General features: G+C 58.2%; 56 protein-coding genes and 1 other RNA gene (2 of these 57 cut by a window edge). 34 read left to right on the forward strand and 23 right to left on the reverse strand.

Annotated features, from left to right (window positions below; all coding sequences use genetic code 11):
• Positions 1–56: RNase P RNA component class A (gene rnpB, locus ACR0J0_RS07005), an RNA gene on the forward strand (it extends 336 nt beyond the left edge of the window).
• Between the two features lie 9 nt (positions 57–65).
• On the opposite strand, the gene ACR0J0_RS07010 is transcribed toward rnpB, so the two are convergent.
• The 3 genes from ACR0J0_RS07010 to ACR0J0_RS07020 form a co-directional block, all read right to left on the reverse strand.
• Entirely contained in the window at positions 66–398 is a 333-nt protein-coding gene (locus ACR0J0_RS07010; RefSeq protein ID WP_480662413.1) for a GYD domain-containing protein, read from the reverse strand.
• A gap of 69 nt (positions 399–467) precedes the next feature.
• Entirely contained in the window at positions 468–1,310 is an 843-nt protein-coding gene (locus ACR0J0_RS07015; protein ID WP_480662415.1) for a DUF2182 domain-containing protein, read from the reverse strand.
• A 13-nt stretch (positions 1,311–1,323) separates the two neighbouring features.
• Positions 1,324–1,986 (reverse strand): DUF1326 domain-containing protein, encoded by a 663-nt coding sequence (locus ACR0J0_RS07020; RefSeq protein WP_480662417.1) that lies wholly within the window; start codon positions 1,984–1,986, stop codon positions 1,324–1,326.
• 326 nt (positions 1,987–2,312) lie between these two features.
• Here ACR0J0_RS07020 and ACR0J0_RS07025 point away from each other — a divergent pair, with 326 nt between their 5' ends.
• The gene (locus ACR0J0_RS07025; protein ID WP_480662419.1) at positions 2,313–3,011 is read left to right on the forward strand and encodes a DUF533 domain-containing protein; all 699 of its coding nucleotides are present in this window, start codon (positions 2,313–2,315) and stop codon (positions 3,009–3,011) included.
• Between the two features lie 132 nt (positions 3,012–3,143).
• Positions 3,144–3,311: a 50S ribosomal protein L33 gene (gene rpmG / locus ACR0J0_RS07030; RefSeq protein ID WP_007799108.1), complete on the forward strand. Its 168-nt coding sequence runs from the start codon at positions 3,144–3,146 to the stop codon at positions 3,309–3,311.
• Positions 3,312–3,334: 23 nt separating this feature from the next.
• Here the strand turns inward: rpmG and ACR0J0_RS07035 are convergent, their stop codons facing one another.
• A complete protein-coding gene (locus ACR0J0_RS07035) occupies positions 3,335–3,532 on the reverse strand; it encodes a hypothetical protein (RefSeq protein WP_480662420.1) in 198 nt (65 codons plus the stop codon).
• On the opposite strand from ACR0J0_RS07035, the gene ACR0J0_RS07040 reads away from it, so the two are divergent.
• On the forward strand, positions 3,531–4,037 hold the full coding sequence (locus tag ACR0J0_RS07040) for a hypothetical protein (RefSeq protein ID WP_480662422.1): 507 nt from the start codon (positions 3,531–3,533) through the stop codon (positions 4,035–4,037). The genes ACR0J0_RS07035 and ACR0J0_RS07040 overlap by 2 nt on opposite strands.
• A 130-nt stretch (positions 4,038–4,167) precedes the next feature.
• On the opposite strand, the gene ACR0J0_RS07045 is transcribed toward ACR0J0_RS07040, so the two are convergent.
• Both ACR0J0_RS07045 and ACR0J0_RS07050 read right to left on the reverse strand, forming a co-directional pair.
• Positions 4,168–4,944 carry a Bax inhibitor-1/YccA family protein gene (locus ACR0J0_RS07045; protein WP_170422898.1) on the reverse strand — a complete coding sequence of 259 codons (777 nt, stop codon included), beginning with the start codon at positions 4,942–4,944 and terminating at the stop codon, positions 4,168–4,170.
• 181 nt (positions 4,945–5,125) lie between these two features.
• Complete coding sequence (locus tag ACR0J0_RS07050) at positions 5,126–5,335, reverse strand: DUF1127 domain-containing protein (protein ID WP_480662424.1); 210 nt, start codon at positions 5,333–5,335, stop codon at positions 5,126–5,128.
• A 127-nt stretch (positions 5,336–5,462) separates the two neighbouring features.
• On the opposite strand from ACR0J0_RS07050, the gene ACR0J0_RS07055 reads away from it, so the two are divergent.
• On the forward strand, positions 5,463–6,344 hold the full coding sequence (locus tag ACR0J0_RS07055; protein ID WP_480662426.1) for a LysR family transcriptional regulator: 882 nt from the start codon (positions 5,463–5,465) through the stop codon (positions 6,342–6,344).
• Between the two features lie 7 nt (positions 6,345–6,351).
• On the opposite strand, the gene ACR0J0_RS07060 is transcribed toward ACR0J0_RS07055, so the two are convergent.
• On the reverse strand, positions 6,352–7,308 hold the full coding sequence (locus ACR0J0_RS07060; protein WP_480662428.1) for an NADPH:quinone oxidoreductase family protein: 957 nt from the start codon (positions 7,306–7,308) through the stop codon (positions 6,352–6,354).
• 323 nt (positions 7,309–7,631) lie between these two features.
• Between ACR0J0_RS07060 and ACR0J0_RS07065 the strand changes: the two genes are divergently transcribed.
• From ACR0J0_RS07065 to ACR0J0_RS07075, 3 genes are all read left to right on the forward strand, one after another.
• Positions 7,632–8,003, forward strand: a complete 372-nt coding sequence (locus ACR0J0_RS07065) for a helix-turn-helix domain-containing protein (RefSeq protein WP_239337245.1) — start codon at positions 7,632–7,634, stop codon at positions 8,001–8,003.
• A 44-nt stretch (positions 8,004–8,047) separates the two neighbouring features.
• The gene (hisN, locus tag ACR0J0_RS07070) at positions 8,048–8,839 is read left to right on the forward strand and encodes a histidinol-phosphatase (RefSeq protein WP_480662430.1); all 792 of its coding nucleotides are present in this window, start codon (positions 8,048–8,050) and stop codon (positions 8,837–8,839) included.
• Between the two features lie 114 nt (positions 8,840–8,953).
• Positions 8,954–10,288 (forward strand): 8-oxoguanine deaminase, encoded by a 1,335-nt coding sequence (locus ACR0J0_RS07075; protein ID WP_480662432.1) that lies wholly within the window; start codon positions 8,954–8,956, stop codon positions 10,286–10,288.
• Here the strand turns inward: ACR0J0_RS07075 and guaD are convergent.
• Positions 10,285–11,574 (reverse strand): guanine deaminase, encoded by a 1,290-nt coding sequence (guaD, locus tag ACR0J0_RS07080; protein ID WP_480662878.1) that lies wholly within the window; start codon positions 11,572–11,574, stop codon positions 10,285–10,287. The genes ACR0J0_RS07075 and guaD overlap by 4 nt on opposite strands.
• Before the next feature lie 138 nt (positions 11,575–11,712).
• Here guaD and mgtE point away from each other — a divergent pair, with 138 nt between their 5' ends.
• Positions 11,713–13,107: a magnesium transporter gene (gene mgtE / locus ACR0J0_RS07085; RefSeq protein WP_480662434.1), complete on the forward strand. Its 1,395-nt coding sequence runs from the start codon at positions 11,713–11,715 to the stop codon at positions 13,105–13,107.
• Positions 13,104–13,667: a 5-formyltetrahydrofolate cyclo-ligase gene (locus ACR0J0_RS07090; protein ID WP_480662436.1), complete on the forward strand. Its 564-nt coding sequence runs from the start codon at positions 13,104–13,106 to the stop codon at positions 13,665–13,667. Before mgtE ends, ACR0J0_RS07090 begins: the two co-directional genes overlap by 4 nt.
• Here ACR0J0_RS07090 and ACR0J0_RS07095 read toward each other — a convergent pair.
• The gene (locus ACR0J0_RS07095) at positions 13,664–13,900 is read right to left on the reverse strand and encodes a putative hemolysin (protein WP_480662438.1); all 237 of its coding nucleotides are present in this window, start codon (positions 13,898–13,900) and stop codon (positions 13,664–13,666) included. The two genes, ACR0J0_RS07090 and ACR0J0_RS07095, sit on opposite strands and share 4 nt — an antisense overlap.
• 88 nt (positions 13,901–13,988) lie before the next feature.
• On the opposite strand from ACR0J0_RS07095, the gene ACR0J0_RS07100 reads away from it, so the two are divergent.
• The 3 genes from ACR0J0_RS07100 (at position 13,989) to ACR0J0_RS07110 (ending at position 17,509) form a co-directional block, all read left to right on the forward strand.
• On the forward strand, positions 13,989–14,804 hold the full coding sequence (locus ACR0J0_RS07100; RefSeq protein ID WP_480662440.1) for a TIGR00282 family metallophosphoesterase: 816 nt from the start codon (positions 13,989–13,991) through the stop codon (positions 14,802–14,804).
• A 90-nt stretch (positions 14,805–14,894) separates the two neighbouring features.
• A complete protein-coding gene (locus ACR0J0_RS07105; protein ID WP_480662442.1) occupies positions 14,895–16,673 on the forward strand; it encodes an SLC13 family permease in 1,779 nt (592 codons plus the stop codon).
• Between the two features lie 98 nt (positions 16,674–16,771).
• The gene (locus ACR0J0_RS07110; RefSeq protein WP_480662444.1) at positions 16,772–17,509 is read left to right on the forward strand and encodes a YbaY family lipoprotein; all 738 of its coding nucleotides are present in this window, start codon (positions 16,772–16,774) and stop codon (positions 17,507–17,509) included.
• Between the two features lie 17 nt (positions 17,510–17,526).
• Here the strand turns inward: ACR0J0_RS07110 and ACR0J0_RS07115 are convergent, their stop codons facing one another.
• The 4 genes from ACR0J0_RS07115 to ACR0J0_RS07130 form a co-directional block, all read right to left on the reverse strand.
• Positions 17,527–19,188 carry an FAD-binding dehydrogenase gene (locus ACR0J0_RS07115; protein WP_480662446.1) on the reverse strand — a complete coding sequence of 554 codons (1,662 nt, stop codon included), beginning with the start codon at positions 19,186–19,188 and terminating at the stop codon, positions 17,527–17,529.
• A gap of 11 nt (positions 19,189–19,199) precedes the next feature.
• Positions 19,200–20,057, reverse strand: coding sequence for a bile acid:sodium symporter family protein (locus ACR0J0_RS07120; protein ID WP_480662448.1), 858 nt, complete (start codon positions 20,055–20,057; stop codon positions 19,200–19,202).
• 72 nt (positions 20,058–20,129) lie between these two features.
• Positions 20,130–20,864, reverse strand: coding sequence for a glutamine amidotransferase (locus ACR0J0_RS07125; RefSeq protein ID WP_480662450.1), 735 nt, complete (start codon positions 20,862–20,864; stop codon positions 20,130–20,132).
• A 17-nt stretch (positions 20,865–20,881) separates the two neighbouring features.
• A complete protein-coding gene (locus ACR0J0_RS07130; protein ID WP_480662452.1) occupies positions 20,882–22,654 on the reverse strand; it encodes an SLC13 family permease in 1,773 nt (590 codons plus the stop codon).
• A gap of 110 nt (positions 22,655–22,764) precedes the next feature.
• On the opposite strand from ACR0J0_RS07130, the gene ACR0J0_RS07135 reads away from it, so the two are divergent.
• On the forward strand, positions 22,765–23,505 hold the full coding sequence (locus tag ACR0J0_RS07135; protein ID WP_480662454.1) for a YebC/PmpR family DNA-binding transcriptional regulator: 741 nt from the start codon (positions 22,765–22,767) through the stop codon (positions 23,503–23,505).
• 170 nt (positions 23,506–23,675) lie between these two features.
• Positions 23,676–24,950: a permease gene (locus tag ACR0J0_RS07140; protein ID WP_480662455.1), complete on the forward strand. Its 1,275-nt coding sequence runs from the start codon at positions 23,676–23,678 to the stop codon at positions 24,948–24,950.
• A gap of 8 nt (positions 24,951–24,958) precedes the next feature.
• On the opposite strand, the gene ACR0J0_RS07145 is transcribed toward ACR0J0_RS07140, so the two are convergent.
• On the reverse strand, positions 24,959–25,849 hold the full coding sequence (locus tag ACR0J0_RS07145) for a LysR family transcriptional regulator ArgP (protein ID WP_480662457.1): 891 nt from the start codon (positions 25,847–25,849) through the stop codon (positions 24,959–24,961).
• An 86-nt stretch (positions 25,850–25,935) separates the two neighbouring features.
• Between ACR0J0_RS07145 and ACR0J0_RS07150 the strand changes: the two genes are divergently transcribed.
• The 6 genes from ACR0J0_RS07150 to ACR0J0_RS07175 all read left to right on the forward strand — a co-directional run bounded on the left by ACR0J0_RS07150 (position 25,936) and on the right by ACR0J0_RS07175 (position 31,713).
• Positions 25,936–26,535 carry a LysE/ArgO family amino acid transporter gene (locus ACR0J0_RS07150; protein WP_480662459.1) on the forward strand — a complete coding sequence of 200 codons (600 nt, stop codon included), beginning with the start codon at positions 25,936–25,938 and terminating at the stop codon, positions 26,533–26,535.
• A gap of 40 nt (positions 26,536–26,575) precedes the next feature.
• Positions 26,576–27,484: a DMT family transporter gene (locus ACR0J0_RS07155; protein ID WP_480662461.1), complete on the forward strand. Its 909-nt coding sequence runs from the start codon at positions 26,576–26,578 to the stop codon at positions 27,482–27,484.
• An 88-nt stretch (positions 27,485–27,572) separates the two neighbouring features.
• Positions 27,573–28,145 (forward strand): choline-binding transcriptional repressor BetI, encoded by a 573-nt coding sequence (betI, locus tag ACR0J0_RS07160; RefSeq protein WP_480662463.1) that lies wholly within the window; start codon positions 27,573–27,575, stop codon positions 28,143–28,145.
• On the forward strand, positions 28,142–29,650 hold the full coding sequence (gene betC / locus ACR0J0_RS07165) for a choline-sulfatase (RefSeq protein ID WP_480662465.1): 1,509 nt from the start codon (positions 28,142–28,144) through the stop codon (positions 29,648–29,650). Before betI ends, betC begins: the two co-directional genes overlap by 4 nt.
• 73 nt (positions 29,651–29,723) lie before the next feature.
• Positions 29,724–31,382: a choline dehydrogenase gene (gene betA, locus ACR0J0_RS07170; protein WP_480662467.1), complete on the forward strand. Its 1,659-nt coding sequence runs from the start codon at positions 29,724–29,726 to the stop codon at positions 31,380–31,382.
• 91 nt (positions 31,383–31,473) lie between these two features.
• Complete coding sequence (locus tag ACR0J0_RS07175; RefSeq protein ID WP_239337210.1) at positions 31,474–31,713, forward strand: HP1242/YdcH family protein; 240 nt, start codon at positions 31,474–31,476, stop codon at positions 31,711–31,713.
• Positions 31,714–31,785: 72 nt separating this feature from the next.
• Here ACR0J0_RS07175 and ACR0J0_RS07180 read toward each other — a convergent pair whose 3' ends face one another.
• Both ACR0J0_RS07180 and ACR0J0_RS07185 read right to left on the reverse strand, forming a co-directional pair.
• Positions 31,786–33,186, reverse strand: a complete 1,401-nt coding sequence (locus ACR0J0_RS07180) for a helix-turn-helix domain-containing protein (protein WP_480662469.1) — start codon at positions 33,184–33,186, stop codon at positions 31,786–31,788.
• Positions 33,187–33,251: 65 nt separating this feature from the next.
• Positions 33,252–34,457, reverse strand: a complete 1,206-nt coding sequence (locus tag ACR0J0_RS07185) for a multidrug effflux MFS transporter (RefSeq protein WP_480662471.1) — start codon at positions 34,455–34,457, stop codon at positions 33,252–33,254.
• A gap of 183 nt (positions 34,458–34,640) precedes the next feature.
• Here ACR0J0_RS07185 and ACR0J0_RS07190 point away from each other — a divergent pair, with 183 nt between their 5' ends.
• From ACR0J0_RS07190 to ACR0J0_RS07200, 3 genes are all read left to right on the forward strand, one after another.
• Positions 34,641–36,173 (forward strand): acyl-CoA carboxylase subunit beta, encoded by a 1,533-nt coding sequence (locus tag ACR0J0_RS07190; protein WP_480662473.1) that lies wholly within the window; start codon positions 34,641–34,643, stop codon positions 36,171–36,173.
• Positions 36,174–36,272: 99 nt separating this feature from the next.
• A complete protein-coding gene (locus tag ACR0J0_RS07195; protein WP_480662475.1) occupies positions 36,273–36,758 on the forward strand; it encodes a DUF6497 family protein in 486 nt (161 codons plus the stop codon).
• A gap of 136 nt (positions 36,759–36,894) precedes the next feature.
• On the forward strand, positions 36,895–37,248 hold the full coding sequence (locus ACR0J0_RS07200) for a hypothetical protein (protein WP_480662476.1): 354 nt from the start codon (positions 36,895–36,897) through the stop codon (positions 37,246–37,248).
• A gap of 86 nt (positions 37,249–37,334) precedes the next feature.
• Here ACR0J0_RS07200 and ACR0J0_RS07205 read toward each other — a convergent pair whose 3' ends face one another.
• Positions 37,335–38,486 carry a DcaP family trimeric outer membrane transporter gene (locus ACR0J0_RS07205; RefSeq protein ID WP_480662478.1) on the reverse strand — a complete coding sequence of 384 codons (1,152 nt, stop codon included), beginning with the start codon at positions 38,484–38,486 and terminating at the stop codon, positions 37,335–37,337.
• 650 nt (positions 38,487–39,136) lie between these two features.
• Here ACR0J0_RS07205 and ACR0J0_RS07210 point away from each other — a divergent pair.
• Together ACR0J0_RS07210 and ACR0J0_RS07215 are read left to right on the forward strand one after the other, a co-directional pair.
• The gene (locus tag ACR0J0_RS07210) at positions 39,137–39,340 is read left to right on the forward strand and encodes a hypothetical protein (RefSeq protein WP_480662480.1); all 204 of its coding nucleotides are present in this window, start codon (positions 39,137–39,139) and stop codon (positions 39,338–39,340) included.
• Positions 39,341–39,457: 117 nt separating this feature from the next.
• Positions 39,458–41,503 (forward strand): ATP-binding protein, encoded by a 2,046-nt coding sequence (locus ACR0J0_RS07215; RefSeq protein ID WP_480662481.1) that lies wholly within the window; start codon positions 39,458–39,460, stop codon positions 41,501–41,503.
• A 76-nt stretch (positions 41,504–41,579) separates the two neighbouring features.
• On the opposite strand, the gene ACR0J0_RS07220 is transcribed toward ACR0J0_RS07215, so the two are convergent.
• Positions 41,580–42,026: a DUF4174 domain-containing protein gene (locus ACR0J0_RS07220; RefSeq protein ID WP_480662483.1), complete on the reverse strand. Its 447-nt coding sequence runs from the start codon at positions 42,024–42,026 to the stop codon at positions 41,580–41,582.
• Positions 42,027–42,194: 168 nt separating this feature from the next.
• On the opposite strand from ACR0J0_RS07220, the gene scpA reads away from it, so the two are divergent.
• The 6 genes from scpA to ACR0J0_RS07250 all read left to right on the forward strand — a co-directional run bounded on the left by scpA (position 42,195) and on the right by ACR0J0_RS07250 (position 47,653).
• Positions 42,195–44,321 (forward strand): methylmalonyl-CoA mutase, encoded by a 2,127-nt coding sequence (gene scpA, locus ACR0J0_RS07225; protein ID WP_480662485.1) that lies wholly within the window; start codon positions 42,195–42,197, stop codon positions 44,319–44,321.
• A gap of 107 nt (positions 44,322–44,428) precedes the next feature.
• Complete coding sequence (locus ACR0J0_RS07230; protein ID WP_480662487.1) at positions 44,429–45,031, forward strand: VOC family protein; 603 nt, start codon at positions 44,429–44,431, stop codon at positions 45,029–45,031.
• Positions 45,028–45,552: an N-acetyltransferase family protein gene (locus tag ACR0J0_RS07235; protein ID WP_480662489.1), complete on the forward strand. Its 525-nt coding sequence runs from the start codon at positions 45,028–45,030 to the stop codon at positions 45,550–45,552. Before ACR0J0_RS07230 ends, ACR0J0_RS07235 begins: the two co-directional genes overlap by 4 nt.
• 9 nt (positions 45,553–45,561) lie before the next feature.
• Positions 45,562–46,242 (forward strand): molecular chaperone DjiA, encoded by a 681-nt coding sequence (locus ACR0J0_RS07240; protein WP_239337188.1) that lies wholly within the window; start codon positions 45,562–45,564, stop codon positions 46,240–46,242.
• A 3-nt stretch (positions 46,243–46,245) separates the two neighbouring features.
• On the forward strand, positions 46,246–47,241 hold the full coding sequence (locus ACR0J0_RS07245; RefSeq protein ID WP_480662491.1) for an endonuclease/exonuclease/phosphatase family protein: 996 nt from the start codon (positions 46,246–46,248) through the stop codon (positions 47,239–47,241).
• Positions 47,242–47,278: 37 nt separating this feature from the next.
• Entirely contained in the window at positions 47,279–47,653 is a 375-nt protein-coding gene (locus ACR0J0_RS07250) for a hypothetical protein (protein WP_480662493.1), read from the forward strand.
• A gap of 3 nt (positions 47,654–47,656) precedes the next feature.
• On the opposite strand, the gene ACR0J0_RS07255 is transcribed toward ACR0J0_RS07250, so the two are convergent.
• The 5 genes from ACR0J0_RS07255 to ACR0J0_RS07275 all read right to left on the reverse strand — a co-directional run bounded on the left by ACR0J0_RS07255 (position 47,657) and on the right by ACR0J0_RS07275 (position 53,441).
• Positions 47,657–49,201 (reverse strand): Ppx/GppA family phosphatase, encoded by a 1,545-nt coding sequence (locus ACR0J0_RS07255; RefSeq protein ID WP_480662880.1) that lies wholly within the window; start codon positions 49,199–49,201, stop codon positions 47,657–47,659.
• A gap of 61 nt (positions 49,202–49,262) precedes the next feature.
• Positions 49,263–49,940 carry an HdaA/DnaA family protein gene (locus ACR0J0_RS07260; protein WP_480662494.1) on the reverse strand — a complete coding sequence of 226 codons (678 nt, stop codon included), beginning with the start codon at positions 49,938–49,940 and terminating at the stop codon, positions 49,263–49,265.
• Complete coding sequence (locus ACR0J0_RS07265) at positions 49,940–51,013, reverse strand: AI-2E family transporter (protein WP_480662496.1); 1,074 nt, start codon at positions 51,011–51,013, stop codon at positions 49,940–49,942. The genes ACR0J0_RS07260 and ACR0J0_RS07265 overlap by 1 nt, the downstream gene beginning before the upstream one ends.
• A gap of 89 nt (positions 51,014–51,102) precedes the next feature.
• The gene (locus tag ACR0J0_RS07270) at positions 51,103–52,077 is read right to left on the reverse strand and encodes an isopenicillin N synthase family dioxygenase (RefSeq protein ID WP_480662498.1); all 975 of its coding nucleotides are present in this window, start codon (positions 52,075–52,077) and stop codon (positions 51,103–51,105) included.
• Complete coding sequence (locus tag ACR0J0_RS07275; RefSeq protein WP_480662499.1) at positions 52,077–53,441, reverse strand: FAD-dependent oxidoreductase; 1,365 nt, start codon at positions 53,439–53,441, stop codon at positions 52,077–52,079. Before ACR0J0_RS07275 ends, ACR0J0_RS07270 begins: the two co-directional genes overlap by 1 nt.
• Before the next feature lie 167 nt (positions 53,442–53,608).
• Here ACR0J0_RS07275 and proS point away from each other — a divergent pair, with 167 nt between their 5' ends.
• Both proS and ACR0J0_RS07285 read left to right on the forward strand, forming a co-directional pair.
• Complete coding sequence (proS, locus tag ACR0J0_RS07280) at positions 53,609–54,949, forward strand: proline--tRNA ligase (protein ID WP_480662500.1); 1,341 nt, start codon at positions 53,609–53,611, stop codon at positions 54,947–54,949.
• A protein-coding gene (locus tag ACR0J0_RS07285) for a glycosyltransferase (RefSeq protein WP_480662502.1) crosses the window boundary here: on the forward strand, positions 54,933–55,770 show its 5' portion. Its footprint extends 56 nt past the window's final position; 838 of the gene's 894 nt are visible here — the first part of the coding sequence; the start codon lies at positions 54,933–54,935; its stop codon lies off the right edge, out of view. The genes proS and ACR0J0_RS07285 overlap by 17 nt, the downstream gene beginning before the upstream one ends.

A 55,770-nucleotide genomic window follows, 5' to 3' on the forward strand; every position in this document is an offset into this window, starting at 1 on the left:
GGTCATCGAAGGGGGCAACCCCGGAACAAGATCCGGCTTACAGGCCCTCCGCGCGTATCTCTCGATCAGTTGCCCGGCGGCGTGTAGGCACCAGTCAGTTTCGCGGCTTTTTTGGTGACGGCGACAAAATCTTTCGCCGTCCAGGCACGCACCGTTTCAATCTTTGAAACAGCGCCGGACGCGGCAACGGCCATGCCAATTGCAACTGCATCAGTCCCATCCGGGGCCTCGCTTATGACCACAACGTCATTGTCCCCGGTGGTCATGTAAAACGCCAGCAGCTTGCCGCCGACCTTTTTCAACAGCTGCTTTACAGGTGCCGTGCGATCTGCGGGTTTCTTCAACATTCCTTTGATGCCTTCCTGCGAATAGGACGCGTATGTGATGAAAACAGGCATTATCTTTCCTCCTTGGATCAATGCTTTTGGAACGATGAAATTGGCCGGCTCCACGACCTGTAATTTTGCTCAGAACCCAGTCAGAACTGCGTCCAGAGCGAACCACAAACCCGCTGCGATCAGCACTATTCCCGTCAGTGCGGGCAGCCAGCGCGCACCGGGCAGTAGCTTTTCCAGCGCCACGTACACGGCAATACCGGCGATCCAGTACAGGTTCATGATCCCGCCCACGAACAGCAGCGCCATCAATGCCCAGCAGCAGCCCAGGCAGTACAACCCGTGATGGGCTCCGGTCCGGAACGCGCCATAGGCTCCGGGCCGGTGGTGATCTGCGATGAACCGGGCAGGGCTCTGGCAGTGCTTCAGGCACGCGGCTTTGAGGTCAGACAACTGATAGGCCCCGGCGGCAATCAGCACGCACCCGGCAAAGGCCTTGGACCGGATTGTCATCATTGGACCATCTGAAAGCCCGACGTTTTCCAACCCCCACTGCAAGCCGGTTGCAACAAGGCTGAAAAATGCCCAAGCGATCAGATAACCCGCTAAGAAACAAAAGCTGAAGCGCGCTGCCATTGCACGCTCGCGCCCGACCTTCTTTATCGCCGAGTACAGTAGAACCGTCGGGGCAGCGCTGGGCGTCATCATCGCGATCATCATGACCCACCACATGAGAAAGATCAGGATCGCGTATTGCAGATCCCAAACGGGTGGACCGCCCATTAGCATGGGCTCTCCGATCGGACCTGCCATCCTGGTCATCTCGGCCGCTGTCATTTTCATGCCGATCCCGGCGATGGTGTACCATGCCGAGGCCAGAACGATCAGGAACACGCCGCCAAGTACAATGGCCCGGTCATGTCGCATCAGCCGCTCGACCGTCCCTGTGCGGGGCGGAGTGGGGTACGATGTCATGATGTGCCTCGGATCAGGCGCCCAGGACACCATGGCCCGAGATGTTCAGATGGGCCAGATGCGCATGGGTCGCGTCGAAGGTCAGGCTGATTTCACCGCCATGTGTTTTGGCTGAGCCAGAGGCGGCCTCGGCATGACGGTACTCGAACCCGTTCGGCAGTTGAATCGAAGCCCTGTGCGCCGCGCCGGACACGATATGCGGAATCGGGCTGACCTCGACGTCGAATATCCCCATTACCTTGGCAAAACCCGTGCGCTCGTCGCGATCCCAGTTCAGCTCAATCGGAACGTAAAGCGTTTCGTGTTTGGTCGGCGCCATTGCGCTGTAGACGTACCACATCGTTGCCATCTCATCGGTATCTTCGCCCGTCATGATGGCCTGAAGTGCCGCGCGCTGATCTGCGCTGGCGCTTTCGTCGATGATCAGTTGCATCTGGCCTTTGCCCTCATGGATCGGACCCGGCCAGTAGTATACTCCCGCAGCTCGCACTCCGGCCAGATCGGTGTCTCCGTAGTGGCCGCTTTCGATGTCGAACACGACGACGGCTTCGCAATTGCCGTGTGTTGGAAGTACGCTGAACTGGCACGGGCAACCAAAGTTGCAATTGCAATTGGCCAGCTCTTCGCCCTTGATGGTCCACTCTGTCATGATGCCCCCCAAAACAATATCAACCATGCAAACTCTGCTTTCGCAGTCGCTTGCCTGTTCATGGTGCCTCGATGACCGAGCCCGAAATTGGCTTCTTGGGATTTTTTGTAGGGCGGAAACTATCACAAATTCGAATTTCATACAAATTAGGTTCAGGCATGTGCGGGAATACGCCTGTTGTAAGATCATTGAAGCATGCTGACGCCGCGACCTGCCAAAATCGCCTAATTTAGATTAGCGCGCGAGGCGGGCTTTCGCGTGATCTGATTGGCCGCCCGTCGCGGCAGCGAATGATTACGTCACAGAAATCTGTTAAATTGCGGAAACGCATTTTGAAAACCGGGAGGATTATTATGAGTTTCATGAAAGCATTGGCCTCGGTCGCAGTTGGATTTGCCGCCGCAAAAGGCATTGAGAAATACAAACAAATGGGCGGAATGGCCGGGCTGCAGGACATGATGGAAGGCGCCGGAGGCGGCTTTGGCATGGATCAGCTTGGCAAGATGGCGGAACAGTTCGGCATGCCAGGCGGCGCAGCAGGACTGCAGGAAATGATCGGAAAACTCGGCATGGCGAACCCGGCCGGAGCCGCTGGTCTTGGTGGATTGCTGAATGCCATGCAGGGCGCGGCAAAGACCGGCAGCCAGCAAACCGTGGATATGATGGAAACAGTGTTCAAGGGCACTCCGGGTGGTGCCGTGATGGAGGAGCAGGCCAAGCTGATGCTGCGCGCAATGATCCAGGCGGCCAAGGCGGACGGAGAGCTGGATGAACATGAAAAGGAAACCATTCTCGGCGAGTTGGGCGACGATATCAGCGATGAGGAACGCGCGTTTGTTCAGGACCAACTGAATGCCCCGATCGATGTGATCGGGCTGGCTGCCGATTCCGGTGCGCCGCTGAAAACGCAAGTTTACGCGACATCATTGGCAGCGATTCGTCTGGATAACCAGCGGGAGGCATCTTACCTGAGGCAACTGGCTACTGCGTTGGGTCTATCGGACGCCGAACGCGACCAGATACACGCGTATATGGGCGCGCCAACCCTGTAGGCCCAAGTCTGTTCCCATAACAGTCACCCATGTGCCCGATAGCCCTTGACACGGGGCGTGCAAGGCGTAAAAGCGCACGCTCATAGGAATTCAACCGAAAGGCCCCTGCCTTTCCGGACGCAGGAGATAACCATGGCGAAGCCGACGACAATCAAGATCCGTCTGAACTCGACCGCGGGCACGGGCCACTTCTACGTGACCAAAAAGAACGCTCGCACAATGACCGAGAAAATGACCGTTCGTAAATACGACCCGGTCGTTCGTAAGCATGTCGAGTACAAGGAAGGCAAGATTAAGTAATCTGCCGTCCATCACGGACAAGTTCAAAAGGGTTCCGCAACAGCGGAACCCTTTTTTTGTTTCACTTGAGGCCGCTGCCAGGTGGCGCCCTGGTTGTTCCCGAAAACTTGGCCGTTGCAGTGGCGCATCAGCGCCTTTGCTATTCGTCCGGGCGGCGGGTTGCTTTTTAGAGCACCTTGACCATACGCTTCAGCAAACCGTCCCAAAATGTTGGTCGCCATGAAAAAAATCTTGTTATCCACAATAACCGTGCTCGCCCTTGCGGCCTGTGAGGACCCCTATAACCGCTCTGGTGTGGGGTTTACCGGCATTGATGGTGAGCCGCGAACTGTCTCGGACGTTCCGGGCGCGGTCGCGTTTGTGCCACAGACTACAAACATCCCGGCAGAGCTTGCCGTTCTGCCCGCTGTAAATGTGGCCACAGAAGAAACCGAGCCGCAGAAAGTTGCGCGGGTCGCGATCGACAATGGCGGGCAGACCGACACCAATGCCGTCGTCCTGAGCGGCTCGGATGTAAACCTGTACCTCAGCACCGTCAAAGTGAATGGTACTTTGTTCGGCGTGCTTCGGACGGCAAACAATAGCACTCGCGTGGACAACAATATCGGCGCGGCCTTCGGCCAAAACGCCGAGCAGTTCACCGGGTGTTTGCCAGCTGGTGAAGTGTTTCGCAAAGGGACGTCGTCGCGCAGCTCGGGGTTTTCCGTGGCTTTGAACTGTAGCTGATCAAGCCAACGGATACCGTATCCAAAAGCCTTCACCACGCTGGTGAAGGCTTTTTCATTTCCTGTGATGCGAGCCAACAAAAAAGGCGGGCCGATGTGACCCGCCTTCTGTTTCGAACAAAGATTTGCCGTTATTCCCGGTTGCCGAACAGCTGCAGCAGGAACATGAACATGTTGATGAAGTCCAGATACAGGCTCAGTGCGCCCATGATCGCGGCTTTACCCAGCCATTCCTGATCGCCCGAATGGGCCATTTGCAGGTAGGTGGTTTTGATGTTCTGCGTGTCATACGCGGTCAGACCAGCAAAGATCAGCACGCCGATGACCGAGATGGCAAAGGCGACAGCCGAAGAAGCCAGAAAGATGTTCACAATCGAGGCTACGATCAGGCCGATCACGCCCATGATCAGGAACGTGCCCATTGCGGACAAGTCTTTCTTTGTCGTGTAGCCGTACAGCGACAAGCCTGCAAAGGCGATTGCTGTAATCAGGAACACCTGAATGATCGACTGCCCGGTGAAGACCAGGAAGATCCAGCTGATCGAAACGCCCATAACCGCGGCGAACAGGTAGAACACAGTCTGTGCGCCAGCTGCGGACAGGCGGTTAATCCCGGCGCTGAAGCCAAAAACAAAGGCCAGCGGCGCGAACATGATCACCCACTTCAGGGGCGAAGCAAACAGGGTGTACCCGAACGAAGTCAGATATTTGCTTTCGCTGATTTGCGCGGCTGCCGCCGACGGATCGGTTGTGGTCGCCAGACCGGAAATCGCCCAGGCCGCAGCAAACGTGATCAGCATGCCTACGGACATCGTTCCGTAGACTTTGTTCATGTGGGCGCGCAGGCCCTCGTCAATCTGGGCAGCGCGCGCGCCGGTCGCCGTCCGGATCGTGTCAAATTGTGCCATTAAGGGTCTCCCTTCGCATAGTTCTTGTCGTGGCCCCGATACAGGCCCCGTTCCCCGCAAATATCGGCAAGTGCGGGCTGCGTTTCAAGGGTTTAACGCCGGAAACTGGCTAAAACACGCAACAAAAATGGCAGCCCGGTGATCCGGACTGCCTTTCATCGTAAAAAGATGCAAGCAGGCGTTACTTTTGCCAGAATTCCGGCGCGTCCCAGACAAAACGCGCGGCCTCGGCTTCGGCCTGTTCACGGGTGATCCCGATGTCTTCCAGGGCGCGATCATCCAGCCTTGCAAGCGTGTGGCGCTGACGCTGAAGGGCCAGCACGCCCCAAAGCGAGGACAACGAAAAGCGACGCTGGGGCTTGCAGTGTTGTTTGAGTGCAATTTGGGTCATATCTATTGTCCTTTCATAGAATTTCGATGGTTTGCTTTAGTTCCATCAACTTCCTTGATTTATATGGCGCAGTATGTCACATTTTGAAAATGAATATTTATGAAGTGATACATAAGGATCTGTGAACATGCGAAATCTGGATATCACCACGCTCCGTTCATTCGTTGCCGTTGCGGATCAAGGCGGTGTGACGCGGGCCGCTGGGTTTCTGCATCTGACGCAGTCCGCCGTTTCAATGCAGCTGAAGCGACTGGAGGAGCTTCTGGGTTTGGAGCTGTTGGACCGCACTGGCCGCACAATTGCCCTGACAGCTTCTGGTGAACAACTGCTGGCCTACGCCCGGCGCATGATCGCCTTGAATGATGAAGTGATTTCCAAGCTCACGGACCAGGCTTACGAAGGTGAGGTCGTTCTGGGTGTTCCTCATGACATTGTCTACCCGGCTATTCCCCGGGTTCTGCAACGGTTCAACGCGGAATTCCCGCGGGTCCGTGTGCAATTGGTGTCGTCCTATTCGCTACAGCTGAAAGAGATGTTCAATCGCGGCGAGTGCGATCTGATTTTAACGACTGAGGCTTCGACGGGGGACGGTTCTGAAACCGTGGCCGAGTTGCCGTTGCGCTGGATTGGTGCTCCGGGTGGGACGGCGTGGCGCAAGCGTCCGATCCCTCTGGCTGTTGGTCGGCGGTGTGTGTTTCGGCCTCAGATGATTTCGGCCTTGGACGCGGCAGGCATCCCGTGGGAGCTGTCGGTCGAAACGGAGAACGACCGCACCATTGAGGCTACCGTCAGCGCTGACCTGGCAATTCACGCCATGTTGGACGGGACCGAAGCGGCACATCTTGAACAGATCGACGCAGCAGGGGCGTTACCCGATCTGCCAGCGCACATGATCAACCTGTATGGCGGCGAGGCCGGACGCGGTGCTGTTGTCGAGGCACTGGCCGCCTTGGTTCGTCAGAATTTCCGAATGCTGGGCAGCGCGCCGTTGAAGGCTGTTGTGGGGTAAGAGCCTGTCAGGGCATCACCACGACTTTGCCAGTAGCAACCCGGTCGCGCAGCAGGTGCATGCCCTTTTCAACTTCGTCCAATGGAAGCACATGGCTGATATGCGGCTTGATCCGACCTTCGGCGAGCCAGCCAAACAGAGTGTCAAAACTGTCGTGAACGATCTGGGGCCGAAACTTCAGGTAGCCGCCGATGTAGAACCCAATCACCGTCAGGTTTTTCACCAGCAGATGATTCGCCGGGATTTGCGGAACGTCCCCGCCTGCAAATCCAATTGGCAGCAGCCGCCCTTCCGGGTTGGTTGCCCGGAACGCAGCTTTGAACACATCCCCGCCGATTGCGTCATAGACGACATCCGCGCCGCCCAGTTCCTTAACGCGCGCGCGCAAGTCTTCGGACGCGTCAATCAAATGATCCGCACCTGCCGCGCGGGCGACATCCAGTTTGTCCTGGCCCCTTGCATGGGCGATCACGGTAGCGCCCATCAGCTTGCCGATCTCGACAGCTGTCAACCCGACGCCGCCTGCAGCCCCAGTTACCAACAGGGTTTCGCCCGGTTGGAGGCGGGCTCGATGGTCCAGTGCGATGTGACTGGTGCCATAGGCAATCTGGATCGCCGCTGCGTCTTCAAAGCCGATCCCATCGGGCAGGGGGATCGCTCGGTCCGCATCAAAGACGCCATACTCGGCCAGGCCACCCTGACCGGAATATACAGCCACGCGATCTCCGAGGCTGAGGTGTGCGACGCCGGGGCCCAGCTTGTCGACAACACCGGCGATTTCCAATCCAAGCGTGAACGGAGCGGTCGGTGTGTCTTGATAGGTCCCTTTCTGCATCAGCAAGTCGGCAAAGTTCAGTCCGCACGCCTTGATCGCGACGCGGACCTGCCCTGAGCCGGGCTCGGGCAGGGCGACTTCACTCAGTCGGGCTGCAGCGCCTTCGGTTGGAATGGAGTATGCCAGCATGATCGCGCTCCGTGCTTATTTCGGGGCATAGATTAGTTTCAACTGCGGATTGTCAATCAATTCCCGGCGGGGTTGGTTGTATGGTGCGCTATAGGTTGTTGGTGCACACCAAAACGTTGGGTCGAAATCGCACAACCATAAATCTTTGTCGCCGGAAACCGATTCAACCTTCTTGAAAAAATACCCAAATGAGGCAATATTGCGCTATGGTGCTGTTTTGGGGGCATGATCCAAATTAGGGAGTGGTTAAGCGCGACTCGCTAGTGTTGCGATGACAAAGATCACGCGCCCTTGGTAGTTGTGTGTAGTAGAGGAGAATACCAATGACCCATCACGTCGATGTCCATGTGGGCAAGCGCGTCCGACATCGCCGCTGGCTGATTGGCATGACCCAGCAACAGTTGGCTCAGCAAGTTGGTATTAAGTTTCAACAAATTCAAAAGTATGAAACGGGTGCCAACCGGATCAGCGCGTCTCGCCTGTGGGATATTGCTGAGGCATTGGACGTCCCCGTCAGCTTTTTCTTCGAAGGTCTGGAAGAGGCCGAAAAAGAAAGCACTGGCAAAAAATCGGTTCCTGCCGATCTGATGGGGGACAAGGAAGCTCTGGACCTTGTGCGGTCCTATTATGCGATTCCCGAAAACCAGCGCCGCCGCCTGTTCGAACTGGCTCGGGTTCTCAGCGACGTAGCTTAAATTCGCGGGTTGACTCTGCAATGCGCGCGCCGCACGGGTAACGCATGCAAGAGACACCGTTAAGCGATCTGGAAGTAGCCGAAGAAATGGCCGACGCGGCACGCGTGGCCATTCTTCCGTTTTTCCGACAAACCAATCTTCAGACCTCGAATAAACTGGATGACGGGTTCGACCCTGTCACCATCGCCGACCGCGACGCCGAAAAGGCAATGCGCGAGGTTCTGGCGCGCCATCGGCCCAACGACGGCATTTTTGGCGAAGAGTTCGGCCGTGACAAAGGCACCAGCGGCCGCACCTGGGTGCTTGATCCCATTGACGGCACCCGAGGGTTCATCAGCGGAACACCCACCTGGGGTGTGCTAATTGCCCTTAGTACTTCTGACGGCCCGATCATGGGTGTGATCGATCAGCCCTATATCGGCGAGCGGTTTGTAGGCTCGGCGGATATCGCGCAAGTCACCGGGCCGACGGGAAAGGCGGCTTTGCAAACACGCTCAACGTCTGCTTTGGATCAGTCAATCGTCTTCACCACCTTCCCTGAGGTCGGTACACCCGAAGAACGTTCGGGGTTTGAGGCCGTGGCCCGTCAAGCAAAACTGACCCGTTATGGAATGGATTGCTATGCCTATGCGCTGGTTGCGGCGGGGCAGGTTGACCTGGTCATCGAATCCGGCCTGAACGCCTATGATATCCAAGCCCCAATCGCCGTTATCGAGGCGGCAGGTGGCGTCGTGACAGACTGGCAGGGCGGTCCGGCCCACAATGGCGGACGTGCTCTGGCCGCCGCAAACCCGGACCTGCACGCAGCCGCTTTGGAAATCCTGCGCAACTACTGATATTGGTTGCCGCATATAGATCGGTCGGGTAAGTTTTGCCCGGCTGGTTCTTGTGCCCGTTTTCCGCCAGCCGTTGCACTCCATGCATGAAACGGGCTGATGCAGGAGGGCGAAATGACCGAAATCCTTATCAAAAACGCGGATACCATTCTGACGATGGATGACGCGCGGCAGGAGCTGTCGGGCGCTGATATTCTGATCCGAGGCGGGCAGATCAAACGGATAGGTCACAATCTGAAGGCGACCGGAGAAGTCCACGACGCCTCGGGTTGCGTTGTGACGCCGGGGCTGGTGAACACGCACCACCATCTGTACCAGTCGCTGACGCGGGCGGTTCCAGGCGGACAGGATGCGCTGCTGTTCGGATGGTTGCAGACGTTGTACCCGATCTGGTCGCGCTTTGGCCCGGAAGAGATGTTCGTGTCGGCTCAGATCGGTCTGGCTGAACTGGCGCTTTCCGGCTGCACGCTCAGTTCCGACCACCTGTACCTGTACCCGAACGGCGCGCGTCTGGATGACACGATTGCCGCCGCGGCCGAGATTGGCATGCGGTTCCACCCGACGCGCGGTGCGATGAGCATCGGTGAAAGCGATGGAGGTTTGCCGCCAGATGCGCTGGTCGAGGTCGAAGATGCGATCCTTGACGACATGACCCGTGTGGTCGACACGTTTCACGATCCCTCCGAGGGATCAATGTGCCGGGTTGGGTTGGCCCCCTGTTCCCCGTTTTCCGTCAGCCGCGATCTGATGCGCGACACAGCGATTCTGGCGCGCGACAAGGGTGTGATGCTGCACACTCACCTGGCTGAAAACGATGAAGACATAGCCTATTCTCAGGCGCAATTCGGGTGTCGCCCCGGTCAATATGCCGAGGACTTGGGTTGGACCGGATCAGATGTCTGGCATGCCCATTGCGTCAAGCTGGACGGGGCCGAGATCGATTTGTTTGCCAGAACCCGCACAGGTGTTGCCCACTGCCCATGTTCCAACTGCCGATTGGGGTCAGGTATCGCGCCCGTTCGAGCCATGCGCGATCAGGGCGTTCCAGTCGGGTTGGGTGTCGATGGATCGGCCAGCAATGACTCTGGCAATCTGATCCTTGAAGCGCGTCAGTCCATGCTGCTTCAGCGTGTCGCCAATGGTGGGGATGCTATGTCTTCCCGAGAAGCGCTTGAGATCGCGACGCGCGGCGGGGCGGATGTCTTGAACCGCCCCGATTGCGGTCGGCTAGAGCCGGGAAAGCGTGCCGACATCGCTATTTGGGACACACGCTGCATCGAAAGCGCGGGCAGTTGGGACCCGGCAGCTTTGCTGCTGGCCGGCCCGATGAAGGTGAAACACCTTTTTGTTGAGGGGCGCCAAATCGTGCGGGATGGGCATGTCTCAACGCTGGACATGCCCCGCGTGATCGAACGGCAGAACCAACTGGCCCGCGCGTTGCAGGTCTAGGTGGTCACGCGACGACCGGCGATCCACACTTCGGCAATCGCGCGGTCGTCGCCCATCATGATGGTTGGGAATATTGCCTCCCACAGGTCATCGGCGCAGGCTTCACGCTGAGCGATGGCTGGGGTAGAGGCGAGGTCGAGAACGATCAGATCTGCCTCCATCCCAGGTGCCAAGTTGCCGATGCTATCGTCCATCCGCAACGTACGTGCTGAACCAACGGTGCCCAGCCAAAGCAGTTGAGCCGCGTGCAGAGGTGTTCCGCGCAATTGCCCGATCTCATAAGCCGCCGCCATCGTCCGCAGCATCGAGAAGTTGGAGCCGCCACCAGTATCCGTCGCCAGACCCACCCGATGCCCGTCGCACATTAGCCCGGCCATGTCGAATAGACCGGAACCGATGAAGGTGTTTGAGGTCGGGCAGTGGATCAGAGAGGCGTCGACCTCGCGCAACCGGTCGCGTTCGCGCGCTTCAAGGTGGATGGCATGGCCATACAAGCCATTTGTACCCAGCAGGCCGAATTTCTCATAGGTGTCCAGATAGTCCCGCGCGTCGGGGAATAACTCGCGGACCCAGGCGATTTCGTCCGTCTGCTCGCTGAGGTGCGTTTGCATCAGGCAGTGCGGGTATTCGGCCCATAGGGCGCCCATCGCTTCCAGTTGCTCGGGCGTTGAGGTGGGTGAAAACCGCGGAGTGATCGCGTAGGAAATCCGATCCACACCATGCCATTTTTCCAGCAGAGCCTGCGATTGGTCATAGGCCGTCTGCGCAGTATCCTGCAGCCCTTCGGGCGCGTTGCGGTCCATACAGGTTTTACCTGCGACCACACGCTGACCGCGTTTTTGGGCAGCGGTGAAGAAGGCGTCGACGCTTTCGGGGTGGATGGTGCAGAAACTGCTCATCGTTGTCGTGCCTTGCGCCGTCGTCAGGTTGAGATATCGGTTGGCGATCTCACTGGCATAATCGATGTTCCCGAACTTCATTTCCTCGGGGAACGTGTAGGTATTCAGCCAGTCGATCAGGCGCTTGCCCCAGCTGGCAATCATGGCGGTCTGGGGATAGTGCACATGCGCGTCCACGAAACCGGCCATGATCACATGCTGGCCATGGTCGACAACTTTGGCGTTCGGGTTCGCGGCAACCAGACTGTCTGCATCTGCAACGGCAGCGATGCGCCCGTCTTCAATCAGCACCGCTTCGCTGATCGTTACCGCCTCGGTCGGCTCACCTTCGAATGGTGATCCGTTGAAGCTCAGGACACGCCCTTTCAGTAGCGTTTTTTGCGCCATTTCCATTCATCTCCGCCTGTATGGGACTGCGAAACAGCATAAGGGGACGAAACTTGTCGGTAAATCGGCGCATTGTCATTGTTTTCCGGTAGCTGCTTCTTCTAATTAGGGGTCAATGCGCGAACAGACGGGGGCAACATGACGACAGGCTTTGATGAACCCGTGACCGAGACAGCCAGCGAAGAAGACGCCTATGCGCTGGATCGCCGAACCGTTGCCGCGATCCTTTATGCGGTTGATGTGGATGATCGCGACAAGCTGATCGAACTGATGGAACCGCTGCATCCGGCGGATATCGCTGACCTACTTGAACAGATTAATCCCTATGACCGCGGGCGCTTGATCCGTCTTTACGACAAGGAATTCGACGGCGATATCCTGTCCGAACTGGATGAAGCTGTCCGGGAAGAGGTCATCAGAGTCCTGCGCCCCGACGTTCTGGCCGACGCCGTGCGGGACATGGAAAGCGACGACGTCGTCGACCTTCTGGAGGACCTGGAAGAGCCCCAGAAAGAGGCCATTCTTGGTGCGCTGGAAGATTCCGAGCGGATTGCGGCGGAACAGGCGCTGTCTTATCCGGAAAACTCGGCCGGCCGCCTCATGCAGCGCGAAGTTGTTTTGGCGCCCGAGCACTGGACAGTAGGACAGGCCATCGACTTTATGCGCGCCAATGATGATCTGCCCGAGCAGTTCTATCACGTTGTTCTGGTCGATCCTCGCCTAAAACCAGTGGCGCAGGTCACGTTGGGCAAGCTGATGGCCACCCGGCGGGACGTACCGCTACAAGATATCGCCGAAGAGGAATTTCACACCATTCCTGTCGATCAGGACGAAGAGGATGTTGCCTATGCCTTTAACCAGTACCACCTGATTTCCGCTCCGGTCGTTGATGGGGACGGGCGGCTTGTGGGTGTCATCACCATCGACGACGCTATGGTGGTTCTGGATGAAGAACACGAAGAAGACATTCTGCGCCTGGCCGGTGTGGGTGAGGAAAGCTCGTTGTCCGACAGTGTTGCCGCCACCAGTAGGCGCCGTCTGCCATGGCTTGCGGTGAACCTGTGTACGGCGATCTGTGCTTCGTTGGTGATTTCCCAGTTCGAGGCGGCAATTGATCAGCTGGTAGCGCTGGCCATCCTGATGCCTATCGTCGCGTCGATGGGTGGCAACGCGGGAACGCAGTCGCTGACGGTTGCGGTGCGCGCGCTGGCGACTCGCGACCTGACCAATGCGAACGTCATGCGTGTGATCCGGCGTGAATTGTTGGTCGGCATGCTGAACGGGCTGTGTTTTGCCATCGTTCTGGGGACGGTCGGTATGATGTGGTTCGATTCTCCCATGCTGGGTGTCGTGATCGGGTCTGCCTTGGTCGTGAATATGATCATCGCAGGCTTTGCAGGTACGGTAGTACCGGTCTTGCTGGACCGTTTGGGCGTTGACCCGGCGCTGGCGTCGGGGACTTTCGTGACCACCACAACGGATGTCATGGGGTTCTTCATCTTTCTTGGGCTTGCCAGCGTGGTGCTACTGTGACCGATCTGACTGAAATCAAAGCCGCTGCGCGCAAGGCAGCTTTTGCACGCCGCAAGGTGGCGTTCGACGCGCGTTTGCCGGGCGCGGCAGGGCGGTTGTCCGAAGTTTTGGCTGGCCATCGTGGCGTGCCAATGTCGGGCTACATGCCTATCCGAACCGAAATCGATCCGCTGCCTGCCATGGCCGAAGCCGCAGCCTATGGCCCGGTTGGCGTGCCGGTCATTCAGGCCGCTGGGCAGGCGTTGCGGTTTTCGCGCTGGACGCCCGAGGGCGTTTTGAAAGATGGCCCGTTCGGCGCAATGGTTCCCGAGATTGACGACTATTTCGATCCTGAGATTTTGATCGTGCCGCTGGTTGCCTTTGATGCGCATGGTGGAAGGCTGGGTTATGGGGGCGGTTTCTATGATCGCACCTTGGAAGGGTTGCGCGCCAAGCACCCGACGCTGGCCATCGGATTTGCTTTTGATGCGCAAGAGGCAGTGGGACTGCCTCTGGAGCACACAGATCAGCCGCTGGACATGGTCATTACGGAAAGCCGGATACTGACCTTCAAAGCCTAACCCATGTTTTCGGCGCGGAAATACTCCCATGCATCTTGCTTGGATCCGTCAGGCAAGGTGCAGATTCCGGTTTGGCCGTTCTCACCATCCTGAATCTCATACTGCCCGCCTTGCTCTACGCAGAAGGTCGCGGCCGGATTGGCCAGACCGACGGGCTGATCCGCAGTCTGATCAGTCTGATCGCAGGCCGCGAGGAAGGCCATAGCGGCCAAAAGAGTGTAGTAACGCGTCATTAAAGTCTCCAGTCCAATGCGTTTTCACAAAGCATGGCGCCACCTTAAGCACTTGTGCTTGCCGGATGCCACACTTAGGAGGTTAGGCATGAGAATACTATTTCTGGGTGACGTCATGGGCCGCGCCGGACGCGCGGCCATTCAGCAACATTTGCCGCGTCTGCGCGATGAATGGCGGCTGGATTTTGTTGTGGTCAATGGCGAAAACGCCTCGAACGGGATGGGTCTGACCGGGGATCACGCCAAGCTGTTGCTGGACGCGGGCGCGGATTGCCTGACGTTGGGCGATCATGCGTTCGACCAGAAGGACATGCTGCAGTTCATCGAGAACGAACCCCGCATCGTGCGTCCGGTGAATTTCGCCAAAGGAGCGCCGGGTAGGGGGCATCGTTTGTACACCGCGCCGGGCGGGCGCAAGGTCCTGGTGGTTCAGGTGTTGGGGCAGGTCTTTATGAAGCGTCCCTTCGACGACCCGTTCTCAGCCATCGAACCAATTCTGAAATCGCATCCGCGCGGCGGCCAGGCGCAGGCGATCATCGTAGATATGCACTGCGAAGCGACATCCGAGAAGATGGCTATGGGCCACTATTGCGACAAGCGCGCCAGCCTTGTGGTAGGCACGCATACGCACGTTCCGACTGCGGACGCGCAGATTCTGCCGGGTGGCACAGCCTACCTGTCGGATGCGGGAATGTGCGGTGACTACGACTCGGTCATTGGTATGGACAAGCTGGAACCGATGCGCCGGTTTATTACCGGCATGCCGAAGGCAAGGTTCACCCCGGCCAACGGCGAGGCGACGCTGAGCGGCGTTTTCGTTGAAACAGATGATCGCGATGGGCAGGCCAAATCTGTTCAAATGGTGCGCGTTGGCGGGCGGTTACAGCCGGCTGGTCCGCAATAAGGACACGTCAGGCTTGCTCTGTCGCGCGCAATGCGTGAAACTGCCCGACGGGCGCGTAAGCCAGGCCAGGGTTCGGACTGAATACCAAGAATGCAATTCCTTCAACTGACAGAAACGGGAAGCGCAATACTTGCGCTGTTGGTCGTCGCAGGCATGTTCATCATGTTCCTGCGCGAAGTTTATCCGACCGAAGTCGTCGCCATCGGCGGTGTCGCGGTGATGCTGGTGACGGGCATTCTGCCCTACCAAAGCGCGCTGGCTGTCCTGTCCAACCCCGCCCCGTGGACCATTGCCGCGATGTTTATCATCATGGGAGCCCTGGTGCGGACGGGCGCGTTGGACGCGTTTACCTCGACGGCTCAGAAACAGGCGCAGGTGAACCCAAAGCTCGCAATTGCGACTCTTATGGCATTTGTTGTCCTGGCCTCGGCAGTTGTATCGAACACGCCTGTCGTCGTCGTTATGATCCCGGTTTTTGTTCAGATTGCCCGAACCCTGAATGTACCCGCTTCAAAGCTGCTGATCCCGCTCAGCTATGCGGCCATAATGGGCGGAACGCTGACCTTGATCGGCACATCGACGAACCTGCTGGTCGATGGTGTCGCCCGTGCTCAGGGGATGACCGCGTTTTCGATTTTCGAAGTTACTCCGTTGGGCATTGCCGTGGTGGTCTACGGGATGTTCTACCTGCGTTTCATCGCGCCGCGTTTGCTGCCAGATCGGGACAGCATGGCATCCATGCTCAGCGACCGGTCAAAGATGAAGTTCTTTACCGAGGCCGTGATTCCACCCGACAGCAACCTGATCGGGCGCGAAGTGACCGGGGTCCAGCTGTTCAAACGTCCGGGCGTGCGCTTGATCGACGTGGTTCGGGGCGACGAGTCGCTGCGTCGTAACCTCAAGGGCGTTACCCTGAAGGTCGGCGACCGTGTGGTCCTGCGAACCGAGATGACGGAATTGCTGAGCTTGCAGACAAATAAAGAGCTCAAGCGCGTCGATCAGGTTTCGGCGGTTGAGACCAAAACGGTCGAGGTTCTGATCACCCCCGGCTGCCGTATGGTCGGACGGACACTTGGCACGATGCGGTTGCGTCGCCGCTATGGTGTTTATGTGCTGGCTGTGCATCGGCGGAACCAGAACATCGGGCGCCAGCTGGATGATCTGGTTGTTCGGGTCGGTGACACTCTGCTTTTGGAGGGCTCACCCGCCGATATCAAAAAGCTTGCAGCCGATATGGACATGGTTGACGTTACCCAGCCTTCGGCCCGCGCATTCCGCCGCAGCCATGCGCCGATCGCTATCGGATCCCTGGCCGGAATCGTCGTGTTGGCTGCGCTGGGCGTAGCACCAATCCTGCTGCTGTCGATTCTGGCAGTTGCGGTTGTTTTAATGACCCGCTGCATCGACGCCGACGAAGCGTTTTCCTTTGTCGAAGGCCGGTTGCTGGCCCTCATCTTTTCGATGCTGGCGATTGGCGCTGCGCTCGACAAATCCGGAGCTGTCTCGCTGATCGTCGAAGCTGTGGCACCCGGCCTCAGTGCCTTACCGCCATTCCTGATCATCTGGGCCGTCTACCTGCTGACCTCTGTTTTGACCGAACTGGTGTCGAACAACGCGGTGGCGGTCGTGGTGACGCCGATTGCCATCGGGTTGGCACAGGCGGTCGGGATTGATCCGCGCCCGCTTGTCGTGGCGGTCATGGTCGCGGCCTCGGCGTCGTTTGCGACGCCGATCGGGTATCAGACCAACATGATGGTCTACGGTCCCGGTGGATACAGGTTCACGGATTTTCTGAAAGTTGGTGTCCCACTGAACCTGACCGTCGGTTTGTTGGCGTCATTGCTGATCCCCTTGATCTGGCCCCTTTGAAGTCGGCGCAGAACCGCTGATTTTCCAGCGAAGTCCTTGTAAACTCTGATTCTCACACAATGTTTTGAATAAGTGAATTTACAAGAAGGAGCACACCAATGCTCAAGACCGGATACACTGCGCTGACGGCTGCAGCCATGGCTGTCGTATTGACCGGCGCGGCCGCAGGTGGAACGATCGAAGGCACAGCTACGTATCGCGAACGCATCGCGGTACCGCCTGACGCGACGCTTTATGTGCAATTGCAGGATGTCTCGCGCGCGGATGCGCCGTCGGTGACCCTGTCGGCCAAGCGCTATGCGCTGACCGGTGTGCCCGCCCAGTTCGAGCTGAGTTATGACGACGCGTTGATTCAGGAGGGGATGCGCTATGTGGTGCGCGGATCGATTTTTCAGGGCGACAAGCTGTTGTTCACAACTGACACCGCCTATCCGGTTCTGACGAATGGTTCCGGTAACACGACGGATCTGGTTCTGGTGAAGGCACAACCTGCGGGCTCTGCCACTCTGGAAGACACCAACTGGATGGCCACCGGGCTGAATGGGGCCTCGCTTGAGACTGAAAAGCGCCCGTCGCTTTCTTTCGCCCAAGACGGTGCGTTTTCGGGCAGTGGTGGATGCAATCGCTTTTCCGGTCAGGCCGAAATCTCTGGCAACAAGATCGATTTCCCGGACAATATGGCGGCAACGCTGATGGCCTGCCCGCCGCCTTTGGATGAGGTGGAACGGCAGTTTTTCAAAGCTCTGCAAGGAGTGACCGCATATGCATTCAAAGGTGATACGCTGGTGTTATTGGACAGCGCCGGGCAACCCGTCGTGCAACTCGCCCGGCAATAATCGGGCGTAGAGGGCCGTCATGCGACGGCCCTCGACCGCCCTGCATTTCGTCCTGAGAAGATGCATCCCCCTAAAAACGAGCCCTCCAAGGCGTTGTAGCCGTGGTAGCCGCCACCGCCAAAGCCGGCGACCTCTCCGGCGGCAAATAATCCGGGGACAACCTGACCGTCTGCACCAACCATCTGACTGTCCAGATTGGTCTGCAATCCACCCAGCGTTTTGCGCGTCAGTACGTGCAGCTTGACCGCAATCAGCGGACCGTTTGCGGGATCAAGGAACTTATGGGGTTTGGCGGTCCGGATCAGCTTGTCCCCTCGATAGTTGCGCGCCGCCAGAATGGCCGCCATCTGCGCGTCCTTGGTAAAGGGATTGTCGATCTGAGAGTCTCGCGCCTCAATCTGAGCGCGTAGGTGGGCTTCGTCGATCAGGCCTTCGCCCAGATGGTTCATGCCGTTCACAAGTTCGGTCAGGGTATTCGCGACGATGAAATCCTCTCCGTGTTCCTTGAACGCCTCAACCGGGGCGGTGGCCTTAGACCCGGTCAGAATGCGTTGGAACAGAACTTCTTTCCAACCACCCTCAGTCATATCAGGATTCTGTTCGGAACCGGACAGCGCGAATTCCTTCTTGATCACCTTCTGGGTCAGAACGAACCAGCTGTATTCATGGCCGGTTTTCAGGATTTCCTTCAGCGTACCCAAAGTATCAAAGCCAGGCAGGCACGGCGGCTTCAACCGGTTTCCTTCAGCATCGAACCACATGGAACTTGGTCCGGGCAGGATGCGGATGCCGTGCGATGGCCAGATCGGGTTCCAGTTGCGCACGCCCTCGGTGTAATGCCACATCCGATCACCGTTGATGACGTGACCACCAGCCTTTTCGCTGATCCCGATCATGCGCCCATCGACATGGAACGGCACGCCAGCGACCATGTCTTTTGGCGGCTGGCCCAGACGGTCACGCGGCCAGTTCTTGCGCACCATCTCAAAGTTTCCGCCAATACCGCCTGATGTAACGATGACAGCCGGGGCGTAAAACTCGAACTCTCCGACCTCATCGCGGTTGGTTTTGGCACCATGTGCCGCGGTGTCATCGGCCAGAACCTCGCCCGAGACACCTTTGGCCGCGCCGTTCTGCATGATGATGTGGCTGACTTGATGCCGGAATTTCAACTCGATCAAACCGCTTTTGACGTGTTCGCGTACGCGGCGGATGAAGTGCTCAAGTACGCCCGGACCGGTCCCCCACGTTATATGAAAACGGGGAACCGAGTTTCCATGACCATCCGCGTATGATCCACCCCGTTCAGCCCAACCGATGATCGGGAACCAACGCAGCCCCATGTCGTGCAGCCAGGGGCGCATTTCGCCAGCCGCGAATTCTACGTAAGCCTCGGCCCATTTGCGGGGCCAGGCATCTTCGTCGCGGTCGAACTGCGCGCTTCCCATCCAGTCGCGCAGAGCCAGATCATAACTGTCCTTGATGCCCATCCGCCTCTGCTCGGGCGTGTCGACCATGAACAGCCCACCGAGGCTCCAGAATGCCTGACCACCAAGGAAATGTTCAGGCTCCTGATCGACCACGATCACCTTCTTGCCGCGATCTCCCAACTCGGCGGCGGCTGCCAGCCCGGCCAAACCGGCCCCCACAACGATGGCATCTGCAGTATTGTTGGTCATGTCATGTCCTTTCAACGGCGGCGGAACCACAGGATAAATGGCAGGGCAACCGCGTACATCGTGATGCCGTACACGGCCGAGGGCAGGGCCAGCGGGCTGAACCCGCTTTCCGTTCCGGTGATCAGCGCGGCCAGTGTAATCCCAAGCGTCGAGTTTTGTATGCCGGTCTCAATTGAGACCGTTTTACTTTCATTCCACGATAGATTTGCAGCACGCGCTAGCCCCAGCCCGATCAGCAACAACGCGATGTTCAGCGAGATCAACCCGGCGCCCATGATGCCGAGGTTGTCGACGAATAGCTGCCAGTTTCCGGCCAGGGCCGCCAGAACAATAAGCACGAAAAGGACGGTCGCGAGCTTTGAAAGCGGCGCTTCGATCTTGTTTGCAAATCCTGTTGCAAAGCTGCGAAGTGCTACTCCGATGGCAACGGGCAGCGTGGTAATAAGAAACATGGCGATTGCCAGCCCCGTGATCGAAACCTCTGGCGCGGCATCGCCCAAAAAGTAGCTCACTGACCAGGCGGCCAGGAATGGGACCGTCACCATCGAAAGCAAGCTGATGACGGCGGTCAGACTGACTGAAAGGGCGACGTCGCCCTTGGCCAGCTTTGACAGGATGTTGCTGGTCACACCACCCGGGCAAAAGCTGAGGATCATGAAGCCGACCGCGATCTCGGGCGGCAGGGCAAACAGTTTGACCGTGATGAAGGCTGCGACCGGCAGCAGCACAACCTGACTCAGCGCGCCGATGGCGAATGGGTAGCGCCGATTAAGGACGCGGCGGAAATCAGCGACTTCGAGCCCGACGCCAAGGGACAGCATGATAATGGCCAGCGACAGCGGCAGGCCGACATTTATTAGAAAATCCAAGAACAACTCCTCCCAAAGCCGTTCGGGCCACCCTAAGCGAGCGGTCGTGGATCAGGCAATAACGCCGTTAGGTCATCTGTAGCGTTCAGCGAACCTGCGGAGGATTTCGGCCGGTTGCGTGACGTCCGCGGCATGGCAGATATCGATCAGACGCTGGGCATCCTCGGGCGGGAAATAGCCGTGGTTCTTGTAGATGTTGATGCGTTGCTCAAAATCACGCGCATCGGCTTCGGGGTGGAACTGCGTTGCGTAGACATTCTGCCCCCATCGGATCATCTGAAACGGGCAGGTGTCCGAGGCCAGCAGGTGAACGCACCCGTCGGGCAGCGCTTGTACCGCCTCTTTGTGACCGACGAAGGCGTCGAATGTTCCGCTCAGTCCTGCCGTCAGCGGGTCTTGCGCCCCGTCTTCGGTCAAGTGGCAGGTCGAAGGTCCGACAGGTTCACTGTACCTGTCTTTGCTGACATCACCGCCAAGATGGGCAGCCAAAATGCCCAACCCATAGCAGCAGCCCATAAACGGATGATCCCGCGCGATGATTTGCGGCATCAGCCCCATGATGGTCCCTTCAATGCGCGCGTCGGTTTCTGATTTGGTTTCCGGATCGTCACTGACGCATCCCGGACCGCCACCGACAATCACCCCGGCGTAATCTGTGACATCCAGATCGTCGGGCAAAGCCTCACAGTCCAATCGGATCCGATGGGCCTGGTCCGGTGACAGTCCGGTCTTGTCCAGAATCGACGCGTACTCCGCATCCGAAGCATCGGTTTCCGGGCGCAATTGCAGGATCAGAAATCGTTTCATGATAAGGCTCTTAACCGTCACAGTGGCCAGAACACAAGGATGGCCGGAATGGAAACGGCGATGATCAGGATTTCCAGCGGCAGTCCCATGCGCCAATAGTCGCCAAACTGATACCCTCCGGGCCCCAGGACCAGCGTATTGTTCTTGTGCCCGATCGGCGTCAGGAACGCGGCCGAGGCAGCCACGGCGACCGTCATCAGGAACGGATCGGGCGACACCTCGAGCGTGCGGGCCATCTGGATACCGACTGGCGCTGCGACGATGGCCGTGGCCGTATTGTTCAACACGTCCGATAGGGTCATGGTGACCACCATCAGAACAGTCAGAATGGCCCATGCGGGGAGGCCATCGGTCAGTTGAATCAACGCATTCGCAATAAGTTCCGTGCCACCGGACGTCTCCAACGCGCTGCCAAGCGGGATCATCGAGCCCAGCAGCACGACAACGGGCCACTCGATATGGTTGTAGATATCGGCAATAGGCATGATCTTGGTCAGCACATATGCGACGACGACCAGACCTAATGCAATGGGCAGGTAGATCAGCCCGACACTGGCCGCTAGCACAGCAGCGCCAAACAGACCAATGGCCAGCCAGGCCTTTTCATTGGCGGTGACGTTCAGTCCGCGTTCCGCAAGTGGCAAACACCCCAGCCATTCGGTCACATCGGCGCTGCGATCGCGGGGGCAGAGGAGCAAAAGAATGTCGCCCGCCTCAATCTGGGTTTTGCGCACCTGTTCGGTTATCTGTCGACCTTGACGTGAAATTCCCATCAGAACAGTGCTTTGACGCCAAGCAAGACCCAACCCTTGCGCGGTACGGCCGGTGACACGTGCGTTCAAAGGCACAACAACCTCAACCACTTCCAGACCGTCCCCCTCGGCGGTCAGCAATTCCTGACGGCGGGTATCTGAGAAATCGAGGTTCAGCGCCGTGCGGAATTCGTCCAGCGCCTCAGGTCGGGCCTCCAGCACCAATGCATCACCCGGTTTAATTGTCGCATGGGCCGAGCGGCCATAGCGCCGTTTGCCATCCCGGATAAGGCCGATGATCGCCACGTCGGACTTCTCGGCAGCCTCATAAAGCTCGCTGACACGTTTACCAACTTGTTGGGATTCCTCCGGGACGGTCAATTCCGCAATGTATTCGGCCAGGGTTTCTGAGGCCTCCTCTTGTGTTCCGCGATTAGGGATCAACCGCCAGCCGACAAGAGCGACAAAGGCTAGGCCAGCGATTGCGGCCAGACCGCCAACGGGGGCAAAGTCGAACATGCGAAACGGTTCGCCCAACGTCTCTGCCCGGATCGAGGCGATGATGATATTGGGCGGCGTTCCGATCAGAGTGGCCATACCACCCAGAATGGTGGCAAAGCTCAGCGGCATCAGGGTCAGGCCGACCGATCGCCCCGCCTTGCGCGCGGTTTGGATATCGACCGGCATCAGCAGCGCCAGCGCGGCCACGTTATTCATAAAGGCCGACAGAACCGCGCCAATCCCACCCATCAGCGCAATATGCGCCCCAAGCCCGCGTGAAGCATCAACCAACGTGCGGGTGATCAGAAAGACGGCCCCCGATCGGACAAGCCCCGCCGAGACGACCAGAACCAAAGCAACGATGATGGTGGCGGGGTGTCCGAACCCGGCAAAAGCGTTATCAACCGGTACAACACCCAACACAACGCCGATCAAAAGGGCGGTAAAGGCTACAAGGTCATATCGAAACTTCCCCCACAGCAGCATTCCAAATACAGTGGCGAAAAGGGAAAATAGAATAATCTGGTCTGTTGTCATGCGGCCACCATAACCGTCGCGACGACTGTCGCAAGCCGCTCTCTTGATCCTTAGCCCTGCAAACGTCTATATGAGCGCCGAATACGCAATCACTATCACGAGGACGCAATATGGCAGGCCATTCCAAATGGGCCAACATCCAGCACCGCAAGGGGCGTCAGGACGCCGCGCGGTCCAAGCTGTTTTCCAAACTGTCGAAAGAGATCACCGTTGCCGCCAAGATGGGCGACCCTGATCCTGACAAAAATCCGCGTCTGCGTTTGGCTGTGAAAGAGGCCAAGTCGAATTCCGTCCCCAAAGATGTGATCGACCGCGCGATCAAGAAATCGGTTGCAGGCGAAGGCGACGAATACGAAGAAATCCGGTATGAGGGCTATGGCCCGAACGGTGTGGCGGTGATCGTCGAGACGATGACAGACAACCGCAACCGGACCGCCTCGACCGTGCGTTCGACCTTTTCCAAGAACGGTGGCAACCTGGGTGAAACCGGCTCGGTCGGCTTCATGTTCGAGCGCAAGGGCGAAGTGGTCTATCCGGCGACCGTAGGCGATGCAGACACGGTGTTTGAAGCGGCTATCGAAGCTGGTGCCGAAGATGTCGAAAGCGCGGACGAAGGTCACATCATCTGGTGTGCCGATACGGATCTGAACGAAGTGTCGAATGCGCTTGAGACCGCATTGGGGGAATCGGAATCCACCAAGCTGGTCTGGAAGCCCACCACCACGACCGAGTTGGGTCTGGAAGACATGCAAAAGCTGATGAAGCTGGTCGATGCGCTGGAAGACGACGATGACGTCCAGCGCGTAACGACGAATTTCGAAGCGTCAGACGAGGTGATGGCGCAGCTCTGACCCTTATCGTAGTAAAAGCTAACAAAGCCCGGCCTCTGGCCGGGTTTTTTGCATTGCGCACAAAGGGTTCTTGGCCGGTCGTGCCGAACTGAGTAAGCTAAAAAGACTAGATTATTCGACCCTGTGCGGCGAACACGCTGCGCAGAGCACGGAGAAACACAGACAAGCGAATGACGGACATCGCTCAGGACACGTCCAAAAGAAACGTCCCGGTCCTGGCCGGGCAGAGCATATTGTCTCAGGTGGCCTGGACTTTGGGCAGCCCGTCCGTCGTTTTGCCGTTTCTGGCGGTCTCGTTGGAGCTTCCGATGTTCATAGCCGGGGCCTTGGTGTCAGTGCGCATGGTCGGCAGCATGATCTCGGACGTGTTCCTGGCGCAACCCATTGCGGCGCGTGAACGGAAGAAACGCGCAATCGCAATGACCGAAATCGCAATTGGCGCTTGCCTCGTCATGGCTGTGGTTGTTGCAGCGACCGGAGTTGTACCGATCATCGGATTGGCTTTTGTGGCGGCGTTCTTCCTGATCGGCCTGATCGAAGAAATCCAGTCGCTAATGTATACCGACCTGCTGGGCGATCACGTGCATTCCAAATCGCGGATGGTCATGCACTACCTTCAGCTGGGCGTCGGAGGGCTTGGGGCGATTGGTATCGCGCTGCTGGTGCATGAAATCACTAAGGAAAACCCACCGTTTTCCCGCCATTCCGCAGTCATCGCCGTTTCTGTGACCTTTTTTGTTTTATCCGGCCTGTCGATCCTCATGATGTCAGAGGGTGCAGGGCCGTCCGAGGAAAAGGTCGATCCGTCGCCCGCGAGAAAGCGAAAGTTCATCGAGAACTTTACCGATATCGCCGCCATGTTCGATGAAGCATGGTTCCGTCGCTACATGCTTATGCGTATGCCGCTTGTCGTTGTCTCGCTGTCGGTGCCCTTTTTCGCCCTGATCGCCGCCGAGGCTCATCACAGTTCGGCCAAGGGGCTGACAGCCATGATCGTATCGTCGGCATCGGGATATCTGGTGTCCGCTCCGTTGTGGCAGTTCGTAAACATGAAGTCACACCGCGCCGTGATGGTGGTCGGGAACCTGATGGTTGCATTCACCGGGGCTGCACTTTTGCTGGTGCATTTTCTGGGCATGGATCATGAGGTGCACCTGCATGCCGTGGCCTTGTTCATTGTGACAGTGGCGGTGACCGGGATCGGCAGCGCCAGAAAGCTATATTTTCTGGATGTCGCCCCCAAGGACCAGCGGGTCAAAGGGGCGGCCGCCGTCAAAAGCATTTGCAGGATTTCCGGGGTGCTGTTCTCTGCCGCTCTGGCGGGTGTGGCACATATGCACGAGGTCGCCTGGGCAATCGCCTTCATTGTCGCCACCAGCGTATTTGCAGCCATCACCTGTTACCGTTTGGTCCTTCCCCATACCAAGGAAACTGCGCGCTCTTGAACGACATCTCAGGTGTCGACGGAAAGAAGGGCGATGGCCGCAGTGCGCCTGACCGCGGCCGTCAGGGGGGCAAGTGCTGTGGACAGGACCCGGCCGACCTGCCAGGTCAGTCTGACGTCCAGCGGAGCGTTTGGCAGAACGGGGCATAAGCGGCCGTCCTCCAAAGCTTCTTGCGCAAGGCCGACAGGGTTCATGCCCCATCCCAATCCGGCAATGGCTGCCTCTACAAATCCCTGCGAAGAGGGCAGAAAATGCGATGGCGGCGATAGGCGCTGACCTGTTTGCCGGGTTATCCACGCTTTTTGCAGACCGTCTTTGTGGTTGAACGTCAGGCAGGGTGCGCGGGATAATGTGTGGGCATTCACGCCCTCAGCGAACCACTTGCGCATGAAGTCCGGGTTGGCCGTGGGAATGTACCGCAAGGCACCAAGGGCGAGGGCGTCAGCGCCGGGGATCGTGTCTCCACCGACCGTGATGGCGGCGCTGACCTCGCCGCGTCGTAGCCATTCGGCCGAGTGGTCCTGATCGTCGACGACCAGATCGAACAGCAGACCGTCGACCTGCGTTATCGCGTCGATGAACCACGTCGCCAGAACGTCCGCTGGAACCGCGATGCGAACGCGCGCTGGGCCGCTTGTCTGATCCAAGGTCAGTTCGCGTGCCAATTCCGCCTCAAGCAGTCCGATATCCGCAGCATGTTGCGCGATGCGCAATCCCATCGGAGTGGCCGTGCAGGGAGTTCCCCGATTAATCAGGCTTGCACCAACGCGGTCTTCAAGCGCTTTGATCCGCTGCGAAATGGCAGATGGTGTCACCGCTAGATCGGATGCGGCTGCGTCAAAGCCGCCATGGCGCAAAATGGCAGACAGTGCAGACAGGTGGTTGGGGTCCAGCAGCATTAGCAGTTCTTAATTCGGATGAACATCTTTAATTTGATAGGTGGCCTTCGGGCGCGTAGTCAATGCTTCAGAACGCAGGAGGCTCCATGTCCACATCTCTGATCGCCGGCTTTGCGCTTGGTTTCAGCCTTATCCTCGCCATTGGCGCGCAGAACGCGTTTGTCTTGCGTCAGGGACTGCGGCGGGAGCATGTATTTCCCTTGTGTCTCACCTGTGCGGTTTCAGACGCTATTCTGATCGCGGCGGGAGTGGCCGGTTTTGGAACGCTGGCGCATGCGTTGCCGTGGTTCGAGACGGTCATGCGTTATGGCGGCGCGATCTTCCTGACATGGTACGGGCTGCGGAGCCTGAATTCGGCCTGGCGCGGCGGCGCTGCGATGGAAATTGGTGAGGGCAGCCGCACCAACCTGAAACCGGTTCTGCTGACGGTGCTCGCGTTCACCTGGCTCAATCCGCATGTGTATCTGGACACGGTTGTTCTGATTGGGTCGATTTCGGCGCAGTATGATGACCGCATGGCATTTGCTCTGGGCGCCATGACCTCCAGCTTTGTCTTTTTCTTTTCGCTTGGGTACGGGGCTGGCGTCCTTTCGCCGATCTTTGCGCGACCAAGAGCATGGCAAGTGCTGGATATTCTTATCGGTTTGGTCATGCTGGCGATTGCTGCCAAACTTGTGTTGATGTGACGGGTTGCGTCTAGCCGGGTTTCGGTGTTCTACCGTTAACATGACAACTTTAGCCGCCCAACATCGCCCCGTGGCAGGCATGCTCTGGATGTTCACCGCCGGTCTATCCTTTGTGGTCATGACCGCATTGGTTAAGTCGCTCGGTTCCACAATGGACCCGATTCAAGCGGCGTTCTTGCGTTTTGCATTCGGATTGGTGTTTCTGTTGCCCGCGTTGCGGTTGGTTCTGGAAACCCGCCTGACGCAAAGGCACATCGTCCTTCTCGGATCGCGAGGGGTCGTCCATGCGTTTGCAGTGATGTTGTGGTTTTTCTCGATGACGCAGATCCCGTTGGCCGAGGTCACGGCGATGAACTATATGACACCTGTCTACGTAACTTTGGGGGCCGCGCTTTTCCTGGGGGAAAGCCTGGCAATTCGTAGGATTGCAGCAATTTGCGTCGCTCTGATTGGTGTTCTGATCATCCTTCGCCCAGGGTTCCGGGAAATCTCGGCCGGCCATATCACGATGTTGTTCACAGCGCTAACTTTGGGTGGATCGTATCTGATTGCCAAAGTCCTTGTTCGCGATCTTCCGCCCTCGGTTGTCGTGGCCCATATGTCCATATGGGTGACGGTGGCGTTGATACCCTTTGCGATTGCCGTTTGGACGCCACCCAGTCTGCGCGACCTTGGCGTGCTGTTTCTGGTCGCCAGCTTTGCCACGGCGGGCCATTATTTCATGACGCTGGCGCTGAAAGCGGCTCCGGTCGCGGTCACGCAGCCCGTAACCTTCTTGCAGCTGATCTGGGCCACATTGCTGGGAGCGATCGTTTTCAACGAACGTGTCGACATTTGGGTTGTTGCAGGGGGCAGTCTGATTCTGTGCGCCGTCAGCTTCATCGCCTGGCGTGAGGCGGTGCTGAACCGTAGCAGCTTGACGACCCCCAGCATCGCACCCAAACTCTAGCTGTTTCCCGTGGCTCAAAACGTTATTGATTGACGAGTCAATAAAAACCCCTTAGCGTTTTCTCAGTATACGTAATGAGGGGATAGCGATGCCGAAACTCGGAATGGAGCCAATCCGTCGTGATGCGATCGTCAAGGCGACGATTGCTGAGCTCGGGTCGAAAAAATCCCTTGATGTAACTGTCAGCCAGATCGCAAAGCGGGCCGGCATGTCCAGCGCGCTGGCGCATCACTACTTCGGTGGTAAAGATCAGATATTCCTGGCCGCCATGCGCCGCATCTTGTCCGATTTTGCCGCCGAAGCCCGCGGTGAACTCAGAAACGCTGCTCCGCAAGAGCGAGCGCAGGCCATTATCCGGGCCTGTTTCGCACCGTCCTGTTTTACACCGGATGTCATTGCGGCGTGGATGACGTTTTACGTGTTGTCGCAGACCAACGATGACGCTTTGCGCTTGTGGCAAATCTATCAGGCGCGCATTCGGTCAAACCTCATCGACGCGTTGCGTCCGCTTCTGAGCGACCCGGTCGAGGCGGCCGAGAACATGATCGCCCTGATCGACGGGCTGTATATCCGCGCCGCACTCAGCGCACCCGAAGAGCCGCAACTGGCCGTGAACCACGCGATGCGTGTCCTCAACACTCTGCTCGAGGCTGAAAAATGACAAAACCGAACATTCTGATCCTGATGGTGGATCAGCTTAACGGGACCCTCTTTCCAGACGGTCCCGCTGACTGGCTTCACGCTCCGAACCTGAAAAAGCTGGCCGAGCGGTCAACCCGGTTTGCCAATGCATACACGGCATCGCCCCTTTGCGCGCCGGGGCGGGCTAGCTTCATGTCCGGACAGTTGCCTTCGCGCACGGGTGTGTATGACAACGCCGCCGAATTCCGCAGCGATATCCCAACCTATGCGCACCATCTGCGTCGGGCGGGTTACTACACGTGCCTGTCGGGCAAGATGCATTTCGTCGGCCCCGACCAGTTGCACGGGTTCGAGGATCGTCTAACCACCGACATCTACCCGGCCGATTTCGGCTGGACGCCGGATTATCGCAAGCCCGGCGAGCGGATCGATTGGTGGTATCACAATATGGGCTCGGTCACGGGCGCGGGCGTGGCCGAAATCTCGAACCAGATGGAGTACGACGACGAGGTTGCCTATAACGCCAAGGCCAAGCTTTATGATCTGGCCCGCGGCAAGGATGACCGCCCCTGGTGTGTGACGGTCAGCTTTACCCACCCGCATGACCCCTACGTTGCACGCCGAAAGTACTGGGATCTATACGAAGACTGCGAGTATCTGCAGCCCGAGGTCGCGGACCTTGGCTATGACAATCAGGATCCGCATTCGAAGCGTATCTTTGATGCCAATGACTGGCGCAGTTTCGACATCACCGAAGACGACATCCGCAAATCGCGGCGCGCTTACTTTGCCAACATTTCGTATCTGGACGACAAGATCGGCGAAATACTCGAAGTGCTGGAAACCACGCGGCAAGAGGCGATCATCATGTTTGTCTCGGACCACGGCGACATGCTGGGCGAACGCGGCCTTTGGTTCAAAATGAACTTCTACGAAGGCTCGGCGCGTGTGCCGCTGATGATCTCGGCCCCGGACATGCCGGCAGGCCGTATAGACACGCCGGTTTCGACAATCGACGTTACGCCAACTCTTGGCGCGTTGGCAGGCGTGGATATGGCCGAAATCGCGCCATGGACCGATGGCGAGGACCTCGTGCCGCTGGCCAATGGCACCGAACGGACAGCGCCGGTGAAGATGGAGTATGCCGCCGAAGCTTCGTACGCACCGCTGGTTTCGCTGCGCTATGGCAAGTGGAAATACAATCGCTGCGAGTTGGATCCGGATCAATTGTATGATCTGGAGGCCGACCCGCATGAGTTGGAAAACCTGGCCGAGAAACCAGAACACGCAGGCACACTCGAGACCTTGCGCGCCAAATCTCAGGCGCGTTGGGATCTGGATCAGTTCGATGCGGATGTTCGTGCCAGTCAGGCGCGCCGCTGGGTCGTTTACGAAGCGCTGCGGCAGGGTGGCTATTACCCATGGGACTACCAGCCGCTGCAAAAGGCATCCGAGCGCTACATGCGAAACCACATGGATCTGAATGTCGTAGAGGAAAACGCCCGCTTCCCGCGCGGCGAGTGACCTCTTCACCTTTTTGAAAATACTCCCGCCGAAAGCGCCTCAAATAGGCTCGGCGGGTCATGGAGACCCGAAAATGGAAGCAGATTTCGTCATCGTAGGCGCAGGATCCGCAGGATGCGCGATGGCATATCGACTGAGCGAGGCCGGGGCCTCGGTTCTGGTTATCGAACATGGCGGCACCGATGCCGGCCCGTTTATCCAGATGCCGGCGGCGCTTAGCTATCCGATGAACATGCCGATGTATGACTGGGGCTACCGGTCCGAGCCCGAGCCGCATCTGAACAACCGTCAACTGGCTTGCCCGCGAGGCAAGGTGATTGGCGGATCATCCTCGATCAACGGTATGGTCTATGTCCGTGGTCACGCGCGGGATTTCGACACGTGGGCCGAGATGGGTGCCGATGGCTGGTCCTATGCGGATGTGCTGCCGTACTACAAACGTATGGAGACATGGCATGACGGCGGCCATGGTGGCGATCCGACATGGCGCGGCACCGATGGCCCGCTGCATGTCTCGCGCGGTCCACGTGAAAACCCCTTGTTTCAGGCATTTGTCGACGCAGGCCAGCAGGCTGGTTACGAAGTCACGGGCGACTATAACGGTGAAAAGCAAGAAGGCTTCGGCCCGATGGAGCAAACCGTCTGGAAGGGGCGGCGCTGGTCGGCCGCGAATGCGTACCTGAAGCCTGCGCTCAAGCGTGAGAATTGCGATATCGTCCGCGGGCTGGCCGCTCGGGTCGTTATTGAAAATGGCCGCGCGACCGGGGTTGAGTTGATCCGTGGCGGCAAGAAAGAGGTCATCCGCGCTCGGCGCGAAGTGGTTCTGGCGGCGTCTTCAATCAACTCGCCCAAACTACTGATGTTGTCGGGCATAGGTTCCGCAGCCCATCTTGCCGAGCACGGGATCGAAGTTGTTGCCGACCGCCCGGGCGTGGGGGCGAACCTGCAGGACCATCTTGAGCTGTACATCCAGCAGGCGTCCCTGCAGCCCATAACGCTGTACAAACACTGGAACCTGATCAGCAAAGGCCTGATCGGAGCGCAGTGGCTGTTCACGAAGACCGGCCTGGGCGCGTCGAACCAATTCGAAAGCGCGGCTTTCATCCGGTCCAAGCCCGGTGTGGAATACCCGGACATTCAGTATCACTTCCTTCCGATTGCCGTTCGCTATGACGGTCAGGCGGCAGCAGAGGGGCATGGGTTCCAAGCTCATGTCGGGCCGATGCGCTCGCCTTCTCGCGGTGCCGTTACCCTTCGCTCCGCGAAAGTCGAAGACGCGCCGGTGATCAAGTTCAACTACATGAGTCATGAAGAGGATTGGGAGGATTTCCGCACCTGTATTCGCCTGACTCGCGAAATCTTCGGGCAAGACGCCTTCAAACCCTACTCCGGTAAAGAGATCCAGCCGGGTTCGGATGTGCAGTCGGACGAAGAGTTGAACGCATTCATCGCTGAGCATGCGGAAAGTGCCTATCACCCTTGCGGAACCTGCCGTATGGGCCGCGCCGACGACAAAAACGCTGTGGTCGATCCTCAGGGGCGTGTGATCGGAGTGGACGGGCTGCGCGTCGCTGACAGCTCGATCTTCCCGCAAATCACCAATGGCAACCTGAACGCTCCGTCGATCATGGTGGGCGAGAAGATGTCGGACCATCTGTTGGGCAGGGATGCATTGCCTGCCGCCAATGACCGGCCGTGGATTAATCCACAATGGGCAGTTGCACAGCGGTGATTATGGGCATGAATTGATCCGCGTCAAAGCTGGGCGGAGCTGGGGCTAATAGACTTGAATCGTACCAACATATTTTCAGGAGCGAACAGGAATGTCCCACACCCCGCATGAACTGGCAGAAGAGTTTCCGGACAAGGTTGAGTTGATGAGCCAACTCAAGCAATCGGATGCGCATTTCGCACGGCTGGCGGATGAATATCATGAGGTGAATCGCGAAGTTCATCGGGCCGAAACCAATGTCGAACCGATGGATGATCTCGCAGAAACGGACCTGCGCAAAAAACGCGCGGCGCTCAAGGACGAGATCTGGGCGATTTTATCTAAGGCTTGAGATGGGGCGGGGGCTCTGCCCCCGTCGCGGCAAGCCGCGCCTCCCCCGAGGTGTTTTCAGGCCAGGTGAAGATCAGGTCACTTCGTAGGGCAGGGTGCCCCGGGTATGGGCGTTGATTGTTAGACGCCGTTCCAATGGCGGAACCGAGCGTTGGTGGCAATTCTGCCGCTCGCAGATGCGGCAGGATATACCAATCGGCTCATAAGCACTGGCGTTGTTGAAATCGAGATTGTCGGCGTAAACCAGCGCCTCGGCGTGGCGCACTTCGCACCCAAGTGCAATGGCATAGCGACGCACTGGTGCACCGAACGAGCCGCCGGACTTTGACACATCCCGCGCAAGCGAAATGTATTGCACTCCGTCAGGTGTTTCTGCCAGTTGCCGCAGGAAATGGCCGGGTGTTTCAAAGGCGCGATGGACGTTCCACAGAGGGCAGGCGCCTCCGAACCGGGCAAATTGCAGCCGTGTAGCCGAGTGTCTTTTGGTGATGGTCCCGGCCTGATCCACACGCACGAAGAAAAAGGGAATGCCCTTTGCCCCGGGGCGTTGCAGCGTCGACAACCGGTGAGCGACCTGTTCGATTGACGCGCCAAAACGGTTGCTGAGCAGCTCCAGATCGTGGCGATATTCCTGTGCTGCGGCCAGGAACTCGGCATAGGGCATCAGCGACGCCCCTGCGAAGTAGTTTGCAAGCCCGATCTTGGCAATCGCGCGTGCCTCGTCGCTTTGAAACTTGGCAAAGTCCAGTGTCGCCTCAAGCAACTTGTCCTGACTGATCAGGGCGACCTGCAGCAATAACTGAAAAACCTGGGTCTGCGGAGCGATCCGAGAGGAAAGCAGCAGTGTCTTGCCGTCGGGATCGTAAATCCTGGTTTCTTCGATATCCCGAAACTGTACCCTGATACCGCGCTCGGAAAGGCTGTCCAGGGCGGCTGTGCGAATGCCGCCGGCATCCTGGGCGCGGCTCGCAAATCGCTCGGCCGCGCGATCCACCGCATCGATGTAGTTGTCGCAGTAATGGAAAAAGTCCCGTACTTCTTCCCACGGGCTGGCCTGGATCTGTGCGTCTTCGCGCCCCAACGCCTCGTCCAGCGAAGCCAGCCGCTCGTGCGTCTGGCGGTAGGTTCTGTGTAGCGCGATGAAAGCCCGTGCCAGCGCTGGCGCGTTCGAGGCCGTCAGGCGCAGATCGGCAAGTGGTGGGATGGCATCGTCAAAGACCGGATCCGCCAGCGCTTCGCGCATGTCCGAGACCAGCCTCTCACTATCACCGGTGCTCAGCTCGGTCACGTCCATGCCGAATTCCTGAGCTAGTGCCAGAACAACTGTGGTCGAGATCGGCCGGTTGTTGTTCTCCATCTGGTTTAGATAGGGCAGTGATACGCCCAGTTTGGCGGCAAATTCTTTTTGGGTCAGCGTCAGGCGCGTGCGCATTTCGCGCAGTTTTGCGCCAGCATAGAGTTTTTGGGTCGCCATAGCGGGCCTTTGCAACTTTTCTATTTCGGTAAGCTAACTTTGCAAACCGCCATAGGCAAGCCGTGTCAAAGGCCCAATTGCCGCTCGCGCCGAATAACAGACAAAATCGCGCAGACGGCCAGAACTGAGGTCGCCAGCATCAGCCACAGCAAGGGCATCGCTCCGGTCTCGTGGGTCAGTAACGTTCCGGCGAGGGCGCTTAGTCCTGCGCCGCCGCCCAGCATGATCGCGCCGCTCAGTCCGGATGCAGTGGCGGCCAGATGTGGTCGAACCGACAGGGCTCCGGACGTGGCGTTGGGTATCGTCATCCCGTTTCCAATGCCGACAAAGGTCATAAAGCCGAAAAAGCTGAGTGCTGTTCCGAATCCTGCCAGGAACAATACGGCTGACAGTGCGACGCCCGCCGCATTCATCCAGCATCCCCACAGCACCATCCGGTTGACGCCGAAACGCACAGAGTAGCGACCACTGAAGAAATTCCCGAAAAAGTATCCGACTGCGGGCGCGCCAAAGTAGATGCCGACCTCAGCAGCGCTGAGGCCGAACAGTTCGGTGCCTATGAATGGAGCCCCGCCCAAATACGCAAAGAAGGCACCGGACGACAACGCCGAAGACAGCGAATACCCCCAAAACCGTGGTGACCCAAGTAGTTCGGGGTACTCCCTGAACTGTTGCATCAGTGTTTTGCCGCTTTTGGCCGAGGTCTCGCCAAAATCTGAATAGGTCAGCAACAATGTCAGTGCGCCAAGGATGAACGGCAGCCAGAAATTGGCTTTCCACCCGAAGCTTTCTTCGAGCAAGCCGCCGATTGCAGGGCCGATCATAGGGACAATGGCCATGCCCATGGTTACATAACCGATCATCGAGGCCGCCTGATCCTGATCGTAGAGGTCCCGCACGGCCGCGCGACTTAGGACCATCCCAACAACGACGATTGCCTGGCACATTCTGAAAACCAGAAAAATTTCGACGTTGGGGGCATAGATGCAACCCAGCGTGGCCAGCAGAAACAGGGCCAGCCCCCAAAGTAGCACGGGGCGACGCCCCGCCTTGTCCGCAATTGGGCCGATAAGAATCTGGAGCACAGCGTTCACCAGCAGATACAAGGCGATCGACAGTTGCATGACCTTGTAGTCGGCCTCAAAGTGGAGGGCCATGTTGGGAAGGCTGGGTAGAAAGAGATTGAGGCTGAGCGCGGACAATCCCGACAGCAAAACAAGCGTAGTAATAGTTGGTGGCGAGCGATGCGCCGACGAAGAACTAAACTGCATGGTTCACGTGTATAGTGACCGCGCCAGGGAATGCCATCCATCTTAGGCATCAGCAGCAAAAATTTGCCACTTTACAATATGCAATTCATGAGTTGACAAAGATTTGCAAATTTGCCGAAAGGTGCTTTGGTCTGGGTGCCTCAGCGTATAATGTCCCGCCAGATTTTACAGGGGATCATCGTTATGAAAGACATCCTTTCCGAGCTAGAAGACCGCCGCAACGACGCGCGGCTGGGGGGCGGACAAAGGCGCATCGACTCGCAACACGCGCGGGGCAAATTGACTGCACGCGAACGGATCGAACTGCTGGTGGACGAAGGCAGCTTTGAAGAGTTCGACATGTTCGTCAACCATCGGTGCACCGATTTCGGGATGGAAAATCAGAAACCTGCGGGCGACGGAGTTGTCACCGGCTGGGGCACGATCAATGGCCGTATGGTCTATGTGTTCAGCCAGGATTTCACTGTGTTCGGCGGTTCGCTTTCGGAAACGCATGCGCAGAAAATCTGCAAGATCATGGATATGGCGATCCAGAATGGTGCCCCTGTGATTGGCATCAACGACTCGGGCGGGGCGCGAATCCAGGAAGGCGTGGCGTCGCTGGCGGGTTATGCCGAAGTGTTCCAACGCAATATCATGGCATCGGGCGTGGTTCCGCAGATCAGCGTGATTATGGGCCCCTGTGCTGGCGGCGCGGTTTACAGCCCTGCGATGACCGACTTTATCTTCATGGTCAAAGACACGTCCTACATGTTCGTGACTGGCCCCGATGTGGTTAAGACCGTCACCAACGAGGTTGTCACCGCCGAAGAGCTGGGCGGCGCATCGACCCACACCAAAAAGTCTTCGGTCGCCGATGGCGCATTTGAAAATGACGTCGAAGCGTTGGCAGAAGTGCGTCGTCTTGTTGATTTCCTGCCGCTCAACAACCGTGAGAAACCTCCGGTGCGTCCGTTCTTTGATGAGCCCGACCGGATCGAAACCTCGCTGGATACGCTGATTCCCGACAACCCGAACACGCCCTACGACATGAAGGAGCTCATCACCAAGGTGGCGGATGAGGGCGACTTCTACGAGATTCAGGAAGACTACGCCAAGAACATCATCACAGGGTTCATCCGGCTTGAGGGGCAGACGGTAGGCGTTGTGGCAAACCAGCCGATGGTTCTGGCCGGTTGTCTGGACATCGACAGCTCTCGCAAAGCGGCGCGCTTCGTGCGCTTTTGCGACTGTTTCGAAATCCCGATCCTGACATTGGTGGATGTGCCGGGCTTCCTGCCGGGGACATCGCAGGAATACGGCGGAGTTATTAAACACGGCGCCAAACTATTGTTTGCATATGGCGAAGCGACGGTTCCAAAAGTCACTGTCATCACCCGCAAGGCTTATGGTGGTGCATATGATGTTATGGCGTCGAAGCACCTGCGCGGCGATTTCAACTATGCTTGGCCCACGGCCGAGATCGCCGTGATGGGCGCGAAAGGCGCGACCGAGATCATCCACCGTGCCGACCTTGGCGATGCCGAGAAGATCGCAAAGCACACTCAGGATTACGAGGACCGGTTTGCGAACCCGTTCGTCGCAGCCGAGCGTGGCTTTATCGATGAGGTGATCATGCCGCAATCGACCCGCCGTCGTGTATCCCGGGCTTTTGCCAGCTTGCGCAACAAGCAGCTGAAGAACCCGTGGAAAAAGCACGACAACATTCCGCTTTAAGGGCACACGCCGATTGATCTGCCCGGCCGGGGCGTCTTGGAACAACGGTCAGGGCAGATTGATTGGGGAAAAAATTGACTTTGAGGCCACAACTGCTAAATGAACTATCTTATAGGACATAGAAAAGCGCGGGCCAAAAGCCATGCGCGCGCGATCCCGGAGAGAGGAGCCTGCCTACGGTGGGTCCGGGATCGCGCCTTTGTTCTTTCCCTGATTGGATGTGTTTCCCCCGTATTGGCAGAAACAGAAAACCTGCTGCCTGTTCCATCTGGCCAACCCGTGCACTTGAGTGACGTTCTGCTGGACAACAACCCCGGTGAGCTGTGGGTTCGGTTTCGGTTTATTGCGCCGAAAATCGGCTCGACGGTTGGCCGGATCGGGTATGACGTTGCCTCGGCCGATATGGAGCATCTGTGTCAAACACTTGCGGTTGCGTACGTGGCAAAGCACGAGCTTGATCCTGCACGCGTGGTCATTTCCCTATCCGACCGACCAATCGAGTTTGGCCGCGCATCCCCCGATGCCACCCAATTTTTTGAAGCCTACCGGCTGGAACAATCCCGGTGTATCTGGGAGGGGCTCTGACCATGAAACTGGTTTTTCATTCTGTCAGAACGTTTCTGAACAGCTACGCGGCTTTGGAGGTGCGCGCCATGACATCATCCTGTGACGGATGTGGATATCCGATCCCTGTAAATCCTGGCAATCGCGAGGTGACGACATGCTGAAACATCGCGGGTTTCCCGGACGCCTGCCGGGCACGGACTTTCAGTTCACCATTCGCCGGGCCAACCCTAAAGGCGTAACGCCACTGACCCGGCGCGACAGGTTCCGCGATCGTAAACCCGCGGACAAGCGGGCGGATGCGGCGTTCATGGAAGCCCTGTGGGCACATTTCGGCGATCAGCCTTTTGAACGCGGCAATCTGGATGCAGGTCGCCTTAGCTGGCTGTTCGAACGCGAGGTCGTGCCGGCCGAAGACCCGTTTGATCCAGCCAGTTATGATGCGCTGCTGGTGATTGATCCGGATGTGGGTCGGGTTTCTTTTCCCGATATTTTCGACGGGGTGCGCTGACCGTGCAATCAGCTGTCGCACATAAAGGTTTGGGGAACTCCCGATCCGGAACCCTGCCCACATCGGGGCAGGGCCGGTATGTGCGTTCAGAAATTCAGCTGAGCCGCAAACTGCACCCGGTTTCCGTCAAATGTTCGTCCGGTCGGGGCGTCGTTCCGCTCGCCAAAGAAGTACTCGGCGCTGAGCGTCAGATTGTCGGCGGCCTGATAAAAGGCGTTCACGTGGACCGTCTCAACTTCGGTAAAGGACAATGTTCCGGTCGAGGTCGGCAGGTCGTAATCCTCTTCTCCGTAGGCAATGCCGACATTCCATTTCTGGCCGATGTCCTGACGGAATTCCACAGTAAAGCCGTCGACGTCATTGGCCTGACCGTTGACGATAGCGTCACCTGCAGCGATCAGGTATGGCCCCAAAGCCTCACCGTCGACATAGTTGACCTGGAACAGGCCACCGTCCCAGGGCCGGATACCAGCCGAGACAATGAAGCCGGTCTGGTCCACTTCAACATCCCCGGATTGCGCCTTGCCATACAGAGCCGAAGCCCGGGCGATATACTTGCCATCGTTGAATTCGATGGCCCCGGTCAGGACCGGATCGTTCGAGTCAGAACCGCCAACGTTTTCCTCGATCGAAAGTGCAAACGTGGTGTTCGAACCGATCGTGTTGGTGTAGCGCACCTGCGGAACGCGGGCGAAGGGGATACCGACAGGACCGTTGAATTCGACGGTCGTCGGGTAGGTGTCCAGCGGCTGGAAGTTGGTCCAATACTGACCGATCAACCAGTTGTCGCCGATGCGGATGTTGGCGTGTCGCAGGCGGAACTCGGCGGCACCGCCCGAGGCGAACAAGTCGACCTCCAACTGACCAGAGATATCTCCGATGGCAGTAGGTGTGCTGGTGAGAAGCCCGATGCGCGACTGACGCACAGTAGCACCAAAGGTGCCGCTTGTCGCATTGGCGGGTTCCCCAATTCTGGTTGCGTCGGCGAGATCCCCAAGCTCGAAATCAAAATCATAGAAAAAGTCGGCCTTAACATACCCGTAGACATCGAGGGTGGTGTTTCCGATTCGAAGGTCACCGGTTCCGGCCCCTGGTTTTTCGGCTTCCAAAGCTTCGACACGGGCGCGCAAGGCGTCGAGCTCGGCTTGAGTTTGCGCGTCCTGAGCGAAAGCGGTGGTTCCGGTCAGGCCAAGCGCGGAAACGGCAAGCAAATGTGCCGTTTTTCTCTTTATAATCATGTGGATGTTTCCTTGTGTGCGAGTGTGCAGGAGCACCGTTTCACGCAAGGGAATTTGAGGGAAATCACGAGGACGGGACGGGCGCGCCCGAAAATCTCAAGAAGTTTTGCAAGAATCGGAGGCTCACATCACCGTCCAGTGAAGCGGCATTTTAATCGCATGAAGCAGCAGGGTTTTTTGCCGCTCTTTGCGCCCGCAGAATGTGATGTGGCAGGCGCAGAAAGCCCGGCATCGAAGTCGATTTGTAACAGTAATGTGACGGGGTTATCGGCGAATGTTCATGAATATTCGTCGACCCTGATCGGCGCAAATCTGCGCGACATTTTACCGGATGGGCAGATTCCAGCCGGAAAGATCGCAGGCTGTGAATCCTGGTTTGCAGCCGCAACCACACCGTGCATGGTGATTGGGCCGTGCGGCTCTACTTTGCCTGCGTCGCACATGCACCTACTATTCCGTACCCCTTCCTTCCGCGGGCAGGCTTGTGATTTTCGCAAAGTCCTGTCCGCGTTTTTCTTTGCGCACGTTTCAGATATAAAGCGGCACAATCTTGCGCAAAAAATCGATCAGGTCTGCCTGTTATTGAATAACACGGCGAGAATCCGACATCTGCCCCGGAACGCATCAAGAATCCAAAAGGGGCAGATATCATGCGAATCTCGAAATTCTTCCTTGCAGTGGCGACCTGTGCGGGCCTTGCCGCCTGTGGTGACTCCACTGGCGAACAGGCACTGCTGGGCGGCGGCGCAGGAGCGGTGGGCGCAGCCGTTCTCAACTCCGACCCGCTCTTTGGAGCGGTGGTCGGCGCAGCGGGCAACGTCTTGTATTGCAAGACGCAGAACAACTGTAGGTAACACCAGGTTTTTCGGGGCGCGCTTCGCCCCGACCGTCATCGCGCGAAACGCCGTCGTGGAGAACGCTCTCTGCGGCGGCGTTTTGCGTTTTCAGAACACCAAGACAAAGGACGTTCCATGTTCAACAAGATCCTGATCGCCAATCGGGGCGAAATCGCCTGCCGGGTCATCAAGACCGCCCGCAAGATGGGTATCGGCACCGTCGCCATTTATTCGGACGCGGACAAGAACGCGTTGCATGTGTCCATGGCGGACGAGGCCGTTCACATCGGGCCTCCGCCTGCAAATCAGTCCTACATCGTGATCGACAAGGTCATGGATGCCATTCGTCAAAGCGGTGCGCAGGCCGTGCACCCCGGCTATGGCTTCCTGTCTGAAAACTCGAAATTCGCCGAGGCTCTGGACGCCGAAGGTGTTGCCTTCGTGGGTCCGCCGGTTGGGGCGATTGAAAGCATGGGTGACAAGATCACCTCGAAAAAAATCGCGCAGGAGGCGGGTGTTTCGACCGTTCCCGGATACATGGGTCTGATCGAGGACGCAGACGAGGCTGTCAGGATTTCCAATGAGATCGGCTATCCGGTCATGATCAAGGCCAGCGCCGGTGGCGGGGGTAAAGGCATGCGGATCGCGTGGAACGATGAAGAAGCGCGCGAAGGGTTCCAGTCGTCCAAGAACGAAGCAGCGAACTCCTTTGGCGATGACCGGATCTTTATCGAGAAATTCGTGACTCAGCCGCGCCACATCGAAATTCAGGTTCTGTGCGACAGTCATGGCAACGGCATCTATCTGGGCGAGCGTGAATGTTCGATCCAGCGTCGGAACCAGAAGGTTGTAGAAGAGGCGCCGTCGCCATTCCTCGACCCGGAAACCCGCAAAGCGATGGGTGAACAGGCAGTGGCCCTGGCCAAGGCCGTGAACTACGCCAGCGCGGGTACTGTGGAGTTTATCGTCGATGGCGAAAAGAACTTCTACTTCCTCGAGATGAACACGCGTCTGCAGGTGGAGCACCCGGTGACGGAGCTGATTACCGGCGTCGATCTGGTTGAACAGATGATCCGAGTGGCTGCCGGTGAAGAACTGACGATCTCGCAGGACGACGTGACGCTGACCGGCTGGGCCATCGAAAACCGCCTTTACGCGGAAGATCCCTATCGCAACTTCCTGCCGTCGATCGGTCGTCTGACCCGTTATCGCCCACCGCAGGAAGTCGCCGCCGGTCCGCTGCTGGTGAATGGCAAATGGCAAGGTGAGGCGCCCGAGGGCGAACACGCGGTGCGCAACGACACCGGCGTCTACGAAGGCGGCGAGATCAGCATGTACTATGACCCGATGATCGCCAAGCTGTGCACATGGGCTCCGACCCGTGAGCAAGCGATAGAAGCCATGCGCGTAGCGCTGGACAGTTTTGAGGTCGAGGGCATTGGGCACAACCTGCCGTTCCTGTCCGCAGTGATGGATCACCCGAAGTTCGTCAGCGGCGACATGACCACGGCCTTCATTGCCGAGGAATACCCGGACGGATTCGACGGTGTCACTTTGCCTGAGGCTGACCTGCGCCGGATCGCAGCGTCCTGTGCCGCAATGCACCGTGTTGCCGAAATCCGCCGGACCCGTGTTTCGGGTCGCATGGACAACCACGAACGCAAAGTTGGCAAACGCTGGGTTGTAACGCTGCAGGGTGAGGATTTCGCGGTTCAGGTCAACGCCGACAGAGAGGGTGCAACCGTCAAATTCGAAGACGGTGTAACTCTGCGAGTTGCTTCTGACTGGACACCCGGTGATCAATTGGCCGTGCTGGATGTCGATGGCAGCCCGCTGGTTCTGAAGGTTGGCAAGGTCTCGGGCGGGTTCCGTATCCGCAACCGGGGCGCGGATATGAAGGTGCATGTGCGCCGTCCGCGTCAGGCGGAACTGGCCAAACTGATGCCCGAAAAGCTGCCGCCGGATACTTCGAAAATGCTGCTGTGCCCGATGCCCGGTCTGATCGTGAAGATCGACGTCGAAGTCGGACAGGAAGTGCAGGAGGGGCAGGCGCTCTGCACTGTCGAGGCGATGAAGATGGAAAACATCCTTCGCGCCGAGAAGAAGGGTGTTGTGGCCAAGGTAAACGCAGGTCCCGGCGACAGCCTCGCCGTGGACGACGTGATCATCGAGTTTGAGTGATCATGAACCCGTTTTCGCCATATACCCAAAGCTTCCCGGCGTTCTGCGCCGAGGGGCTTGGGCGTGGCGAAGGCGTTCAGCCGCCTTCTCGCCGTTCGCGAATTTCGCGCTCACGCAGGGGCGTCTTGTCGATGGAACGGCCGATCTCGCGCACGCTCCACGGGGACGGCTTGCGCAGTTTGACCACGCCATCCTTGTCGACGAACACCATCTGGAACCCACGTGGACGCAGCTGTGACCGGATCGGAGAACGGGCCGATGGGTCGGTGTCGGTCAGTACAACGACATCCCGATCGCGCATGGCTTCTTCGCCTTCCAGCAGCATATCGATCTGTTGCTGGAACCTCGGGTCTGCAGGGGTGTCGGCAAAAACGACGATGGGTCGGTTGATCCACAAGTATTCGCTCAGCTCGATGTCACCAGCGGGGCGGACGAATTCTTCACCAGTGGGCGCAGCCCCATCTGCCGCCAAAGCGGACAGCGGGAATAGTGCCGAGAAAACAAGGGCAAGCGTTCGAGTCATAGGGCCTCCTGTTCGTTTGAATATAGCCCCTGCGACGGTGAATGCGACCGGCGAAATGCATAAGGCGCACAAATTTGTGCGCGCACCCTCGCCGAAACGGGTGGCTCAGGACATCACAACGCGCGGGCTGCGGCCCGGCGCGAACCGAATTGAGAAAAGGAAATCGCAATGACCGATACGAAAGACTGGCAAGCGCTGGCCGAGAAAGAGCTGCGCGGTCGCCCGTTGGACGACCTGACCAAAGAGACGCTGGAAGGCATCGACGTTAAACCGCTCTATACGCAGGAAGACACGGCTGAACTGCCACATATGGGGTCGCTGCCGGGGTTCGGTCCGTTCACGCGTGGGGTGAAGGCAACCATGTATGCCGGTCGTCCCTGGACCATTCGGCAATATGCCGGTTTCTCAACCGCCGAGGAATCGAACGCCTTCTATCGCCGAAACCTGGCGGCAGGCCAGCAAGGTGTCTCGGTTGCTTTCGATCTGGCGACGCACCGCGGCTACGACAGCGATCACCCGCGCGTGGTTGGTGACGTGGGCAAGGCTGGCGTGGCCATCGACAGTGTCGAGGACATGAAGATCCTGTTCGACGGCATTCCGCTGGACAAAGTATCGGTCTCGATGACGATGAACGGTGCGGTGATTCCGATTCTGGCAAGTTTCATCGTTGCGGGCGAAGAGCAGGGGCACGACAAATCCGTTCTGTCCGGCACCATTCAGAATGATATTCTGAAAGAATTCATGGTGCGCAATACCTATATCTACCCGCCTGAGCCGTCGATGAAGATCATCTCGGACATCATTGAATTCACCTCGAACGAGATGCCGAAATTCAACTCGATCTCGATCTCGGGCTATCACATGCAAGAGGCCGGGGCGAACCTTGTGCAGGAGCTGGCCTATACATTGGCCGACGGGCGCGAATATGTGCGTGCCGCGACGCAGGCCGGGATGGACGTCGACAAGTTCGCGGGCCGTCTGTCGTTCTTCTTTGCCATCGGCATGAACTTCTTCATGGAGATCGCCAAGCTGCGCGCCGCACGCACGCTGTGGCATCGGGTGATGACTGACTTTGGTGCAAAATCCGAACGTTCCAAAATGCTGCGGACTCACTGCCAGACGTCGGGCGTGTCGCTGCAGGAACAGGACCCCTATAACAACGTAATCCGCACCGCCTATGAGGCGATGAGCGCTGTTTTGGGCGGTACGCAGTCGCTGCACACCAACGCGCTGGACGAAGCGATTGCGCTGCCCACCGATTTTTCTGCCCGTATTGCGCGGAACACGCAATTAGTGCTGCAAGAGGAAACTGGAGTGACCGATGTGGTCGATCCGTTGGCGGGGTCGTACTATGTTGAAAGCCTGACCAACGATTTGATCGAAAAGGCCTGGGCCTTGATGGAAGAGGTCGAGGAGATGGGCGGTATGACCAAGGCCGTCGCCTCGGGCATGCCCAAGCTGCGCATTGAAGAAAGCGCCGCTCGTCGTCAGGCGATGATCGATCGGGGCGACGAAGTGATCGTCGGCGTCAACAAGTACCGCAAGGAACAGGAAGACCCGATCGACATTCTGGACGTCGACAACGTAGCCGTGCGCGAAGCTCAGGTCGCGCGGTTGGAACGTATCCGCGCAACGCGGGACGAAGCAGCCTGCCAACAGGCATTGGACGCTCTGACCACCACTGCCCGCGAGGGTGGAAACCTGCTGGCCGCCGCCGTCGAGGCCGCCCGTGCCCGCGCATCCGTAGGAGAGATCAGCATGGCAATGGAGAAGGAATTCGGCCGTCACCGCGCCGAGGTGAAAACCCTGGCAGGAGTTTATGGTGCGGCCTACGAAGGTGATGAAGGTTTTGCTGCCATTCAGAAATCCATTGAAGAATTCGCCGAGGCCGAAGGCCGTCGCCCCCGCCTGCTGGTGGTCAAGATGGGTCAGGATGGTCACGACCGGGGTGCCAAGGTTATTGCCACAGCCTTTGCCGATATCGGCTTTGACGTGGACGTTGGGCCTCTGTTCCAGACCCCGGCCGAGGCTGCTCAGGACGCGGTGGACAATGACGTTCACGTTATTGGCATCTCGTCTCAGGCGGCAGGGCACAAGACGCTTGCGCCGCAACTGGTCGAGGAGCTGAAGAAGGCTGGTGCCGAGGATATCATCGTGATCTGCGGCGGGGTGATCCCTCAGCAGGATTATCAGTTCCTCTACGACCACGGCGTCAAAGCGATTTTTGGTCCGGGCACCAACATTCCTGAGGCGGCGCAGGACATCCTACGTCTTATCGGCGAAGCCAAGGGCTGACATCGCCCAAGGGTTTTTCGATGAAAAACCTTGTGGTTCCGTGTCTTTGACGAAAACATGCGACCAGATCCATTAGGGTCTGGTCGTTTTCCATAGGAGGGGCGCGCGTGTTACTGGATCATCTGGCCGTTGCCGGCGAAACGCTGGAAGAGGCATCGGCGCATATCGAACAGGCGTTGGGTGTGCCGCTGCAGGACGGCGGCAAACACGAAACCTTCGGGACGTATAACCGGTTGCTGGGTCTGCGGGACGGTCTATACCTTGAGGCAATCGCGATCGATCCGGAAGCTCCGAACCCGCAAAGAACCAGATGGTTCGATCTTGATCGGTTCAATGGTTCGCCTCGTCTGACCAATTGGATTTGCCAGGTGTCGGATATCGAAGCCTCGCTTACCGTTTTCCCGGATGGTGCCGGCCACCCAATTGATCTGGCCCGAGGGGCATTGCGCTGGCAAATGGCGGTGCCGCCGAATGGTCGTTTGCCTTTCGATAATCTGTTCCCGGCGCTCATCCAGTGGCACGGAGACTTGCATCCGGCGAAGATGTTGCGGGATAGTGGCTGCCGATTGCAGCGCCTTGTGGTCTTCCACCCGGACGCCTTGGAACTGGCCCGACTCTTAGGTGATTTGGAGATCGTGGTGTTCGATACCGGCCCGGCTGCGTTACGGGCAGAGTTCGAGACACCGCACGGCCCGCGCGTGCTGGAATGAGGATCAGGCAAGCCCGGGGCGCAGATGCCAATGAGATCGCCGCGATCACCAACGCGATCATCCGCGATACGCATGTGACGTTCACCACAGATGAACGCAGTGTGGATAGCATTGCCAGCGATATCGAAGCCCGAGGACCCGCCTATCTTGTCGCCGAATCGAACGGCCAGGTTCTTGGGTTCGCCACCTATTCACAGTTTCGTTACGGACCTGGGTATGCGCAGTGCAGTGAGCACACGATCCAATTGGCACCCGAGGCTCGGGGGCAGGGCGCAGGTCGTGCTTTGATGACGGCGCTCGAGGCGACGGCACGGGCACAAGGTATGCATGTGTTGGTGGCCGGTATTTCCTCTGCCAATCCGGATGCTGTTTCTTTTCACGCAGCCTTGGGTTTTTCGGAAGTTGGCCGCATGCCCGAGGTCGGGTTCAAGTGGGGAAAACGGTTAGACCTTGTCCTGATGCAGAAAATTCTTGCCCAGGACGGATTGGTCGCACCTGACATGCGCGATTTGGGGCGCTAGGGTGCGCGCATGTCGATCTGGATCAGAATATCCGATGCGCTAAGCGCGCTTGCACAGGGCGAAAGCCTGACAGCTGTCTTCGAGAAACTGCGCTCGCCGCCTGAACGGTCCGTGGCGTTCACCATCGCTGTGATCGCGCTGGGCGCAAAAATGGCCAAGGCGGATGGCCAGGTGACGCGGGATGAGGTCACGGCATTTCGCGACGTTTTCCAGATCGCCCGCGAAGATGAAGAAGGTGCCGCGCGTGTGTTCAACATGGCCCGCACGGACGTCGCAGGCTATCAGGACTATGCCCGCAAGATCGCACGTATGTTCTCAGAGGACAGCACCACACTTTGCGACTTGATGGAGGGGTTATTCCACATTGCGATGGCGGATGGGTTTTATCATCCCAACGAAAACGAGTTTCTGGAAGAGGTCAGCCGGATTTTCGGCCAGACCGATGCCCAGTTCATGGCCCTGCGTGCGCGCTTTGTGCCCGATGCGCCCAATGATCCCTATACGGTGCTTGGGGTTCCGCGCGACATGCCGCTGCCCGATATTCGCAAGGTTTGGCGGCAACTTGTGCGTGAAACGCACCCCGATGCGATGCTGGCGCGTGGTGTCCCCGAAGAGGCCGTTCGATTGGCCGAGAAAAAGATGATCGACATCAACCGCGCCTGGGACGAAATCAACGGCGCGCGGGCCTGAGGCATGCGTCTGGCGACCTACAACATCGAATGGTTTGCCAATCTGTTTGACCGTCATGACGAACTGATCGTGGATGACAGTTGGTCAGGGCGCCACGATGTCACCAAAGCACAGCAGATTGAGGCCATCGCCAAGGTACTTACCGCGATCGATGCCGATGCTGTGCTAGTTGTCGAAGCACCAAACACTGGCAAATCTCAGAACACTGTCCGGGCACTGCAAAACTATGCCGAGGCTTTCGATCTGCGTACCAGCGAAGCTGTGATGGGATTTGCCAATGAGACGCATCAGGAACTGGCCTTGCTATACGATCCGCGCGTTCTGAAAGTGCGACATGATCCAAAAGACGGAGGCCAAAGGGCCCCGCGTTTCGATCAGGATTTTCATATCGACCTTGATATCGACGCGACCGAGGATCAGGTGCAGTTTTCCAAGCCGCCGATGGAACTGGCCGCCGAAACCAAAGAGGGCGAACGGTTCCGCCTTATCGGCGCGCATCTGAAGTCAAAAGCGCCTCATGGGGCGGAATCCCGAGATGAGGCGATCCGTATCTCGATCGCCAATCGCCGGAAACAGTTGGCGCAGGCCATCTGGCTGGGCAGACGGGTCAAAGCACATCTTGCGGATGGTGAACAGGTGATCTTGCTGGGTGATCTGAACGACGGTCCGGGGCTGGACGAATTCGAAAACCTGTTCGGTCGCTCATCGGTCGAAATTCTGTTGCAATCAGGATTATTCGACCCCCACGCGGAAACGGCTTTCGGATCAGAAACGGGCGAACGCCCTTCGACGGCGCGTTTTTATCGCGCGGAAGATCGCGGGTACCTTGAGGCGTTGTTGGACTACATCATGATCAGCGACGGGTTAAAGGGGCGTCGCCCGGATTGGCGCATTTGGCATCCATTTCGCGATCCGGCCTGCCGTGGCGCGCGGGAGTTGCATGAGGCATTGCTCACGGCGTCTGACCATTTCCCTGTAACTCTGGATATCGAGCTGTGATCTTCCAACCGCGTTTCAGGTGCTCTATATTTTAGAAATGAAACATCTCATCCCCATTTGCGCGCTGACCGTGGCTATGGTCAATCCTGCCTCTGCCGAGGAAGAGGGGAGCAAATCCCTTATGGAGCAGGGGGCCGAGTTGTTCTTTGAGGGCCTGCGGCAAGAGATGGAACCCGCTCTGGAAGATCTTCTTGGGCTTGCGGACCAATTCGGCCCGGCCATGCAGTCATTTATCGCGGAAATGGGGCCCGCCTTGGCCGATCTGGCGGGTGAAATTCAGGATTGGAGCGCCTATGAAGCGCCCGAGATCTTACCCAACGGTGATATCATTATTCGAAAGAAGCCCCCTCAAGACCCCGATGTGCAGCCGGAATTGCCTGAAAGCGCGCCCGAGGGCGAGATCGAAATCTGAGGTTTAGTCCCGGATGATGACGCGGGTCTCTGATTTCAGTGCGCTGGCCAGTGAATTCAACCGCGCCACGGCGACCTCGCTGAACAAGGGGCTTGCCGCAGTGGGCAGAAACAGCTCAAGCTGCCGCTTTTTGGGATAGAATTTCAACGTTCCCATTTTGGCGTCGTTTTTCATCCACAACATGGCACCAAACCGCATCGCCTTACCCAATATCTCGGCCTGTTTCTGGTCTTTCTCGTCTAGCAGTTCGTAGAGCGGGGCAAATCGGTTGCCTTCGCGCTTGTTTCGGTATCGGTGTTGCAACGCCAGCCCGATAAAGACCCGCTCCGAGTGTTTCAGGCCACCCAGATTGGCGCGCGTCACGTTGTCAAAGCAGACCTCGGCCCGATAGTCGGGATGGGCACGCCAACTGACATCATGCAAAAGGCAGGCCGCTTTCACCAGGCGCACACGCGCGGGCGGAGCAGACTTGAACAGCGGCATGACGAAATCGAACAGGTGTTTGCCAAAGCCGGGTAAACGGGAATCCTTGGCTTCGGAAAATCTGCTTGCCTCGATCAGCGGGTCGCAGTCTCGCAGGTTCTGCGGCATCTGCTCATACAGCAACCCTTCGCGGATACCATAGCTTGAGATTGCGATATCCTTGGGTTTGAATGTGCGGATCAATCGCGCCAGGACGTCCATCGCATAGGGCATCAGTGCCATCCGTGACCCTGACACCCCGGCCTGACTGCGCAGCTTATCCGGATCACCCTTTTCAATGAGCTTGATGGTCTCGCGCACCTGTTTTGTGGTCATGCGGTATTCATGCAGTACGTTCAGGGGATACCCCCGGCGCAGCATGTCCAGTCGCGCAAAGGCTCGCCAACTACCGCCCACAAGGAACAGCCGGTCGCGTTGCGGCCCCATCTGATCGCGCAGATTCTCCATCGTGGCTTTGATGTGAGCCTTGCGCGCCCGACGTCCGCCTTTGATGTCCCGCAGTTTCAGGGGACCCAGCGCCGAGGTCACACGCCGCCCGACATCACCGTCTCCAATTTCGGCAAGTTCCATGGATGACCCGCCGATGTCGCAGATCAGACCATACGCGCCGGGCCAGCCCAGCAAGACACCCTGCGCCGACAGGCGGGCCTCTTCGTCGCCGTTGACGACGGAAACGGTCAGGCCGGTTTCGGCTTTGACCTCGTCGCAAAACTCAGGGCCGTCCTTGGCTTCGCGTACCGCGGCAGTTGCAACGACATGCAAGCCGGGCAGGCCCAGATCGTCAGACAGCCGGGCAAACCGTCGCAACGCCGCCAGTGCGCGTTTGCGGCCAAGCGGGTTGAGGTGCCCGGTATCCGACAAGCCAGCACCCAGCTCGCACATCACCTTTTCATTGTAGAAGTAAGCCGGTGATCGCGCCGCGCCGTCAAAGATGACCATCCGGACCGAGTTCGATCCGACATCGACCACGCCCACGCGCGACAAGGCTCGCGCTTCGGGATCGTCGAAGAGGGGCTTGCCGAACGGCCCCCAGTCAGGGATTTCGGTTTCGACAGTCTGATCCATGTCACTTCCAGGTATTCCGGGTGCAGAATGCGAGATGACCGGTTGCGGGTCAATTACCAGATTAGACATCGTCCAAATCCGCGTTCAGAACACGCACTGCCAGCGCACGGGTTATGTCGCGTTTCTCCGACAGGGCAAGCTGGTCAAGTTGCGCCACGACGCTCGCCGCCGTTTCAAAGCGCCGGTCCATATGTTTGACCAGATAGGCGATCACGTCGGGGCTGGGGTTCAATTGCCGGTCCACGAACAGCTTGGCCAAAACCGCACCCAGCAGGGCGTCATCCGGTGGATCAAGCGCCACATGATGCGCGCCTTCGATCCGGCTTTGCAAGTCCGGCAATGGCAATTGCCAGAATTTGGGCGCAAGCCGTCCGGTCATCAGCAGGGCGTTTCCTTCTGCCAGCACAAGGTTGTGCAGGTGAAACAGCGTCTTTTGCTGTTCGGGATCACCAGCGACCATCGGTACGTCTTCCACCGCCACCGCGGTACCAGCGAGGCTGGGGACATCGTCGTATCTGACGTCTGAGGCCTGAATGATCCGCCCACCGGTTTCCGCCGCCCAGACATGGGCCAGATGGGTTTTTCCTGCGCCGGCGGGGCCGCTCAGTACCAGTTTGTTGCCCGGCCAGGAGGTGGCCGAGATCATTGCGACGGCCAAGGCATTCGCAGGCGATACAAAAAAATCCTCACGCCCCAGCGCCGTCTTGGCCGGAAGGTCAAAGCTCAGTTGAAGGGCCATTAGGAATCTTCCCGGTCCGCGCTTTCAAGGCCAGTATACAGGCGGCTATCGAGGTAGACCGATGTACCAAACCGCGCGATCACGCCCAGTGCCGCAGCGACGGGAACGGCAACCAGCATCCCGACAAAGCCGAACAACGCTCCAAAGACCGACAGGGCCAGCAGCAACCAGACAGGGTGCAGGCCAACTGAGTTTCCAACAAGTTTCGGCGTCAGGAAATTGCCCTCGGCCACTTGACCCAGCGCAAAGATACCGGCAACCAGACCAATATACGCCCAATCTCCCCAGAACTGGAACAGAGCCAGACCGATGGCCAGCGTGCCGCCGATAAGCGCCCCGAGGTAAGGGATGAACGTGACCAGCCCGGCAATAAATCCGACAATCAATCCGAATTGCAGGCCGACAGCCATCAGCGCCACGGCGTAGTACGTGCCGAGGATCAGGCAGACAGTGCCCATGCCGCGAACGAATGAGGCCAGAACGGCGTCAATTTCTCCGGCCAGACGTTTGATCGTGGGGGCGTGGTCGCGCGGCAGCAGCTCTCCGATGCGGGCGATCATGCGATCCCAATCCAGCAGCATGTAGACGGCCACGACCGGAACGATAACCAGCAGAACGACCACATTGACCGCGGACCCTACCGAGGCTGCAACGGATTGCAGAACGTCGCCTGTCTTGGATTTCAGCGTCTCGCCCAGCGACACCAGAGCCTGATGCGAATTGGACTCGCGATCCAAAAGGGATGGAAACTGTTGTTCAATGAAGCCGCGCAGTTGTTGGAACAGGCTGGGCATGACCTCGACCAGCTCGATCAACTGAGTGATCAGGGCTGGCACCACCATCAGGATCATCAGGGCAAAACTCAGGATGCCGACAACTGTGATGATCGCGGTGGCCGCCATGCGTGACAGACCGAGGTTTTCCAGCCGGTCCGCAACCGGATCAAGGAAATAGGCGATGGCGCCGCCGATCACGAACGGCAGCAGAACGTCTCCAAGTGCCCACAAGCAAAGCACAAAAATTGCAGCGGCAATGCCCCAGTATCTGAGTTGATCCTTTACCGGCAAGGCCATGCGTGTCCCCTTGTTCTTGGCTTTTACCGGTGTTCTTGGCTTATGCGGCCCTGTGATGCAAGCGGTTCATGCGTGGGGTTTTCCAGACCTCAGGAGCTTAGAGTGCCAAGCTCCGGGGTGTCGGCGGTGGCGGTTTCGTCCGGCCAGTTGGTGCGCCAGATTTCGGCCGACCAATGCCCGCAGTGAACTGACGGCCGGTCAAAACCGGGCACAGGTGTCAGCAGCGGCGCTACGACAACGTCGTGACGTGGAACCGCGAAATAGGGGAAAGAGTAGCGCTCTTTGCCTGATGTGTTGACCACCCGATGGGGTGTGGATTTCAACCGGCCGCCCGACCACAATTCGAGCATGTCACCGATATTGACGACAAACCCGCCGGGCGGACAATCCGGAGTGATCCAGCCGCCGTCGCGGGTTTGTACCTCAAGTCCACCGACAGGGTCCGGCGCGATGATGGTCAGAGCGTCCGTGTCTTTGTGCGGATGAATGCCGAACCCTTCCTCGTCCGGAGCCTGCGGAGGGTAGTGCAGCAACGTCATGTTGGTCATTGGTGTGACGAAGGCGTCACTCAAGACGTTCGGCTTCAGGTCCAGACCGATCTCCAGTGCGCCCAACAGCAAGTCCGTCACCCGGTCCAGTTGCACCCAATAATCCAGAATAACATCCCGCGCCTCGGGCACTTCGTTCGGCCAGAGGTTCGGGCCATAGAGCGCGCAGTCCTGACGCACCGAGGCTTCCTCGGGCACATCGAAATGCAGCTTGTAGCCTTCGTATTTGTCCGCTTTGCCCGAGCCGTCGTTTGGAGTGAAAAACCCCATCGGAATGTAACCGCGATAGTTGTCGCGGGTGATGGCCTGATCCCACTTGCTCTGTTCGCCGATGTCAAAGATCGCCCGAGCCTTGGCACGCACCTCATCGACGGTTTCCTGCGAAACACCGGTGCCGGTGATGGACAGGAATCCGATATCGGTGCACGCATCAAGGATTCTCCGGACCGTAGCACCGTGATCCGGGTGCGAAGCGTCGTTGAGCGGAGAAATGTCGATCGTAGGAATTGTTTGCATCAGTGAATCCTCACGCCTTGGCGGTCCAGCTCTGCATGGACTGGGGCAAGGTTCAGCTTGTGCAGCTCCTGATTGCTTTTCAGCGACAGCGCCGCTGCGATACCCGCGCCCTGACCCATGACCGCGCAGCAGGCCATGTTACGTGTCGCTGCGTGGGCAACCCTATCCGCACCGTGCGAGCGGCCAGCGACCAGCAGCCCTTTGACACCTTTGGGCAACATCGAGCGATAGGGCACCTGCATGTACCGCCCGGTGGTCGGCAGGATCAGGATGCCATATCCATCGATGAATTCGGGGTAAATGCCGATCGTATCCTCGAACCGGCCCTGATGGCGAGCGTCATCTTCGGTCATGTTGTAGACTGCGTCGATCTTGCGGGTGTCGCGGATGCCGATAGTCATCCCAAAGTTCCGCAGCCGTGCGTTTTCACAACCGGGCATGAACCGGCGCAGCGCCTCAATGGCAAGCATCGACTGACGGCGGCCCTCAATCTCGCCCCGTGTCAGGCTATCGGGGTCTGTGCCGTCGACCTCGGCCAGATGGATGAGGTTCATATAGGTCAGTTCACCCGTATCGTGCATCGCGCCCCATGTGCCTGCGATGGTGTTCAGATGCGGTGGGATCAACCCCTCATCAATGGCCTGCTGGAAGGGCTTGTGCACGAAGGGTGAGAACATATCGTCCTCTTTGCCCGAGGTCTCAATGTTCCACTCGCCGCCACCGCCCCAATCTTTATAGGTTTGCGGGTCGGCCTTTACGCCCTCCATAAAGGCGCGCTTGTCGACACCGGCCAGATGGAACATGACCGAGGCCGCCATCATGTCTTCGCGGGCAGTTTTGTGGGTCGGCGCACCTGCGCGGTGGGCGACGTCTGCGTCTCCGGTGGCGTCGATCACGACCTTGGCCAAAATCGCCTCGCGCCCTGCCTTGGACTCTGTGATGATGCCGGTGATCCGGTCGCCCTCCATGATCGGAGCGACGAACTGCCGGTGCAGCATCGGGTGGACGCCTGCCTCTTCGACCAGTTTGTCGGCAACCAGTTTGAACCCTTCGCTGTCCAACTCATAACTCAGCGACTGGCTTTCGGGCACAGCAGCGCCCATTTCCTTGGCGCGGTTTTCGAACTCCATACCAATACCGCCGGCCTCGACCGTTTGTTCGTGCCGGTACCAGGCGAATCCTTCGACGCCAACGGCGGTGATGTTGCCACCCATGCAGCCGAACCGGTCGACCAGAGACACCTCGGCCCCCGCGCGCGCGGCTGCCAACGCGGCGGCCAATCCGGCGGGGCCGGAGCCTACGACCAGAACGTCCGTTTGGTGGACGACAGGGATATGACGAGCGGGTTCCTGAATGGTCTGCATGGGTGCCCCCTGGAATTTACATTTCAGTCACAATTGAAAACCCTGACTGGCGGGTCAATCAAAAATCCGACTGACTTGGGGTCGCAAAATTACCATTGGCCGATTGCCCCCAGCGGGGCTTTGGAATAATGACCTTTGAAGTCCGAATTCACCTTTAAAGGTTCAAAATGCGCCTCAGCCGTTACTTTCTGCCCGTTCTCAAGGAAAACCCCTCCGAGGCCCAGATCGTCAGCCACCGGCTGATGCTGCGTGCCGGGATGATCAAGCAAGCGTCTGCCGGGATCTATTCGTGGCTTCCGCTGGGCTTCAAGGTTCTGCGCAAGCTGGAAAACATCATCCATGAAGAGCAGGCGCGCGCTGGCCATATTGCGATCCAGATGCCCATCATTCAATCGGCGGACCTGTGGCGCGAATCCGGTCGCTATGATGACTACGGTCAGGAAATGCTGCGTATGAAAGACCGGCATGACCGCGATATGCTGTTCACGCCGACCGCCGAAGAACTGGTGACCGACATCTTCCGCGGCCACGTCAACAGCTACAAGGACCTGCCGTTGACGCTTTACCAGATCCAGTGGAAATTCCGCGATGAGATCCGCCCCCGCTTCGGCGTGATGCGTGGTCGTGAGTTCTATATGAAGGACGGATACAATTTCGACCTGACCAAAGAGGATGCGCTGCACGCCTATAACCGTCATCTGGTCACTTATCTGCGCACCTATGAGCGTATGGGCCTGCAGGCCCTGCCAATGCGCGCCGACTCCGGCCCCATCGGTGGCGACAATACGCACGAATTCCTCGTGCTGGCCGATACCGGTGAGTCCGAGGTGTTTTACGACAGTGCAGTCACCGACTTGACCTTTGGTGATCGTCAGATCGATTATGATGACCGCGCGCAGTGTCAGGCGATCCTGGAAGAATTCACTTCGAAATATGCTCGTACAGATGAAACTCATGACGAGGTGCTGTTCAACCAGATCCCGGAAGAGCGTCGCCGCGTGGCGCGCGGGATCGAGGTTGGCCAGATCTTCTATTTCGGTACCAAGTATTCCGAGGCCATGGGCGCAACTGTTCAAGGCCCGGATGGCAAGCCGACGCCGGTTCACATGGGCAGCCACGGTATCGGCGTCAGCCGTCTGGTCGGCGCGATCATCGAGGCCAGCCATGACGACAAAGGTATCATCTGGCCGGAAGGCGTAACTCCGTTCCATTGCGGGATCGTCAACCTGAAACAGGGTGATGACGAGGCCGACGCAGCCTGCGACAAGATCTACGGCGCGCTGACTGCTCTGGGGCTCGAGCCGCTTTACGATGATCGCAACGAAAGGGCCGGGGGCAAGTTCGCCACCATGGACCTGATCGGTCTGCCATGGCGCATCACGGTTGGTCCGCGCGGTCTGAAGAACGGGGTGGTTGAACTGACAAGCCGTCGCACCGGCGAAAGCGAAGAGCTGAGCCCCGAGGCCGCCGTCACCAAGATCGCCGAGATCTATGAGCGCATCGGCTGACCCAATCGGCGCGCCGCTGATCTCGGTCATCACTGCGACCTACAACCTGCTGTCGCAAGGGCGGCAGGATAGCTTTCGCGAGGTGATCGATTGCATGGCGCGCCAGGGCTGTGTCCGGGCTGAGCACATTATTCAGGACGGCGCTTCGACCGATGGGACTGTGGAGTTTCTGCAGGAATTGACTGCGGATGCTCCACGCACCCGTCTGATTAGCGAACCGGATTCTGGTTTGTATGATGCCATGAACAAGGGGGCGCAGGCCGCACACGGGGAATACCTGCTGTTCCTGAACTCGGATGATTCCTTGGCGTCCGATGACATCTTGAACACCGTCGCCGATCGGCTTGAGGCAACCCGGCCGGATTTCCTCTATGGCTCGACCTTGCGGCGGTACGAGGACGGATCGGAAACCCGAGAAAAGCGGATGTCGCTGACAGCGATCCTGCAGCGGATGCCATTCTGCCATAATTCAGTGCTGTTGAAACGGGATGTGTTCCTCGCTCTGGGCGGGCACGACACGCAGTTTCGCGTTGCTGCCGATTACGATCTGATGTTGCGGTTATTGACCGAAGGGTATCAAGGCGAACGCACGGACGACCCGATTTCCATGTTCTGGGGCAGGGGAGTGACCAGCGACATTGTAATAACCGCCGAAGATTACGCCCGTGTCTGGATGAAATACTACGAAGGGTTCAAAGCGGCCCACGACCTGACGCCGGAAGACTTCTTCCGGTTCTTCCGGCGCGGCCACATGCCCGCGCCTTTGATCCTGGAACGATTGTTAAAGCCCGGTACATCGGACGCAATCAAAGCAGCCGCAC

This window comes from Ruegeria sp. BF12 (genome assembly GCF_056538705.1).

Bases quoted from the DNA above. Each gene is read 5' to 3' on its own strand.
- ACR0J0_RS07055 (WP_480662426.1), top strand. From the start codon at position 5,463: ATGCGAAATCTGGATATCACCACGCTCCGTTCATTCGTTGCCGTTGCG.
- ACR0J0_RS07265 (WP_480662496.1), bottom strand. From the start codon at position 51,013: ATGGCCTTGCCGGTAAAGGATCAACTCAGATACTGGGGCATTGCCGCT.
- ACR0J0_RS07255 (WP_480662880.1), bottom strand. From the start codon at position 49,201: ATGGATCAGACTGTCGAAACCGAAATCCCTGACTGGGGGCCGTTCGGC.
- ACR0J0_RS07140 (WP_480662455.1), top strand. From the start codon at position 23,676: ATGACGGACATCGCTCAGGACACGTCCAAAAGAAACGTCCCGGTCCTG.
- ACR0J0_RS07060 (WP_480662428.1), bottom strand. From the start codon at position 7,308: ATGCTGGCATACTCCATTCCAACCGAAGGCGCTGCAGCCCGACTGAGT.
- ACR0J0_RS07245 (WP_480662491.1), top strand. From the start codon at position 46,246: ATGCGTCTGGCGACCTACAACATCGAATGGTTTGCCAATCTGTTTGAC.
- ACR0J0_RS07050 (WP_480662424.1), bottom strand. From the start codon at position 5,335: ATGACCCAAATTGCACTCAAACAACACTGCAAGCCCCAGCGTCGCTTT.
- betA (WP_480662467.1), top strand. From the start codon at position 29,724: ATGGAAGCAGATTTCGTCATCGTAGGCGCAGGATCCGCAGGATGCGCG.
- ACR0J0_RS07110 (WP_480662444.1), top strand. From the start codon at position 16,772: ATGCTCAAGACCGGATACACTGCGCTGACGGCTGCAGCCATGGCTGTC.
- ACR0J0_RS07270 (WP_480662498.1), bottom strand. From the start codon at position 52,077: ATGCAAACAATTCCTACGATCGACATTTCTCCGCTCAACGACGCTTCG.
- scpA (WP_480662485.1), top strand. From the start codon at position 42,195: ATGACCGATACGAAAGACTGGCAAGCGCTGGCCGAGAAAGAGCTGCGC.
- ACR0J0_RS07215 (WP_480662481.1), top strand. From the start codon at position 39,458: ATGTTCAACAAGATCCTGATCGCCAATCGGGGCGAAATCGCCTGCCGG.
- ACR0J0_RS07240 (WP_239337188.1), top strand. From the start codon at position 45,562: ATGTCGATCTGGATCAGAATATCCGATGCGCTAAGCGCGCTTGCACAG.
- mgtE (WP_480662434.1), top strand. From the start codon at position 11,713: ATGACGACAGGCTTTGATGAACCCGTGACCGAGACAGCCAGCGAAGAA.
- ACR0J0_RS07015 (WP_480662415.1), bottom strand. From the start codon at position 1,310: ATGACATCGTACCCCACTCCGCCCCGCACAGGGACGGTCGAGCGGCTG.
- ACR0J0_RS07175 (WP_239337210.1), top strand. From the start codon at position 31,474: ATGTCCCACACCCCGCATGAACTGGCAGAAGAGTTTCCGGACAAGGTT.
- ACR0J0_RS07220 (WP_480662483.1), bottom strand. From the start codon at position 42,026: ATGACTCGAACGCTTGCCCTTGTTTTCTCGGCACTATTCCCGCTGTCC.
- ACR0J0_RS07275 (WP_480662499.1), bottom strand. From the start codon at position 53,441: ATGCAGACCATTCAGGAACCCGCTCGTCATATCCCTGTCGTCCACCAA.
- ACR0J0_RS07260 (WP_480662494.1), bottom strand. From the start codon at position 49,940: ATGGCCCTTCAACTGAGCTTTGACCTTCCGGCCAAGACGGCGCTGGGG.
- ACR0J0_RS07185 (WP_480662471.1), bottom strand. From the start codon at position 34,457: ATGCAGTTTAGTTCTTCGTCGGCGCATCGCTCGCCACCAACTATTACT.
- ACR0J0_RS07025 (WP_480662419.1), top strand. From the start codon at position 2,313: ATGAGTTTCATGAAAGCATTGGCCTCGGTCGCAGTTGGATTTGCCGCC.
- ACR0J0_RS07190 (WP_480662473.1), top strand. From the start codon at position 34,641: ATGAAAGACATCCTTTCCGAGCTAGAAGACCGCCGCAACGACGCGCGG.
- ACR0J0_RS07075 (WP_480662432.1), top strand. From the start codon at position 8,954: ATGACCGAAATCCTTATCAAAAACGCGGATACCATTCTGACGATGGAT.
- ACR0J0_RS07195 (WP_480662475.1), top strand. From the start codon at position 36,273: ATGAACTATCTTATAGGACATAGAAAAGCGCGGGCCAAAAGCCATGCG.
- ACR0J0_RS07020 (WP_480662417.1), bottom strand. From the start codon at position 1,986: ATGGTTGATATTGTTTTGGGGGGCATCATGACAGAGTGGACCATCAAG.
- ACR0J0_RS07115 (WP_480662446.1), bottom strand. From the start codon at position 19,188: ATGACCAACAATACTGCAGATGCCATCGTTGTGGGGGCCGGTTTGGCC.
- ACR0J0_RS07235 (WP_480662489.1), top strand. From the start codon at position 45,028: ATGAGGATCAGGCAAGCCCGGGGCGCAGATGCCAATGAGATCGCCGCG.
- betI (WP_480662463.1), top strand. From the start codon at position 27,573: ATGCCGAAACTCGGAATGGAGCCAATCCGTCGTGATGCGATCGTCAAG.
- ACR0J0_RS07040 (WP_480662422.1), top strand. From the start codon at position 3,531: ATGAAAAAAATCTTGTTATCCACAATAACCGTGCTCGCCCTTGCGGCC.
- ACR0J0_RS07035 (WP_480662420.1), bottom strand. From the start codon at position 3,532: ATGGCGACCAACATTTTGGGACGGTTTGCTGAAGCGTATGGTCAAGGT.
- ACR0J0_RS07045 (WP_170422898.1), bottom strand. From the start codon at position 4,944: ATGGCACAATTTGACACGATCCGGACGGCGACCGGCGCGCGCGCTGCC.
- ACR0J0_RS07010 (WP_480662413.1), bottom strand. From the start codon at position 398: ATGCCTGTTTTCATCACATACGCGTCCTATTCGCAGGAAGGCATCAAA.
- ACR0J0_RS07200 (WP_480662476.1), top strand. From the start codon at position 36,895: ATGCTGAAACATCGCGGGTTTCCCGGACGCCTGCCGGGCACGGACTTT.
- ACR0J0_RS07210 (WP_480662480.1), top strand. From the start codon at position 39,137: ATGCGAATCTCGAAATTCTTCCTTGCAGTGGCGACCTGTGCGGGCCTT.
- ACR0J0_RS07130 (WP_480662452.1), bottom strand. From the start codon at position 22,654: ATGACAACAGACCAGATTATTCTATTTTCCCTTTTCGCCACTGTATTT.
- ACR0J0_RS07095 (WP_480662438.1), bottom strand. From the start codon at position 13,900: ATGACGCGTTACTACACTCTTTTGGCCGCTATGGCCTTCCTCGCGGCC.
- guaD (WP_480662878.1), bottom strand. From the start codon at position 11,574: ATGGCGCAAAAAACGCTACTGAAAGGGCGTGTCCTGAGCTTCAACGGA.
- ACR0J0_RS07250 (WP_480662493.1), top strand. From the start codon at position 47,279: ATGAAACATCTCATCCCCATTTGCGCGCTGACCGTGGCTATGGTCAAT.
- ACR0J0_RS07150 (WP_480662459.1), top strand. From the start codon at position 25,936: ATGTCCACATCTCTGATCGCCGGCTTTGCGCTTGGTTTCAGCCTTATC.
- hisN (WP_480662430.1), top strand. From the start codon at position 8,048: ATGCAAGAGACACCGTTAAGCGATCTGGAAGTAGCCGAAGAAATGGCC.
- ACR0J0_RS07135 (WP_480662454.1), top strand. From the start codon at position 22,765: ATGGCAGGCCATTCCAAATGGGCCAACATCCAGCACCGCAAGGGGCGT.
- ACR0J0_RS07205 (WP_480662478.1), bottom strand. From the start codon at position 38,486: ATGATTATAAAGAGAAAAACGGCACATTTGCTTGCCGTTTCCGCGCTT.
- ACR0J0_RS07180 (WP_480662469.1), bottom strand. From the start codon at position 33,186: ATGGCGACCCAAAAACTCTATGCTGGCGCAAAACTGCGCGAAATGCGC.
- rpmG (WP_007799108.1), top strand. From the start codon at position 3,144: ATGGCGAAGCCGACGACAATCAAGATCCGTCTGAACTCGACCGCGGGC.
- ACR0J0_RS07155 (WP_480662461.1), top strand. From the start codon at position 26,576: ATGACAACTTTAGCCGCCCAACATCGCCCCGTGGCAGGCATGCTCTGG.
- ACR0J0_RS07100 (WP_480662440.1), top strand. From the start codon at position 13,989: ATGAGAATACTATTTCTGGGTGACGTCATGGGCCGCGCCGGACGCGCG.
- ACR0J0_RS07145 (WP_480662457.1), bottom strand. From the start codon at position 25,849: ATGCTGCTGGACCCCAACCACCTGTCTGCACTGTCTGCCATTTTGCGC.
- betC (WP_480662465.1), top strand. From the start codon at position 28,142: ATGACAAAACCGAACATTCTGATCCTGATGGTGGATCAGCTTAACGGG.
- proS (WP_480662500.1), top strand. From the start codon at position 53,609: ATGCGCCTCAGCCGTTACTTTCTGCCCGTTCTCAAGGAAAACCCCTCC.
- ACR0J0_RS07105 (WP_480662442.1), top strand. From the start codon at position 14,895: ATGCAATTCCTTCAACTGACAGAAACGGGAAGCGCAATACTTGCGCTG.
- ACR0J0_RS07125 (WP_480662450.1), bottom strand. From the start codon at position 20,864: ATGAAACGATTTCTGATCCTGCAATTGCGCCCGGAAACCGATGCTTCG.
- ACR0J0_RS07065 (WP_239337245.1), top strand. From the start codon at position 7,632: ATGACCCATCACGTCGATGTCCATGTGGGCAAGCGCGTCCGACATCGC.